Raw genomic sequence first — 57,340 nt, 5'->3', positions numbered from 1 at the left:
TCGGCGATTTCGCCAGCGTGCGGATTGTCCTGGCGAGATCGTCCGGGTGCACATCCATCGGCACCATGTGCCAGTCGAGGCCCCGCTCCTCGAAATAAGGCGTGTAGTATCTGGGCGCACCGACATGGCCGGCGGGATGGGCGAAGATGAAGACGACGCGCGAGGCGCCGGTCGGAAGCTTCATGGCGTCATCCCTTGACCGCGCCGGCGGTCAGCCCGGAGACGAGATAACGGCGCACTGCGAGCGAGAAGATCAGCACCGGCGCCATCACCAGCGAGCCGCCGGCGGCGATCTTGCCCCATTCCCAGCCCTCGTAGTTCATGAAGTTGACGACGGCGACCGGCGCGGTGCGTGCATTGGTCCGGGTCAGGATCAGCGCGAAGAAGAAATCGTTCCAGGCGTAGAGGAAGCAGAGGATCGCGGTCGCGGCGATGCCGGGCGTCACCATCGGCAGCACGATTTTTGTGAACACCGTGCGGGTCCGCGCGCCGTCGACGAGGGCGGCTTCCTCCAGCGAAACCGGTATGGTGTCGAAGAACGGCTGCATCATCCAGATCACCAGCGGCAGGTTGAAGCTGGTGTAGACCAGCACCAGGCCGGTGATGGTGTCGAGCAGCCCGATCCAGCGATAGAACAGGAAGAAGGGAATGGTGAAGGCGATCGGCGGCGCCATGCGCGTCACCAGGATCGCAAAGGAGAGCGCATGCTTGCCGCGCCCGGCCCAGCGCGACAGCGCGTAGGCCGCGGGCACGCCGAACAGCAGTGCGAGCGCGGTCGAGAGCGAGGCGCTCAAGAGGCTGTTGACGAAGGAGGCCGAGAACGCGCTGTGCCAGAGCGAGATGTAGTTTTCCAGCGTCGGCGTGAAAATCAGCGGCGGCGGGAATTGCAGGATCTGGTCGTTGGACTTGAAGCTCATCTGCAGCAGCCACAGAAACGGCGAGAGCAGGACGAGCAGCGTCATGGTGATCGCGCCCAGCCGCCCAGGCGTCGCGCGGCGTCCGGAATGGTGGCTCATGCCATCGCCTCCCGCCGGCGCCCCATCCAGACCAGCGCAAGGCTGATGCCGGCGACGAGCAGCAGCATCACGACCGTGACCGCGCTGGAATAGCCGATCTCGTTGGTGTCGAAGGCAAGGAGATACGCATAGTAGTTCGTGACTTCCGTGACCGTGCCCGGACCGCCGCTGGTCAGCAGGAAGATCAACGGAAACGCCTTCACGCTGTCGATCAGGCGGAACATGCCGGAGATGACGAGGATCGGCGTGATGAAGGGCAGGGTGACGTACCAGAAGATCTGAAGCTTGCTGGCGCCGTCGACCAGGGCGGCCTCCGAATATTCGTCGGGAATGGTCTGGAGCGCCGCCAGCACCATCAGGAAGGTGAAGGGCAGCCATTCCCAGGTGTCGGCGATGATGATGGAGGTCAGCGCGAAATCGACGCTGGACGTCAGCGCCGGCATGGTGAAATTGAGGAGCTGCGCGGCGTAATAGAGCGGGCTGATGTCGGGCGTGTAGATCAGCTTCCAGATCACCGCGACGACGATCGGCGGCAGCACCATCGGGATCAGGAAGAAGGTGCGGGCAAACTCGACGAAGCGCGACGGCACGTTGAGGAGCAGCGCGAGCAGCATGCCGAGCAGGACCTGGAACAGCACCCCCCAGCACGACAGTTTTGCCTGCACCCAGAGCGAATTGACGAAGCGGGGATCGCCGGGCAGCAGGCCGTAATTGCGCAGCGGCACGCTGAAATCGGTCGCCGAGCCCGGCGCCGTCAACTGGAACGGCGTCAGGCTGGTCACGACGAGATAGATCGCCGGAAGCACGGCGACCGCAAACAGCACGATCAGGCTCGGCGTGAGCGCGCAGGCGATGAAGCCGCGGCGCTCCGCGTCAATTCCACTCTCGCTCAAAGCCGCGTCCCGGCACGGCGGAGCGCGGCGATCGCCTGGTCCTGCGCGGCGTTCATTGCGTCCTTCGCGGGCAGCTGGCCGGTTGCGACTTGCTCGAACGCCTTGTTGAGCACGTCGCCGACGATCGGGAACTCCTTCACGGTACGATAGGCCATGTAGTTCTCGCCCTTGGCCGGCAGCTCCAGCACTTCCAGATAGAGCGCGCCCAGATCCTGGCCGTTGATCGTGTTGAGCTTGCGATAAGCTTCGCTGGTGATGATGGAGCGCCGGCAGACCGAGGAATGGCCGTGCTCCTTGACGAGCCGCATCGAGATGTCGGGGGAGAGCGCCCATTTGATGAATTCCCACGCCGCCTTCTTGTTCTTGGCGTTCTTGGGAATGCCGAGCCCCTGGCTGTTGGAGGCGGGGTGGTCATGCACCGGTCCCGCGGGCATCCGCACTACGCGCGAGGTCTCCTTCACCTTGCTCTCCTCGGACAGCAGGATCGGCGTCACCCAGGCGCTGGAATGGATGAAGATGTTGGCGCGTCCCGTGAGCACCGACTGCCGCGCCTGGTCTTCGGTGTAGGTCAACACGCCCTTCGGCGCGCTCTTCAGGAGGCTCGCATAGAATTCGATGCCCTGGATGGTCTCGGGCGTGTTCAACGCCGGCATGATGTCGGAGGGCGGCTTGCGGAAGATGTTGCCGCCGAAGCCCTGGATGTACGGCGGCAGATTCCAGTGATGCAGCTGGAACGCGGTGATGCCGCTGACGCCGTCAGTGCCGTTGATTTCGGCGCAGACCTGCTGGAGCTCGGCGAACGTCTTCGGAATCTTCAGCCCCTTCTTCTCCATCAGGTCCATGCGCGACAGCCCCATCAGCATCGCGCCGCCTTCCCAGGAATAACCGTAGGTCGCGCCCTTGGCGTCGCGGTAGGGCACCTGCGCGCCTTCGACGAAGTCCTTGGGATTCCATTCGGCCGGGGTCAGATTGGCATCGCCGGTGAACTCGTCGAGATTGGCCAGCAATCCCGCCGCGACCCAGCGCGCGGCCAGGATGAAGGTGACGTTGACGAAATCATAGGCCGAGCCGCCGGAGGACAGTTCGAGATTGGCCTGTTGATTGTAGACCGGGAAGGCCGAGAGCTGGAGATCGACCTTCATCCCGGTTCTCTCCTCGAACTCGGGGATGTATTTCTGCAGCAGCGTGAAGAAGCGGTGCTGGAACGAGGCGCCGTGCAGCGTGACGCCGGCAAACGGTTTCGTCTGCGCGATCAGCGGCGCGGGAAATGCCGTAAGCGCCGCGGTCGCGGCGCTGGCCTGCAAGAGTTTACGGCGGGTGAGCGAACTTCCGCGCGATGCGTTCTTCATCATGTCCTCCCAATTATTGTTTGCCGGTTTCAACGCGCCCGTCTGGTGCGGGCGTTCTCGTCCTCGGCATCCTTCCTTCGCTGGCGCGACAGGGCCGAGACGATGTTCTGTTCGGTGAGATCCATGAGCTTGTGCATGGCCTGGCGCGCGCCGTCCGGATTGCGCGCCCAGATCTCGTCAAGCACCGCGCGATGATAGGGCAGGCTCTTTCGCGGCGCGCCCGGATTGGTCGTCGACAGGTTGAACGACATCCGCAAGGCTGCTGCGACCGTCGCGCCGAAGGCGATCAGAAAGTCGTTGCCCGTTGCGATCAGGATGCCGCGGTGAAACTGCAAGTCGGGCTCGGCATAGGCGAGCCGGTCCATGCCGGCCGCGTCCATGCCGCGATAGGCGCGTTCGATCCGGGCAAAATCCTCATCGGTGCCGCGCATCGCGCAGATCGCGCAGGCCTCGGGCTCGACGATGCGGCGGACCTCCATGATCTGCTTGGCGAACTCCTGCGTCGGCAGCGCCGACAGCGTCCAGTTCAGCAGCTCCTCGTCGAGCATGTTCCAGTCGAAGCGCGCGCGGACATGCGTGCCGGCCTTCTGCTTCGAGGCGATCAATCCCTTCGCCTTCAACAGCGATAGCGATTCGCGGATCGAGGCGCGGCTGACGTTGAAGCGCGAGGCCAGTTCGACCTCGCGCGGCAAGATCGTGCCCTCGCGCCACACTCCGGTCAGGATCAGTCGTGCCACCTCGCGGGCCACCTGGGCGCTCGCCTGCGGATTATCGCTGCTGTCGGTCTTGGCCACGATGAACCCGGTTCCGAGAAGTTAAATGTCTGATTTATTTCAGGTGCTGACGACGCGGCGACAGAATGCCGGCCGTCACATACAAGATAATCCCATGGCGGCAGGTTTGACAAGAATTATTATGTCAGACATATTTTCTCCCAGATCAACGCCGCGCGGGACAAAACCATCGTGACAAAGCCCCACATCGTCCTGGTCATGACTGATCAGCAACGCTTCGACACGATCGCGGCGACCGGCCACCCCTATATGAAGACGCCGAATCTCGATCGGCTGGTGCGTGAGGGCGTCTATTTCGACAATTGCTTCATCAACGCGCCGAGCTGCGTTCCCTCGCGCGCGGCGCTGTTCTCCGGCCTCTATCCGCACGCCTCGGGCGTGCTGAAGAACGGGCAGCACTGGCAGAAGACGTGGGTCACCAATCTGGCGGAGGCCGGCTATCACTGCGTCAATGTCGGCAAGATGCACACGATCCCCTACGATGCGAAGGCCGGCTTCCACGAGCGTTTCGTCGTCGAGAACAAGGATCGCTTCTTCGAGGGCCGCTGGTTCGCCGACGAGCTCGACAAGGCCTTTGCCGCCCACAAGCTGACAAAGCCGTCGCGTGCCGGCTATCGCAGCCTGCCGGATTATGGCGATCGCATGGGCGCGTTCACCTGGGAGATGCCGAAATCGCTGCATCCGGACATCTTCGTCGCGGAGACCGCGATGTGGTGGCTCGAGACCCGACCCAAGCCCGAGGCGCTGTTCATGCAGATCGGCCTGCCCGGACCGCATCCGCCCTATGATCCGCTGCCGGACTATCTGGAACATTACCTCGCGCGCAACGACCTTCCGGTGCCGCAGCCGACCGAGGCCGAGATCGAGGGGCTGCCGGCCTATCTGAAGGAGAAGCGTCGCCACGACACCGAAGTTGACCATGACGCGGTGTCATGGAAGCTCGCGCCGACGCACGACGAGATGCGGCGCCTGCGCGCGCATTATTATGCCAACGTCACCATGATCGACGAGCAGATCGGCCGTCTCCTGCAAACGCTGGAAGACAGGGGCTATCTCGACAATTGCGTCGTCATCTTCATGTCGGACCACGGCGACAATCTCGGCGAGCACGGCCTCAGCCAGAAATGGTCGATGTACGAGCCCGTCACCCGCATCCCGCTGCTGGTCTGGTCACCGGGACGGTTCACCGGCGGGCGCCGAATTGCCGGGAAGTGCCAGCTGTTCGATCTCGCCCCGACCATTCTGGATCTCGCCGGCGCACAGCATCCGAAGCCGTTCCAGGCCCGCAGCCTGCTTCCGGCGCTGAGGGGCGAGGAGTGGGCCGGCCGTGGCTTCGTGTTCAGCGAGCAGGCCGGCGACGTCGCCATGACCGGCGCAAGGCTGATCACCATGGTGCGTGACGACAGGTGGAAGGTCGTGTTCATTCACGGCGCCGAGGACGGACAGCTGTTCGATCTCGCGACCGATCCGCTCGAACGGCACAATCTCTTCGGCATGCCCGAGCACGCCGGAATCATCAGCCGTCTGAAGGATGCCTTCATCGACTGGCGCCAGAACAGCCTGCTCGAGACGATGGATCTGAACGCGGCCGCACGCTGATGCCTATGAATCGTCGGCGTCACGCCCGTGCCATCTCAACGCCGGCGCCGAGACGTCGGGCAGGCCCAGCAGGTTGATCGCGCGGCAGGCGATCTGGTCGACGATGTCGGCCATCGACTGCGGCTTCAGGTAGAAGGCCGGCAGCGGTGGCGCGATGATTGCGCCGATCTCGGTCGCCTGGAGCATCGCGCGGAGATGTCCGAGATGCAGCGGGCTTTCGCGGACCAGGAGCACCAGACGCCGCCGCTCCTTGAGCTGCACGTCGGCCGCGCGCACGAAGAGATTGTCCAGATGTCCCCAGGCGATGGCCGACAGCGTGCGGATCGAGCACGGCGCCACGATCATGCCGCTGACCGGAAACGAGCCGCTGGCGATGCTGGCGCCGATGTCGGCAGGATCATGGTCGTGGAAGGCAAGGGCGCGCAGCCGGTGCAGCGCGCCGGCGCCGACCTCCTCGGTGAGCGTGCGCTCGGCCGCCGGTGAGATCACGAGATGCACCGCACAGTGCGGATTCTCCGCCAGCCGCTCGACGATGCGCATGCCGATGGCCGCGCCCGAAGCGCCGCTGATGCCGACGACCACGCCATGCCGCGCGCTCATGCGGTCTCGCGCAGTTGAGGTCCAGCCATTGCGCCGAGGCCGAGCGCCGGCCACATCTTGTCGACCCTGGCGACCACGGCTGGATCCATCATCAGGGGCTCGCCCCAGGCCCGCTCCGTCTCGGGCGGAATCTTGGTGGTGGCATCGATTCCGAGCTTGCCGCCGAGGCCGGATTTCGGCGAGGCGAAATCGAGATAGTCGATCGGCGTGTCCGAGAGCGTGACGAGGTCGCGCGAGCTGTCGCTGCGGGTCGCGACCGCCCACATCACGGCGCGCCAGTCGCGGATGTCGATGTCATCGTCGACCACGATCAACAGCTTGGTGTAGCTGAACTGCGGCAGCATCGACCACAAGCCCAACATCAGCCGTCGTGCCTGGCCGGGATAACGCTTCCTGATGGAAGCAATCGCGACCCGGTAGGAGCAGGCCTCGGGCGGCAGCCAGCAGTCGGCCACCTCGGGGAATTGCTGCCGGATCAGCGGCACGAACAGCCGGTTCAATGCTTCGCCGATCCGGGACGGCTCGTCCGGCGGGCGGCCGGTGAAGGTCGAGAGATAGATCGGCTGTCGGCGCGACGTGATGGCGGTGACCCGAAGCACGGGAAAGGCTTCGACCGAATTGTAGTAGCCGGTGTGATCGCCATAGGGGCCCTCGGCGGCCGTCTCGGTTGCCGAGACGAGACCCTCGATGACGATCTCGGCCGCGGAGGGGACCGCGAGAGGAATCGTCAGGCACGGCGTCAGCTCGGGCCGCTCGCCGCGCAGGATACCTGCGAAGCGCAGCTCGGATATCGTCTCCGGCAGCGGCAGCACGGCGGCGAGGATCGTCGCGGGGTCGGCTCCGATGACGATCGCGACCGGCATGTCGCGCCCCAGTGCCTTCCATTGCTGGTGATGCCGGGCGCCGCCGCGATGGGCGAGCCAGCGGATGATCGCGCGGTCGCGACCGAGGATCTGCATGCGGTAGACGCCGACATTCTCTTCCTGGTCCGCGACGGGCGATTCCGGCGGCGCGGTGATGACCAGCGGCCAGGTGATCAAGGGTGCAGGCTCGCCCGGCCAGCAGATCTGCGCCGGCAGTTTTGCTAGATCAATGTCCTCGCCCATCGCCACGCGATCCTGCACTGGCGCCGCAGGGCGCGACCGTGGCCGCGTGGCAAGCGCGGCGCGGGCCAGCGGCAGCTTGCGCCATGCATCCCGGACGCCATGCGGAGGACGCGGCGCGCGCAACTCGGCCAGCAATGCGCCGAGCTCTTCGAGCCGATCCGGCGTGATGCCCATGCCCCAGGCGGTCCGCTCCACCGTGCCGAACAGATTGGTCAGCAACGGCATTTCGGATGGAGCGCCGTCGGCCCTGACCGGGCGTTCGAACAATAGTGCAGGGCCGTGTTCGCCGATCACGCGCCGGTGGATCTCGGTGATCTCATGGACCACGGAAACCGGTTCGCGAATGCGTCGCAGCTGTCCCTTGCCTTCGAGGAAGTGCAGGAAGTCGGATAGTTCGCCGAAGCGCGGAACGTCACGTTGCAAGCGAACGGTCTCCTGAAAAAGCAGAAGCTAGCCGGCGTGATTTCGATCTTCATTGTTCCCGCTCAAATACATTTGCGCACAATCGGATCAGATGACGGGATGAGTCATTCGTCCGTCGCGTCCGGTTCGTTGCCGACAATCCCGCCACTTCTCGCCCTGGCGATACGTCCGTTGCCGCTGCTGCCGTTGCAATTCGCCCTCGGTGGCTTCCTCGCGCGGATATTGAGGCGCAATCCCGGACTGCTCGACCGGCTCGGACCACATCGCCGCGCACGGTTCGGGATCAGGCCGGTCGACCTGCCGTTCGCCTTCATCGTCGAGGCCGCGCCGCCGCTTCTGTCGGTGGTGCGCGAGCTGCCGCAAAGCCTGGATGCCTATGTCTCTGCCTCGCTCGCCAACCTGCTTGCTCTGGTCGAGGGCAGGGTCGACGGCGACGCGCTGATGTTTTCGCGTCAGCTCGGAATCGAAGGCGACATGGAGGCGGTGCTGGCCTTGCGCAATGCGATCGACGATGCGCGGCTCGATCTCGCCACGGAGCTGGCGTCCCTGTTCGGTCCGTTGGGCGAGCCGGTGAGGCGCTCATTCGAGGCCGCGCGGGACAGGCTGACCGGCTCGCCGCAGGAGCAGAGGTGATGGAGCTGATCTGTCCCGCCGGCACGCCGGCCGCGCTGCGCAGCGCCATCGATGCGGGGGCGGACGCCGTCTATTGCGGCTTCAACGACGAGACCAATGCGCGCAATTTTCCGGGCCTGAACTTCAGCCGCGACGAGCTGCGCAAGGGAATCGCGTTCGCCCATGAACGCGGCGCGCGCATCCTCGTCGCCATCAATACCTTTCCGCGGGCGTCGTCCGTGACGCTCTGGCAGCGCGCCGTGGACGATGCCGTCGATGCCGGAGCCGACGCGCTGATCGTCGCCGATATCGGGCTCATGGATTACGTCGCCAAGAGTCATCCGGGTCAGCGCCTTCATGTTTCGGTGCAGGCCGCCGCCGCAAATCCCGATGCCATCGCGTTCTATGTCGAGACGTTCGGGGCGCGCCGCGTCGTGTTGCCACGCGTGCTCAGCGTTGCGGAGATCGCCGAAATCACCCGCGAGACGACGTGCGAGACAGAAGTGTTCGTGTTCGGCGGCCTTTGCGTGATGGCCGAGGGGCGCTGCTCGCTGTCGTCCTATGCGACCGGCAAATCGCCGAACATGCAGGGCGTCTGCTCGCCGGCGAGCCATGTGGCCTATGAGGAGACCGCGCAGGGAACGACGTCCCGGCTTGGCGGCTTCACCATCAACCGCTTCGCCCCGCAGGAGGCCGCGGGCTATCCGACCCTCTGCAAGGGGCGGTTTTCCACCGTGCATGGCGACGGCTACATCTTCGAGGACCCGGTCAGCCTCGATGCCACGACGCTGCTCGGGGGATTGCGAAGCGCCGGCGTTGCCGCCCTGAAGATCGAGGGGCGTCAGCGCGGACGGGCCTATATCGAGAGCGTGGTCCGTCACTTCCGCCGCGCACTCGATACAATCGAGCAGGGGGGCGAAGCGGACATCGTGAGCCTGCGGCCCTTCACTGAAGGCCAGGCCTCTACGCTCGGCGCCTATCGCAAGACATGGCGATGATTAATGGCGATGATCGCAACCGATGGCGACCGGCCATCAATGAGAGAAGCCCCGATGCAGCTGAGTCTCGGCCCGGTCCTCTACAATTGGGCGCCGGAACGCTGGCGCGATTTCTACTTCCGGATTGCCGACGAGGCGCCGGTCGATGTCGTATCCGTAGGCGAGGTCGTCTGCTCGAAACGCTCGCCGTTCTTCGCGGAGCACCTGCCTGATGTGATCGAACGGCTCCAGCGTGCCGGCAAACAGGTCCTGCTGGGTTCGCTGATCCTGGTGTCGCTGCGGCGCGAACGGCGTCAGACCGAGGAGCTCTGTGCGGCTGACGGCGCATTGGTCGAGGTGAACGATCTGACCTGCCTCCGCTCGATCAAGGGCCGGCCGCATGCGATCGGGCCCTACGTCAACATCTACAACGAGACCAGCGCGGCCTTTCACGTCCGGCAAGGCGCAGCGCGCATCTGCCTGCCGCCGGAATTGCCGATCTCGTCAGCGGCGGTGATTGCCGCGGCGGTGCCCCAGGCCGTGATCGAGATCTTCGCCTTCGGCCGGGTGCCACTGGCGATCTCCGCCCGTTGCTACCATGCGCGGCTTCACAAGCTGTCCAAGGACAATTGCCGCTTCGTCTGCGAAAAAGACCCGGACGGGCTCGCGTTGAAGACGCTGGACCAGCAGGAGTTCCTCACGATCAACGGCGTCCAGACCTTGTCGCATGCCTGCACCAATCTCGTCGGAGACGTCCCTGCATTGCGTGAGGCGAGAATCAGCTCGCTGCGCCTGTCGCCGCAGGATTGCGACATGGTGGGTGTTGCCAGAATCTTTCGCGATGTGCTCGACGGACGCAACTCAGCCGAAAGCGCAAGCCGCCGCTTGTCCGATCTTTACCCGGGCGTCGCCTTTGCCAACGGCTTTCTTCGCGGCAAGCCCGGCTTTTCCTTCGCGTGACGTCGCGTCCTGCAAAGCAAGGGGGCGGCTTACGCGGGCCTGCCCTTTACCGCGCCTACCACGGCGATGAATAGTTGCGCACATCATCCCCAGGGTCGTCCTGGCGAAGGCCAGGACCCATACCGCGTGATCCCTCGATTGTGAGCGCTCGCAGTACCGAGCAGCCGGTCTTCGCCAAACTACTCCTCCCTGGGGTAATGGGTCCTGGCTTTCGCCAGGACGACGCCGGCGCTGGCGGTCGGCGCCATTAGCTGACCAGATATTTGGCGACTGCCGCCTCGTCCCACGCAATCCCGTTGCCGGGCTCCTCGCTTGGAAGCGCAAAACCGTCCTTGATCGTTAGCCGCGTCGACAGCACCGCGTCGGCCCAGTCGACATATTCCAGCCAATGCGCGGTCGGCGTCACGCACAAGAGATGCGCGCTCACTTCAGAGAATAGGTGCGTCGACATCTCGATGCCGGCGGCATGCGCCAGCGCCGCGGCACGCAGCCAGCCGGTGACGCCGCCGATGCGTTGGACATCAGGCATGACGTAGTCGCAGGCTTCCGCGGAGAGTGCCGCCTGCATCGAGAATGCGCTGTCGAAATTCTCGCCGATCTGGACCGGCGTGCGCAGCGCGTCCGCAATGCGGGCGCAGCCCTCATAGTCGTCGTGGCGGATCGGCTCCTCGATCCAGGTGAGGCCCTCGTCGTCGAGCATCTCGCCGCGGCGAATGGCTTCCGTGACCGTCAGCGCCTGATTGTAGTCGCACATCAGCGTCACCTGATCGCCGACGGCCTTGCGCACCGCGCGCACGACGGCGAGATCCTCCCGCGCATCGGGGCGGCCGACGCGGATCTTTGCCGCCCGAAAACCCTCGGCCAGCAGCTTGTGCGCCTCCTCGACTGCCGCGCCCGCCGGCATGATGCCGAGCCCCTTCGAATTGTAGGCCCTGACCGGCTTTGGCGCGCCGCCGAGCAGGCGCGCCAGCGGCAGGCCGCGTGCGCGAGCGAGTGCGTCCCATGCCGCCATGTCGATGCCGGATTGCGCCAGCCGTTGCAGGCCGGCGAGCCCCAGCAGCGTGAAACGCTGGGCCAGCTTGCGCTCGATCTCGAGCGGCAGCAGCTCGTCGCCGGCGACGAGCTCCGACATTTCGGTGACCATGGCCGTCAGCGGCTTCAAGGCAGACGGCGTGATCGAGAACAGATAAGCATGCCCGCGCACGCCCTGGTCGGTCTCGCAGTCGATCAGCACCAGCGGCGCCTTGGCGACCGCCCCGGTCGAGGTCTGGAGCGGCAGGTTCATCGGCACGATTACGGGCCGCGCCTGGAAGCGCTTGATGCGGATGGTCTCGGTCATGGGTCTCTCCCGGCGCAGCGGATGCAGGTCGGCGCCGATCTTAAGCATCCGTGATCAAACGAAAAGGTGCTTGGCCGCCGGCAGCGGGCTGTCGCTTCTCTCGCTGCTGCGCCGCCAGGCGCGCCGCATCAAGCTCGAATCTCGGCCCTGCCGTGGTGAAGGCGTGAGGGCGTGCGTAGCCTTCGCTCCTCCAGAGAGAGTGCGCCATGTGGCGCTCCTTACCCTCCCCTTCCAGGGGAGGGTAAGCGCCCAGCTCTCACCGCGGCACACCAAGGTAAACTCACCTTGCCGCGCCTTCGGTGAACGCTGTCTCGATCACCTCACCAAAAGGCTGCCAGGAACGGCCGTCGAACTGGACGAGCCGCATCTGCTTGATCGGCAGATAGTTGCTCGGCGAGGTATTCATCCTGATGTTGGGCAGCGCGACGGAGGGGTGATAACCCTTAAGCGAAGCCGCCTGACGCATGATGTTGTCACGCGAGAAGTCGTCGCCGCATTGCTTCAGCACCTGCGCCAGCGCCTCGGCCGCGGCGTAGCCGTAGAGCGCGGCGCTGCTGTTGGTGCTTTCGGCCTGATGGTATTTGTCCATGAAGGCGAACCAGTCCTTCATGGCGGCATCGTCCTTCCATGCGGGATCGCTCGGATCCTTCAGAAAGGCCGCGGAGATCACGCCGGCGGAGTTCTCGAGGCCCGCGGGCGCCATCGCATTGGCGATCGACGCCGAGGCATCGTTGACGATGAAGACCGGATGCCAATTGAGTGAGGCCGCCAGCTTGATCACCTTGGATGCCGTCGACGGCACGCCGAGAAAGACGAAGATGTCGGCGCCCGCGCGCTTGAGGATCGAGACGTGTCCGTCGAGATGTTCGTCGGCGATGTCGAAGGCGATGTCGACGAGGACATGACGGTTGAGGTCGCCAAGGCCTTCCTGGATGCCCTTGTAGAGCATGCGGCCGAACTGGTCGTTCTGCCAGAGCACCACGATCTTCTTCCGGGGATAATAGGCCTGGATGTAGTTGGCGTAGATGCGCCCCTCCGACCGGAACGACGGCTGCCAGCCCATGGTCCAGGGAAACGCGCTTGGCTGGCTCAGCTCCTCGTCGCCGGAGGCGGCGAACAGCTGCGGGATTCTCTTCTCGTTCAGATACCAGCGCGTGGCGAGATTGCCGGGCGTGCCGAACGATCCGAACATCAGGTGCACGTCCTCGGTCTCGACCAGATTGCGCGTCAGCTCCAGCGCCGTCGCGGGATCGGAATTGTCGTCGCGCGTGATGAAGCGGATCTTGCGGCCGTTGATGCCGCCACGCGCGTTGATCATGTCGAAATAGGCGGCCTCCGCTTGGCCGATGGCGCCGAACTCCGAGAGCGGTCCCGAATACGGCATGACATTGCCGATGCGGATTTCCTTGTCGGTCGTGGGTTGTTCCGCATGTTGCAGGGACATCGCCCCAAGCGAAGCCAAAGCAACGATCAAAACGAACAGCAGCCTGCCGGTGACGCGCATGCTCGACACCTTGATGTTGGCCCCCGAAACGGTCGGCTCAATCCCCACCAAGGCTGGTTGATGTAGGTCAAGCCTTTGTCAATCGTGTGGCTTGATCGCCGGGTTTGATGTTGCAGAGCATTGAGCCAAAACGGCAGGTGTGTTGACGCGCCGCGAGTCCTTTCGCTGCTGGAAAGCGCGCTGGCATCGCTCAAGCCGGCGTGAGGCCGATCGGGCTTGCCGGATTGAGCCCCCGTTGTGATCGCGAGGAAGGTCGCCCCCTCTCCCGCTTGCGGGAGAGGGCTGGGGAGAGGGTGTTTCCGCAACGGGACAATCCTCCAGAGGAGAAAGCCCTCACCCGCGCCTTCGGCGCGACCTCTCCCGCAAGCGGGAGAGGTGAGGAGACCCCGGCTCTATAGCCCCACTGCCGTCAGGCCCGCTACGGCAGCCCCCGCGCCTCGAGCTGATGCACCAGCAGCAGTGTCGGCTCGGCGAGGCTGTCGCCGGAGCCGTCCAGGCCAAAGGCGCTCGCGATGCCGTCGCGGCTGCGCAGCAGCGTGCTGCGCGGACAATGGCCGGCGCCGCAGAGCGTCTTCTTCAGTGTCTCGCCTTGCGCGACGACGCCGGCGGAATCGTCCGCGGCCCAAGCCAGCAGGATCGGCACGTCGACATTGAGGATGCCGGGGAAGACCGATCGCTTGTTATATTGGCTGGCGTCGCTACCGAGATAGGCCTTCTCGCTGTCGCTCGCGTCCTTGCCCGCGCGGTAGATGCCGGACACCAGGACGACGGCGGCGACATCGGCGCGGTCGGCCTGAAGCTCGGGATGCGCCAGCAGGGACGCGACATGGAAGGCGCCGGCGCCGTAGCCGACCGCGACGATCTCGCGGGCATCGCCGTTGAACAAGTCGATATTGCCGTTAACCCAGGACAGCGCCGCCGCGACGTCGCTCGCGCCAGCCGGCCAGGGCGCCGAAGGTGCCAGGCGATAGTTGACGCGCACCCCGATCATGTCGTTGCGCGCGGCAAAGCACATCGCCTGGTCCTGGATCTGCCGGGCCAGCTCCGGCGCCGCGCGGTCGCCGGTGAAGGTGTCGCCGGCCACGAACAGCAGCACCGGCCGGGGCGTATCCGCCTTGGTCGCGCTGGTCGCGACATCGAGCACATTGGCTTCGCTCTCGCCGTAGCGCAGGCCGCGCGAGAAAGTGACCTGCTCGCACAGCCGCGCGGTGCCGCCGGCAGTCGTGTCGGAATCGGTGAGGCCCACTTGCACGAGATCGGACGGCGGCGACAGCCTGGCCGGCAAAGGTCCATGCGCGGAGGCCGTGGTCATGGTCAAAAGCAGGAAAAATGCCAGATAATTCTTCATCGTCGTGCCGGCCTTGCGGGCCTCATATTGGCTCGCCGGTTTGGCCTGTCTTTTCAATTCGCCTCATTAGTCAGCTGGCCTTGAGGCGAATTCACGGCACCTTTGATCGGCACGTGGCCGCTTTTGCAACGCAAGTTCGCGGCCCCGGACGATTGCGCCGCGCGGCTTTTTTATTGCGATCCGTCAAGGCGTTGCCCGGCGTCGTCCAGCCTCGCGCCGGAAACGGCTTTCTACTGTGCATGGGGTTGTTTTCGCAGTTTTTGTTTTGGACGGCCGGCACAGCACGTGCCGGACGCCGCCCGGTGGCAGCTCGGCGATTGCCCTCAAAGGCGCCGAACTGGAAGCGCTGGAGCGGCAATGCTGCGATGCGGCCGATCAAGTCCTGCTCGACCGCGGCATCGATAAGATTTCCTCGCACGTCCGTGATGGAACCTAATGGCGACTGGTGCGACTTACATATGACGCGGGAAGTAACGTGCGAGGCTGTCATGGCAGAGAAGCATACCGCCGATCCGGCAGAGATCATGCGGGCGACCGGTCATCCTGAGCTGGAATATGCCGCCGGCTGGACCATCGCCGGTCTCGTCACCATCGCCGCCATCGTCGCCGCCTGGGTGTTCGCCATTTAGGCAGCTGGAAACTGGAGCTCGAAGACCGCGCCCTCGTCGGTCGGCTTGAGCCTGATTGAGCCGCCATGGCTCGCCATCACCGCGCGTGCGATCGCCAGCCCCATCCCGGTGCCGCCCTGGTCGCGGCGGGTGGTGAAGAAGGCATCGAAAATCCTGTCGCGGTTGGGCGCCGAGATCGGCTCGCCGTCATTGCTCACCGTCAGCAGCAGGGTCGTGCGCTCGAAGGTCGCCTCCAGCCTGATCGTCCTCGCCTTGTGCCGCACCGCATTGTCGGCGAGATGCGACAGCACGATCAGCGCCTTCTCGCCGGACATGCCGATCGCGCGGTCGAGGCTGCCGCTGGCCGATATCGCGCTTTCCGGAAACCGGCTTTGGAGATCGGCAATCACGGGCGCAAGCTCGGTGCGCTCGTTCTGCGGCAGGCTTTCGGCGCGGGCGAGCTCGCGCAGCCGCTGCGCCATTGCCTCCAGCCGCTGGGTGTCGGACAGGATGTTGGTGATGAACGTCGTCTGCTCGGCCGGCGTCAGGCTGCCCGATTTGCCCTGAAGTGAATCCTGCAGCAGCTCGGCCGCGCCCTTGATGGATGTCAGCGGCGATTTCAGCTCGTGGGTGAGGTGGGCCGAGAACGTCGCGATATAGTCCGAGCGACGCGCGAGCTGCTCGGCCATGCCGAGGAAGCTGTGCGAGAGCTGGGCGAATTCGCGCGTGCCGTAATGCCGCAGCGGCCGGAACGCCTCGCGGTCGCCGCGGCCAATTCTGGCGGCGCGGTCGATCAGCTCGCGCATCGGCAGCGTGATGGTGCGCGAGAAGACGAGGCCGATCGCGATCGTGCCGAGGACCACGGCGAGCCCCGCCAGCACGAACTTCGCCCGCTCCTGGTAGAGATGGTCAAAAATGTTGCTCGGCGTCCGCGTGGTGTAGATCACCCCGGCGACGCGGTTGTTGACCATGACGGGCATCGCCGAGAACACATGCACGCCAAGACCGCGGCTGAAGGAATAGATCGGCGGCGGCGGCTTGTCCGGCACGCGGTTACGCAAGGTGGCGCGGTATTGCCCTTGCAGCGCATCCGCGACCTCCTCGATGTGGGCGAGCGACTGCCCGACCTCCTGCCGCCCGGCGATCACCACGCCCTGCGGATCGAGGATGCGAAAGCCCGCCAGCGTCACCTTCTGGGTCTCGCGCAAGATCGGCGTCAGTTTTGCGCCGATCTCGACATAGGCCTGCTCCGCCGCCCGGGGAGCGGCCTGCGCATCCGGCCGCCGCCGCAACAAATCATTGGCGGTGAGGTCGAGCGCGGGACGGATCGGCGTGACCTGGTCGCCGGGATCGGGCAGCACGCCCGGCGGCACCTCGGCGCCGAGCGTCAGGCCGCTGTCGAGCCTTGCAATGACTTCCTGAGCATAGATCGTCGCGAGCACGCGGCTCTGCGCGATCAGCTCGGCCTGGGTCTGGCGGATGAGCTGGTTGTCGTAGAGGCGGAAGAAGAACAGGCCAACCAGCGGCAGCACGGCGACGGTGGTCAGCACCGTAAAGATGACGAGCCCAAGCGACGGCCGCCATTTGTCGGGCGCTGAGCTCATGCCTCTTTCTCGCAGCGACCGAGCTTGAAGCCGACGCCGTGGATGGTCTCGATGACGTTCTCGCAATTCAGCGCCGCCAGCTTAGCGCGGATGTTGCGGATGTGGCTGTCGATGGTGCGGTCGGAGACCTGGATGTTGAGCTGGTAGGCCGCCCGCATCAGCTGCTCGCGGCTGAACACCGAGGTCGGCCGGGTCAGGAAGGCGCGCAGGATGCCGAACTCGATCGCCGTTAGTTTCAGCGGCGTGCCGGCGAAGGTCGCGACATGCTGCTCGGGATCGATCAGGAGGCCGCCTTGCGACAGTGCGGCCGGACTTGCCTTGGCCTCGCCATTGCGCGGGCTGAGCCGGCGCAGGATCACATTGACCCGTGCCACCAGCTCGCGCGGGCTGAACGGCTTCGTCACGTAATCGTCGCCGCCGATCTCGAGGCCAAGGATGCGGTCGATCTCCTCGTCACGCGCCGACAGGAAGAGGATCGGCACGTCGGAGCTCTTGCGCACCTCGCGGCAGACGTCGAGGCCGTCGAATTCCGGCATGCCGATGTCGAGCACGATCAGGTCGGGCCTGTCGGCGGCGAAGCGGGCGAGCGCCTCCTTGCCGTCGCGCGCTTCGATCACGTCCATGCCGGCCTTCCTGAGGGCGACACGGATGACCTCGCGGATGTGGCCTTCGTCGTCGACGATGAGAATGCGATGCGCCAAGAACTTCTCCGCTAGCTCGTCAGCCTGCCGGTTGGCTGCCGGACTGAGCTTTCGCCTGGGCGTCCAGCCTGCGCTGGAGCCGCCAGTTGCGAAAACCCCAGCTTCGCCAGGCCAGATCCTGGCGCTGCTGTTCTACAAGGCGGTCGCGGCGCGACACAAGGCAGCTCTCGGGGGTGCCAGACCGCAGCAAGATGGCCTTGTCGATGGCGGGCAGCGCCTGCGGCCCGAGCGTCAGGAGATAGTTGATGTCGATCTGCACGCCTTGACCTGATGCTTCTCGGCTGTGGGCGACATTGTAGTCGGCAATGAAGGCATCGAAGTTCACGAGCGAGCAACCATAGAGCACGATCGCGAGCGCGATCAGATTGACGCCGACGAGCCATTGGTTGGACCGGTTGAGGGCGATGCGGGCCACGATCAGGACCAGTCCGAGCGCGACCAGCCCCATCCAGATGAAGGCCGCGATGCGCCAGTAAGTCAGCGTGTAGATGTCCACGTAGAGCTCGAGGCGCAGGATGGAGGAGGCGACGAGCAGCACGTTCTGGCCCACCCAGAGATAGACCAGCGGCCGGATCACCTTCGATTTCTCGGCCGGCCCGCCCGGCCGCATCGCCACCAGCACGAAGGCGGCGGCGAGCAGCGCGGTTACGATCAGCGGATAGGCGCCGCGATGGGCGTACCACGCATAGGTCAAATTGTCAGGCAGCGCCACGTGGCCCCAGAGATAGATGCTGTCGAGAATGGACTGTGCCGCGAACAGCAGGTTGAAGAGGATCAGCGAGCGCAGGATGGTGGAGGGACCGAGAAATTCCGCCGAGACTTGGGACGGGAGCGGCGGCGGCACGGGACCATCGGCAACGGTCGTGGTGACAATCGTCTTGCGCCGCCAGCGCACATGAATGAACGGCCAGACCAGCGCCAGCATCAAGGCCCAGAACAGCACGCGCGGGATGCTGACAAATTGGAGGATGAGTTTCGGATTGAGCAGGGACACCCATTGCTCGATGACCGGATTGGCTGCTGCGAACAGCGCGACGAAGACGGTGCCGAGCGCTGCCGGCAGCAGCCACAGCGCGATGCCGCGGGTGAACGCCGACATGTTGAATATCTGCAGGGCGTCCGGAAAGAACCTGAAGGGACCGAGCAGGACGAAGTTGCGTAGCGCGCGAGCACGGTCACCGAGCCCCGTCGTCTCCGGGCTGGTTGTAAGCAATAGTGCGGTGAGCAGCGCCGCGACGAGGATCAAGAACGAAAGCGTGTTGAGCTCCTCGATCGCCGGTACCAGGCCAGCAACGAGAATGACGGCGGCGATCAACGCGCGCCGCGGATCCAGCGCGGCATGATTGAAGAGCATCGATACGCAGGCCGTCGCGATCGCAAAGAGCGTCAGCGACAGCCCGATCCGTTCGCCGTAGAACAGCCAGTCGGCCAGTGCATCCAGCGCCAGCGTGCAGCCAAGCTTGGTCGCAATCGAGGAATGCCTGATCGGCTGGAGGTCCGCTGCTATCGTCGAAGCCAGGCTCGTCATGTCCAAGAGACCTTTCGTGGATGTGGCATCACGAAGTCTGAACGATGCTTGTGCAGAAGCCGCGATCATCGTCTGCACGGTTTCAGGAGTCTTTTGCAGTTTTCGTGCAGGCGCGCGTTTGCCGCTCGTATAGCGCAAATCGCTTTGATAGGTGCGAAGCATTTGCCACTCGCACGTGATGCATCATGCGATTGATCCGCCGCATCGGTCTCATCCTGCTCTGGCTTGCCGCACCTCTTGCCGCATTCGTGGCCGCGAACAAGAACGATCCTTATCTGCTCGTGCTACGTGGCGCCGGAAACATCGCGCTTGTCGTCGCAAGCATCATGATCGTCATCGTCCTGCTGCGCAGAGGGCGCTGGCGCAGCATCGCCGGCAAGCTGCTCGTCATGCTCTGGTGCCTGCCGCCACTGTTGATGTCTGCTGCGCATCTGAAATTCGAGCTGCGCAAGCACGATGTCCTCGCCGCGAGCCCCGCTGAGGCGCGACAGCTCGGGCCTCACTTCATGGTCGGCTATTCGTCGTTTCCAGAAGTTGCACGCCTCGCCGAGCAAGGATTGGTCGGCGGCGTCTACGTTACGCGCCACAACATCCGGGGACGGACGGTCGAGGCGTTGCGTGCCGAGATAACGGCGCTCCAGGATATCAGGCGCGCCGCCGGCCTGCCGCCGCTGGTCGTCGCCGCGGACCAGGAGGGCGGCATCGTGGGACATCTCGCGCCGCCGCTGACGAAGGTGCCTGCGCTGGCGACGCTCAGCGGGCTCGCGCCCGACGACCAGCAGGCCAAAGCCGAAGAGTTCGGCCGTATCCACGGGCGCGAGCTCGCGGGCCTCGGCGTCAATCTCAATCTCGCGCCGGTGCTCGACCTGAAGCCGCCGACGAGGCGCAACCGCCTCGATTTCCACACGCTGATCGGCCAACGCGCGATTGCGACCGATCCCGCTGTCGTCAGCACGATCGCGAGCGCCTATGTGCGCGGGCTGGAGGAGTCGGGCGTCGGTGCCACGCTGAAGCATTTTCCCGGCATTGGCCGCGTCCGCACCGACACCCATCATTTCAGCGCCAACCTCGATGCGCCGGTGAAGGAGCTGGAAGCAACGGACTGGCTCCCATTTCGCGAGGTGCTATCGCATTCGCGCAGCGCGCTCATGGTCGGTCATGTCACGCTCACGGCCGTCGATTCCGATCGCGCCGCCTCGCATTCGAAACGCGTCGTCGAAGGGATCACCCGCGACACCTGGAACTACCAGGGCGTGGTGATGACCGACGATCTCGTCATGGGCGCGATCTACCAACACGACGTCTGCAAGTCCGTGGTCGAGGCGATCAATGCCGGCGTCGATCTGCTGCTGGTTGCCTATGACGGTGCGCAGTTCTACCGCGTCTTCGCCTGCGCGCTGGACGGATTGCGGCAGGGCAAGCTCGACGTGGCGATGCTGCGCGCGAGCGCGGCGCGGCTGGAAAGAGGCTCCCCACCCGAGCAGGCGCGAGCCGCCTTACTCGCCAGAAGTACACTTGAGATAGCGCGTGCCGCCTCGCGCGCGAGTGGCGATTGAACGCGGCGTGCATCCGCGCCAGGCAACCGAGATGGCTGAGCTCTTTGCGCGGCGAGGGGTGTTACGGCGTCACCGCGCCGCGTTCGACCGCGCGCGGGGCCGTCAGCTTCTTCCAGGTCGAATTGGCCAGATGTACCGGCGAAAATGGCGGCCGCTCGACATAACGGCCGTCGCCAGCCTCGGCGCGCAAGCTCCCATCCTTCCACGCGATGCGGCCGCGCGACAGCGTCGCCGCCGGTCCGCCGATGCAGGAAAAGCCTTCGAACACGTTGTAATCGATCCGGCTCATCTGCCGCTTGGCGCTGATGGTCCTGGTCGCCTTGGGATCCCACACTACGATGTCGGCATCCGAACCGACGGTGACAGCACCTTTCCGCGGATAGATGTTGAGGATGCGGGCGATGTTCGCCGAGGTCACCGCGACGAATTCCTCCTTGGTCAGCCGCCCGGTGGCGACGCCCGCGGTCCATAGCAGTGCGAGGCGGTCTTCGAGGCCGCCGGTGCCGTTCGGGATCTTTCTGAAGTCGCCGAGGCCGAACCGTTTCTGCGCGGTGGTGAAGGCGCAATGGTCGGTCGCGACCACCTGGAGCGAGCCGGCTTGCAGGCCGGCCCACAGGCTGTCCTGATGCGATCTGTCGCGGAAAGGCGGTGACATCACGCGCTGCGCGGAATGATCCCAGTCCTTGTTCTGATATTCATCCGCGTCGAGCAATAGGTGCTGGATCAGTGGTTCGCCATAGACGCGCCTTCCGGCCGCGCGTGCCCGCGCGATCGCCTCATGCGCCTCGCGGCAGCTGGTGTGCACGATGTAGACCGGCGTGCCCGTCATGTCCGCGATCATGATGGCGCGGTTGGTGGCTTCGCCCTCGACCTCCGGCGGCCGTGAGTAAGCGTGGCCTTCGGGGCCGGTGACGCCGCGCGCGATCAAGGCCTCCTGCATCAGGGCGACGACGTCACCATTCTCGGCATGGACCACCGGCATGGCACCCAGATGAGCGCAGCGCGCGAACGAGTTGTAGAGCTCGTCGTCATTCACCATCAGCGCGCCCTTGTAGGCCATGAAATGCTTGAAGGTGTTGATGCCGTAGGTTTTGACCACGGTCTTCATCTCGTCATGGATCTGCTTCGACCACGACGTCACGGCCATGTGGAAACCGTAGTCGGAGGCCGCCTTCTCGGATTTGCGGCGCCAGTCCTGATAGGCGGCAAGCATCGACTGGCCGGGATCGGGCAGGCAGAAATCCACCACCATGGTGGTGCCGCCGGCGAGCGCCGCCTTGGTGCCCGATTCGAAATCGTCGGCGGTGACGGTGCCCATGAACGGCATTTCGAGATGGGTATGCGGGTCGATGCCACCAGGGATGACGTAGGCGCCGCCGGCGTCGATCACTTCAGTGCCCGTGGGCGCATCGAGCGAGGCCCCGATCGCGACGATGGTCCCGCCGTCGATCAGCACGTCCGCGCGGCGCGAATGATCGTGATTGACGACGGTGCCGCCGCGGACGAGGAGGGGCATGGAGGGCTCCGGGAGAGAGGTGAGGGGACGTCTCGCTGCGAAGGCTAGGCGCGGCGACAGCGATGCGACAGGCGAAATTTTAGTCAGCCTCCGCCGATGCTTTCGCCGCGCTGTCCCTACTCTGCGTGGGCGACCAGCCCATCCAGCATTGCGCGCACGAGGCCTGCGATTTCCTTGCGTAGTTCCGGCAGCGGCACGGCGACCAACTTCTGTTCCAACCCCAGCGCCACCATGCCATGGACCGCCGAGAACAGGCTGCGCGCGGTGATGCTCAACTCCTCCGGACTGCGCTTTGGAAGCAGCGCGGCCAGCGGCTGGTAGATGTGGCGGAACAGCTGCATCTGGTCATGGATCGACCAGTCGGGGACGACCTTGTCGGCCTCCATGCGGTGCTCGAACAGCGCGCGCCAGAGCTGGAGATTTTCGGCGGCGAAATCGCAATAGGCGATGGCAATGCGAACCAGCGCCTCCTGGGGCGACGGCTCGCCAACGCCCTCCGCCGCGCTGAGCGCCTCGTCGAGCCGAAGCAGCGTGCGCGAGCCGACGCGCAGGATCAATTCGTCGACATCGGCCACAAGATTATAGACCGCGCCATTGGCGCAGCCGATCTCGCGGGCAAGATCGCGTGTCTTCAGGCCCGCCAATCCTCGTTCAGCGATCATCCGCTCCGCCGCCAGGATCAGATCGGCTCGAAGTTTCTCTCGACGTTCCAAGGCCTTAGACATCTATTTACTGATTCGTGAACATCGTTCAAAAATATCTTGAGCGTTGCTCAAGATATGCTACAAAGCATCCGTGAGCGATGCTCATAACAGGGAGAAACAAATGTTCAAGACCGTAGTGACGCTTTTCCGCGGCAGCGTGGCCGCTGCGGGCGAGGAACTGGAAGACCGGACTGCTCTTCTGATCCTCGATCAGCAGATGCGTGATGCGGCCGCGGCCGTCGAGCGCAGCAAGCGCACGCTGGCGCTGGCGATCGCGCAGGACCAGCAGGAGGGCCGCAAGCTCGAAGCGACGAATGCCCGCATCGCCGACCTCGAGACCCGTGCCGTTGCGGCGCTCGACGGCGGCCGCGAAGACCTCGCCAAGGATGCCGCTGAAGCCATCGCGGGCTTAGAGGCTGATCGCGATGCGGCAATGACGGCGCGCGCGCTGTTCGCGACCGAGATCGCGCGGCTGAGGCGCCACGTCGCCAGCGCGCAGGCCCGCATCACCGAGCTCGACCGCGGCCGCCGTATTGCCCGCGCCTCGGAAGCGGTGCGCTCGCTTCGTCGCGGCGGCATCGAGGCTGCACGTCCCTACGAATCCACGCTGCCGGAGGCGGAGGGCACGTTGAGGCGTCTGCGCGAGCGGCAGATGGAAGCCCAGGCCGCCGACGATGCCCTGGTCGAGCTCGACGCGGCCACCGGTCCGCTCGCCACCGCCGAGAGACTCGCCGAACAGGGCTTTGGCCCCCGGCTCAAGACGACCGCGGACGATGTGCTGGCGCGGTTGAAGTCCAAGCGCATGCCGACTGCCTGATCTCACATCCAATCTCTCGAACCCAATCATCATTCGAACCAACAGGAGACCATCATGAACCAGAACGGCCAGCCCCACAGCAGCGCCTGGGTGAGCTTCACTTACGCGTCCTTCGCAGCCTCCGCCTTCCTCGTCGCCATCGGCATCTTCTTCCTGCCGATCGACCTCTGGATGAAGGGCTATCTCACCATGGGCATCGTCATGCTGATCCAGACCTGCATCACGCTGACCAAGACTGTGCGCGACAATCACGAGAGCAGCCGTCTCGTGAACCGCATCGAGGACGCCAAGGCCGAGCGGCTGCTGATGGAAGTGTCCAAGGCGGCTTGAGGAGACCAGAGCGGGAAAGGAGCGCTCTACGCAGGGCGGCTGATGCCGAGCATCCGCCGCCCGCCGTATTTCCGGTCATTTGCCACAATCGCGGCATCGTCTGCGAAATGCAGTCGAGCCGTCATGGCAGGGCGTTGCGCCCATATGTTGCCGAGAGCCTTCTCGTGCATACCGAGGACTGGCACGTGATTGTCGAGGTCAGAGCAGGCTTTGCCGATTGTGATTTGAACGCAGGTGCGATATGGCTCTCGCGCTTTCCAGAGCCGGAGATGAGCTTTGTCAAAACAGTCCCTGCGTGAGGAGGCCGAGCGCCTGATCCGCGAATCGATGGAAAAGAAGACCATCGTCGTCAAGCAGGGCACCACCCGCATCGAGGCCGTCTGCGGCAAGTGCGGCGCGCCGAACCGGGTGCAGGCGGAAAAGGGCCAGACCCGCGTCAAGTTCGCCTGCAAGAATTGCGGGCACAAGCAGGAGACGCTGTAGAGTCGTTCGCCCGAACTTGCCGTGCGCGAAGACTCTAACCCCTCATCCTGAGGAGCCCGCTGAGCGGGCGTCTCGAAGGATAGAGGCCGAGCTGCGGCAGCGGGGCCTGCATGGTTCGAGACGCGCGCAAGGGCGCGCTCCTCACCATGAGGGTGTGCTAGTTACTCTCCCTTCACGAATTTCGCGAACGCATCCGCATACTCCGGATGCCAGCGCGACAGCGGCGGGCGGTTCTCGATGATATCGCCGGCGGCCCACAGCATGCGCTTCTCGTCGAGTGCGCGGGGCACGTCATTGTCCGGGCACAGGATGTAGAAGTCGCCGGCCTCGAGCCGCGCCAGCATGAAATCCACGGTCTGCTCCGGCGTCCAGGCGCCGGCGGGCTTCTCGGTGCGGCCCTTGGCGGTGAGGCCGGTGAAGACGAAGCCTGGAATGAGCAGATGCGCGGTGATGCGGCAGTCCCTGGTATTGCGCAGCTCGTGCTGGAGGGCTTCCGTAAAAGCCTTCACGCCGGCCTTGGAGACATTGTAGGCGGGATCGCCGGGCGGGGTGGTGATGCCTTGCTTCGAGCCGGTGTTGATGATGAGGCCGGGTTTGCCGCGCGCGATCATGCCGGGCGCGAAGATGCGCGAGCCGTTGATGATGCCCCACATGTTGACGCCGATGATGCGCTGCCAATTGTCGGGCCCGGCGAACAATGTGCTGCCGGGCTGGATGCCGGCATTGTTCATCAGGATATCGGTGCCGCCGAAGCGGGCGCACACGGCGCGTTCCAGTTCCATCACGCTCTCGGCCTTGCTGACATCTACGGCAGACGTCATCACATTCCCGGCGCCTGCGACGGATGACAGTTTTGTTGCGGTCTCAGCCAGCCGCGGCTGATCGACATCGGCGATGCACAGCTTCATGCCGGTGCGCGCAAACGCCGCGGCGGCGGCAAATCCGATGCCGGACGCGCCTCCCGTGATCACGGCAACGTTGTCTTTGACGATGGCGGGATGTGACATGGCGGGGTCTCCGGCGAAGCTACATTGCGCTCCATCGCGTTATAGCACGCGCCTCGTGCGACCCTGCACAAGTCGGCATGGGAGGTCTTCGCTCCGCGCCGCCTTTACGCCTCTCCAGCGCGGCTGTATTTTATGCGACGAACGATCCCGCGCAGATCGAACCAATCAATCACCTGACAGGGAGTGCAGCCATGGCTGTGTCGCAGGCTATTCCGATCACGCGCCATCCATTCGCGAACGGGTCCTACAAGCAGATGCTGATCGACGGGAAGTGGGTCGATGCTGCCTCAGGCAAGCGCTTCGAGACCCGCAATCCCGCCACCGGCGAACTGCTCGCAACCGTTGCCGAAGGCGACAAGGAAGACATCGACCGTGCGGTCGCCGCCGCACGCAGTGCGTTCGAGGGGCCCTGGAGCAAGGTCAAGCCGTTCGAGCGGCAGAACCTGCTCTTGAAGCTCGCCGATCTCGTCGAGAAGAATTTCGATGAATTGTCGCAACTCGACACGCTCGACATGGGTGCTCCCGTCAGCCGCACCCGCGCCTATCGCCTGCGCGCGATCGGCATGCTGCGTTACTACGCCGGCCAGACCACCGCGATCCATGGCGAAACCATCGAGAACTCGCTGCCCGGCGAAATCTTCTCCTACACGCTGAAGGAGCCGGTCGGTGTCGTCGGCGCCATCATCCCCTGGAACGGGCCGCTGACGGCGACGATCTGGAAGATCGGCCCGGCGCTCGCGACCGGCTGCACCGTGGTGCTCAAGCCCGCCGAAGAGGCGCCGCTGACCTCGCTGCGCATCGCCGAGCTCGCGATGGAAGCGGGCGTGCCGCCCGGCGTCATCAACGTCGTTCCCGGCTATGGCGAGACCGCAGGCGCGGCGCTCGCCTCGCATCACGATGTCGACAAGGTCGCCTTCACCGGCTCGCACGTCACGGGCCAGTCGATCATCCGTGCGTCGGCCGGCAACCTCAAGCGCGTCTCGCTCGAGCTCGGCGGCAAGTCGCCGGACATCGTGTTTGCGGACGCCGATCTCGATGCCGCGGTGCCGGGCGCTGCGATGGCGGTGTTCGCCAATTCGGGGCAGATCTGCAGCGCCGGCACGCGTCTGTTCGTCGAGCAGTCGATCTACGAAGAATTCGTCGGCCGCGTCGCCGAGTTCGGCAAGAAGCTGCAAGTCGGCAACGGTCTCGATCCCAACGTGCAGATCGGCCCGCTGGTGTCCGAGCAGCAATTGGAGCGCGTCACCGGTTATCTCGACATCGGGCAGAAGGAAGGCGCCAAGGCGCTTGCCGGCGGCGGCCGTGTCACCGAAGGCGCGCTGTCGAAGGGCTTCTTCGTCTCGCCGACGGTGTTTGCGGGCGTCCAGGACAATATGCGCATCGCGCAAGAGGAGATTTTCGGGCCCGTCATCTCCGCGATCGCCTTCAAGGACATGGACGAGCTGGTCAAGCGCGCCAACGCCACCACGTTCGGCCTCGGCTCCGGCCTGTGGACCCGCGACGTCAGCAAGGCGCATGCAGTGGCGAGGAGCCTGCGCGCCGGCTCGGTGTGGGTGAATTGCTACCAGACGATGGACCCGGCCGTGCCGTTCGGCGGCTACAAGATGAGCGGCTACGGCCGCGAGTCCGGCAAGCAGCACGTCGAGGAATATCTCAACGTGAAGGCCGTCTGGGTCAAGACGGCGTAAGACCTGCTCTCTTCCGCGTTCCGTAAGAGGGAATATTTGATTTCGTGGGGCGGCGCTTTTCCGGTGGCCGCCCCTCGCTGTATGATCCGCATCCTTCCATAAACATTCGGGCCCAGCATGAAATTTCCGGCGTTGTTCAAACCGTTGCAGGTCGGTCCATACAGGCTTGCGCATCGCGTCGCGATGGCGCCGCTGACGCGGATGCGGGCCGAAGGCGAGAGCTTTTCGCCGCGGCCGCTCAACGCCGAATATTACGGCCAGCGCGCGACGCCGGGCGGCCTGATCATCGCCGAAGCGTCCCCGGTGCTCTCGCACGGCCGTGGCAATCCGGCGACCCCCGGCATCTATTCGGAGACGCAGATCGCGGGCTGGCGCAAGGTGGTCGATGCCGTGCACGCCAAGGGCGGCATCATCTTCCTCCAGCTCTGGCATGTCGGCCGCGTCTCGCATTCCTCTTTCCACGGCGGCGCGCTGCCGGTGTCGGCCTCGGCGATCCCGATCAAGGCCGAGGGCATGAAGGCGATGACCGCCGACGGCAAGATCGCCGACTACGAGACGCCGCGCGCGCTGGAGACCGAGGAGGTCAAGGGCATCGTCGAGGCGTTCCGCCAAGGTGCCAAGAACGCGCTCGCCGCCGGCTTCGACGGCGTCGAGATCCACGGCGCCAATGGCTATCTGCTCGAGCAGTTCCTGCAATCGCGCAGCAACCAGCGCACCGATCAGTATGGCGGCGGAATCGAGAACCGCGCGCGCCTGCTGCTCGAAGTGACCCAAGCCGCGATCGAGGTCTGGGGTGCGAACCGCGTCGCCGTGCGGCTGTCGCCACACGGTATCGCCAATGATTCCGGCGAGGGCGATCCGATGCCACTCTATACCCATGTCGTGAAGGCGCTCGACAAGCTCGGTCTTGCCTATCTGCACTTCATCGAGCCGCGCTCCAGTGGCGCGGGGCGTGCCGACGTTAACTGGCATAACGTGCCGTCCGCGATGGTGCTGTTCCGCCCGCTCTACAGTGGCGTGCTGATGACCGCCGGCGGCTTCACCGGCGAGACCGCGAATGCGGCGATCGCCGAGGGACACGCCGACATCATCGCCTTCGGTCGCATCTTCATCTCCAACCCCGATCTGCCGCGGCGCCTCGAGCACGACTACCCGATCACGCCGTACAACCGCGCGACGTTCTATGGCGGCGAAGAAAAGGGCTATACGGATTATCCGGTGTATGACGAGCTGACGCCGGCGTAGGGACCTTCGTAGCCCGGATGGAGCGCAGCGAAATCCGGGATTCGTGCCAGCGTCGAGATTCCCGGATTGCGCTTCGCTCCATCCGGGCTACGGAGTTATTGCGTGGCTCCGACCGCACCACATATTCCGTCATTGCGAGCGCAGCGAAGCAATCCAGACTGTCTCCGCGGAAAGATTCTGGATTGCTTCGCTACGCTCGCAATGACGACGGAGAGAAATCCCCATGGCCAAAGCCGCAGCCGCCGCAGGAATCGCCACCGGCCAATGCCTGTGCGGCAAGGTCAGCTTCGAGATCGACGTGCCCGCGCGCTGGGCCTGGCACGATCATTCTGCCAGTAGCCGCCGCGCCCACGGCGCGGCCTACGCCACCTATGTCGGGAGCTGGAAGAAGCGCTTTCGCATCACCGCCGGCAAGGCTGCGCTCACGCGTTATGAGGACAGGGCCACGAAGACAACGCGCAGCTTCTGCTCGCATTGCGGCACGCCGATCGCCTATGAGCGCCCGCGCGGGCCGCACATGGTCAATATCCCCCGCGCGCTGTTCAACGAGCGCACCGGCCGCCAGCCGCTCTATCACATCGCGATCGAAGAGCTGCAGGAATGGGCCTATACCGGCGAGCCGCTGGTGCCGCTCAAAGGCTTTCCGGGCGTGGTCTGGCAACGCTCGAAAAAGAAGAAGCGGGCGGGTGGCGAGGACCCGTTCGAGCTTGGGCGCGACGAGATGTAGCTGCGCCCTCCTGCCCCGGACGCAGCGCAGCACCGCTTCGGTGATGCGCTGCTGAGCCGGGGCCCACGCATCGGCGAACTCCGCACAATCTGGGGCCCGGCTCTGCGCCGCAAGGCTGCGCGCTGCGTCGCGTCCGGGACACGAGATCGTCGCACGCAACGCAGCCATGACCGCACTTCCTTGCGCGCCTCCTCCGACTTCGGTCATCATGCTTTCAGTCCTTGCGGCAACGTCCGCTCCTGGAGGAAACATGAAGAACAAGATCACCGGCCGCTCCGCCTTTCTCGCGATGCTCAAGGACGAGGGCATCACGCATCTGTTCGGCAATCCCGGCACCACCGAGCTGCCGATCATGCACGCGCTGAAGGACCATCCTGATCTCACCTATGTGATGGCGATGCAGGAGAGCCTGGTGGTGGCGATCGCCGATGGTTACAGCCGCGCCTCCGGAAAGCTCGTCGCCTGCAACGTCCATGTCGCGCCAGGCCTCGGCAACGCGATGGGCTCGCTCTACAACGCGCAGTTCACGGGCACGCCGATGATCCTCACCGCCGGCCAGCAGGAGCAGGGTCACGGCCTGATGGAGCCGGTGCTGTACGGTCCGTTGGTGCGCATGGCCGAGCCGCTGGTGAAATGGGCGGTCGAGGTGACGCGTCTGGAAGACCTGCCGCGCATCGTGCGCCGCGCGGCAAAGGTCGCGACCACGCCTCCGACCGGCCCCGTGTTCATCTCGCTGCCTGGCGACATCCTCAATAGCGAGGCCGGCATCGATCTCGGCCGTTCCACCCGCATCGACGCGCGTACCAAGCCATCGGATGAGGCGCTCAGGGCCTTTGCTGCGCGGCTTCTGAAAGCCGAGCGCCCTGTGATCGTCACCATGGACGAGGTCGTCAAGAGTGATGCGCTGAAGGAGGCGGCTGAATTGGCCGAGTTGCTCGGCGCCGCCGCGTATCAATCCTCGACGCCCTATGGTTCGCACTTCCTCTCGGAGAGCCCGAGCTTCGTCGGCACGCTGGCGCGGGTTCAGAAGGCGGCGCGCGATACCCTCGCACCTTACGATCTCCTGATCGCGCTCGGCGGCGATCCCCTGCGCATGTCGGTCCATAGCGAGGTCGATGCGCTGCCGGATGGTCTCGGCATCGTGCAGGTCGGTCTCGCGGATTGGGAGATCGCCAAGAATTACGGGGCCGAGATCGCGCTGAAGGCGGATTTAAAGGAAACCTTGCGCGCGCTGATCCCGGTGCTGAAAGAGTTGGGTGGTGCAACACTCGCGAGCCGCGCCAAGCAGCGCCTCGCCGAGCTTGCGCCGAAGAATTGGACCGCGCGCCGCGCCGCGCTGATCGAGCAGATCAGCAAGAGCGCCGGCCGCACACCGATCGATCCGGATTTTCTGGTGCTGCAAATGGTCGAGGCCATGCCCGACCATGCCATTCTCGTCGACGAAGGGCTCACCTCCAGCCGCCAGATCACGAGCCTGCGTCCGCATCGCGATCGCTACGGCTATCACGGCCTCGCCTCCGGCGGCATCGGCTGGGGCCTGCCGGCCTCGGTCGGCGTCAGCATCGCCAATCCGGACCGTCCCGTCGTGTGTTTCTCCGGCGATGGCAGCGCGATGTATTCGATCCAGGCGCTGTGGACGGCGGCGCATCACAAGCTGCCGCTCAACGTCGTCATCGCCAACAATGGCGGTTACCGCATCATCAAGCAGCGCCTGCTCGCCTTCCATGGCGATGACAATTACATCGGCATGGATTTCGTCGATCCGCCGGTGGATTTCGCCGGCATCGCCAAGGCGCTGGGCTGCGAGGCGATCAGGGTGAGCGATCCGCGGGAGCTGAAGGCAACGCTGGCGTCAGCGTTCGGCCGACCGGGGACGAAGCTGATCGAGGTGATGGTGGATGGGAAGGTTTGAGACGCGATCGAGTTCCCACACACTCAGCGTCATCGCCCGGCTTCGACCGGGCGATCCAGTATTCCAGAGACAGCTGTTGTCTACGGAGAAGCCGCGGCGTACTGGATGCCCCGGTCAAGCCGGGGCATGACACCGAGTGTGTGGTGGCTACCCCTTCTTCCCCACGCGATACACCGCCGCCGGATGCGGCGCACCTAACCGCGCACGGCCGGCGCCGAACAGCTTCTCCCGTAGCGTACCCTTGGCATAGTCCGCCTTGTATCGTCCGCGCCGCGTCAGCTCCGGCACCAGCATATCGGCGATGTCCTCGAAATCGCCGGGCGAGATGGCAAAGGCGACGTTGAGGCCGTCGACGTCGGTCGCCTCGAACCATTGCTCGATCTTGTCGGCAACCATCTCCGGCGTGCCGACCACGACCGGGCCGGCGCCGCCGATGCCGACATGCTCGATGACGTCGCGCACGGTCCAGACCCGGTCGGGATCGGCGCGGGTGACGTTGTCCATGGCGCTGCGGCCGGCGTCGTTCTGGACGTGCCGCACCTGCTGGTCGAGGTCGTAGCCGGAGAAATCGACGCCGGTCCACCCCGACATCAGCGCCAGTGCGCCTTCCGGGCTGATGTGGCGGCGATAGTCGGCGTATTTCTCTTTCGCCTCGGCTTCCGTCCGTCCCAGGATGATCGTCATCATCGAGAACATCAGGATTTCGGTCGGGTTGCGGCCGAGCGCGGCGGCCTCTTGCCGGATTGCTGACACGCGCGGCGCGATCACCTTGGCCGACGGTCCCGACATGAACACGCATTCGGCATGCTTTGCCGCAAACTGCCGGCCGCGCGGCGAGGTGCCGGCTTGGTACAGCACCGGCGTGCGCTGCGGCGAGGGCTCGCTGAGATGAATGGTGTTGTTGATGCGGTAGTTCGCGCCGTCATGATTGACGCGATGCACTTTCGTGGGATCGGTGAAAATGCCGCGCTTGCGGTCGCGCAGCACAGCGTCGTCTTCCCAGCTTCCTTCCCAGAGCTTGTAGACGACCTCCATATATTCGTCCGCGATGTCGTAGCGGTCGTCATGCCCGGTCTGCTTGTCCTTGCCGGCGCCGCGCGCAGCACTGTCGAGATAGCCGGTGACCACGTTCCAGCCAATGCGCCCCTCGGAGAGGTGATCGAGCGTCGACATCCGCCGTGCGAACGGGTAGGGCGGCTCGAAGGACAGATTGCTGGTGACGCCGAAACCGAGATTTTGCGTCACCGCCGCCATCGCCGAGAGCAGCAGCAGCGGCTCGTTCGACGGCGTCTGCGCCGCATTGCGCAAGGCTGCGTCAGGGCTGTTGCCGTAGACGTCATAGACCCCGAGCACGTCGGCCAGGAACAGCCCGTCGAAGCGGCCGCGCTCCAGCGTCTTGGCGAGATCGATCCAGTAGGGCAGGCGGTTATAGTCGGCAGTGCGGTCGCGCGGATGGGTCCACAGGCCCGGTGACTGGTGTGCGACGCAATTCATCGCAAAGGCGTTGAGCCGGATCTGCTTGGCCATGATGTCCCTCGGCACTCTGTACTGAGTACTCTTCGAATGGTAGACGTGCGCCCGAATTTGGCGAAGTTCTTGCATATCCTAGACTTGGATGTCTCGGCCTTGGCAAGGCCAAAATCCGTAGCGCTGCCGCGCTTGGCAAGCCGATCTCAAGAGAGCAAGAACGAAATCCCAAGCGAACTCAAATCCCAAGAGAACTCCGAGAACTATCGACGTCCCCGCCACTTTCGAAGTCCCGCCCGTCTCGGGTAATGTCCTTCGTCCCAAAACCTCGAAAAGCAAGTCATGACCAGAGCCGACGCCATCGCCCGCGCCCGTGAGGATTTCAAATCCGGTGCGTTCCTCACCGAGCTCGACCGCCGCGTCGCTTATCGGACCGAGAGCCAGAATCCGTCGCGCGGCACTGAGCTGCGCGCCTATCTGGAACAGGAAATGCAGCCGGCCTTTGCTGCGCTTGATTTCACCAGCCGCATCGTCGAATCCCCAAGCGGCAAGGCGCCGTTCCTGTTTGCCGAGCACCACGAGAGTGTCTCAGTGCCGACCGTGCTGATCTACGGTCATGGCGACGTCGTCGATGGCATGGAGGGGGAGTGGCGCGATGGCCGCGATCCCTGGCGCACGACGGTTGTGGGCACGCGCCTCTATGGCCGCGGCACCGCCGATAACAAGGGCCAGCACAGCATCAACATGGCGGCGCTCCGCGCAGTGCGCGAGGCGAGAGGCGCCAAGCTCGGCTTCAACGCCAAGTTCATCGTCGAGATGGGCGAGGAGATCGGCTCGCCCGATCTCGGCAAGGTCTGCGACCTCAATCGCGACGCGCTCAAGGCCGATTTGTTCATGGCCTCCGACGGGCCGCGCCTGTCCGCCGATCGCCCGACGCTGTTCCTGGGCTGCCGCGGCGGCATCCGCATCCATCTCGACGTGAACCTGCGCGATGGCGGCCACCATTCCGGCAATTGGGGCGGCGTGCTCGCCAACCCCGCGACCATCCTGGTCAACGCGATTTCCACGCTGGTCGACGGCCACGGCCGCCTCCAGCTCGACGCACTGAAGCCGCCGCGGCTCACCGACCAGATCCGCAGCTATCTCGCCGACGTGCAGGTGGTGCCGACCGCGGACGAGCCGGCGCTGGCCGAGAATTGGGGCGAGGACGGACTATCGGCGGCCGAACGGCTCTACGCCTGGAACACGCTGGAAGTGCTGGCGATGTCCTCGGGCAATATCGAGAAGCCGGCGAACGCCATTCCCGGCCATGCCAATGCCGTGCTGCAACTGCGTTTCGTGGTCGGGACCAAGATCGAGGGCCTGATCGATGCCATCCGCGCGCATCTGGTCGCGAGGGGTTTTCCGATGGTCGAGGTGCGGGCGGCCCAGAGTTTTGCTGCATCGCGCACAGACTTCGACAGCCCCTGGATCAAATGGGCGGCGGATTCGGTACAGGAGACCACCGGCAAGGCGCCGGCCGTGCTGCCCAATTTCGGCGGCTCGCTGCCCAATGACGTGTTCTCCGAGATCCTGGGCCTGCCGACGATCTGGGTGCCGCACTCCTATCCCGGCTGCTCCCAGCATGCGCCCAATGAGCACATCCTGCTGCCATTGACCGAAGAGGCCTTGACGGTGATGGCCGGGCTGTTCTGGGATCTCGGCGAATTGCCGGCGCCGTTAACCTGAGCCTTTGATCCAGCCGAAAGTTACATTCTAATCCGGCTCGATTTGTGCTTGCATCCGGGCCGCATCATCCGAAAGGGGAAGAAAAAGTGAAACATTTCCGTCACATCGGGCTCGCGCTGGCCGCGACCTTCGTCGTCAGCGCGACCTTCGTCGTCAGCCAGGCCGGTGCCCAGGAGCTGACCGGCACGCTGAAGAACATCAAGGACACCGGCGCGATCACGCTGGGCTTCCGCGACTCCTCGATCCCGTTCTCCTATCTCGACGACAACCAGAAGCCCGTCGGGTTCGCGATGGACATCTGCTACAAGATCGTCGACGCCGTGAAGAAGGAGCTCAAGCTCGACAAGCTCGAGGTCAAGCTCAACCCGGTGACGTCGGCAACCCGCATCCCCTTGATGGCGAACGGCACGATCGACCTCGAATGCGGCTCGACCACCAACAACGCCGAGCGCCAGAAGCAGGTCGCCTTCACCAACACCCACTTCCTGACCGCGAGCCGCTACGTGTTCAAGAAGTCGAGCGGCCTGAAGTCGATCGACGATCTCAAGGGCAAGACGGTGGTCTCGACCGCGGGCACCACCAACATCAAGCAGCTCACCGAAGCCAACGTCGCGAAGGGCCTCGGCGCCAACATCATTCCGGCCAAGGACCACGCCGAAGCCTTCCTGATGGTCGAGACCGACCGCGCCGTCGCCTTCGTGATGGACGACATCCTGCTGGCGAGCCTCGTTGCCGGCTCGAAGTCGCCGAACGACTATGCCATCTCCAAGGATGCGTTCTCCAAGCCCGAGCCCTATGGCATCATGCTGCGCAAGGACGATGCCGCCTTCAAGAAGGTGGTCGATGCGGCGACGGCGGCCCTCTATACGTCCGGCGAAGCCCAGAAGATCTACGAGAAATGGTTCACGGCCAAGATCCCGCCGAAGGGTCTGAACCTCAACACGCCGATCTCGGCAGAGCTGAAGAACGAGTTCGCCAAGCCGACGGACTCGCCGAACCCGGACGATTACAAGTAAGATGAGCTATTCGCCTCTCCCCCCTTGTGGGGAGAGGCGGTATATTTCGGCCATTCTGGAGGGAGAATGGCCGGACATTTGCATAGGCGCCGGGACATCCATGACTGGCGCGTTCGCGCGGGGGACACGTGAACTATAACTGGAACTGGGGAATCTTTTTCCAGCCGAACCCGATGGGGACCGGCACCTATCTCGACATGCTGCTGTCGGGCCTGGTGCTGACCCTCAAGACCGCGGCGCTGGCCTGGGTCATCGCGCTGATCACCGGCTCGATCGTCGGGGTGATGCGCACGCTGCCGTCGAAGGGGGCGAACTGGTTCGGCTTCGCTTACGTCGAATTCTTCCGCAACATGCCGCTGCTCGTGCAGCTGTTCCTGTGGTTCTTCGTGCTGCCGGAACTGCTGCCAAGAGGCGCCGGCATTTGGCTGAAGCAGCTGCCGAACGCGCCGTTCTGGACGGCGGCGATCGGCGTCGGCTTCTTCATGTCGGCGCGCGTGGCCGTGCAGCTGCAGGCCGGCATTGGGTCGCTGCCGCGCGGGCAGAGGATGGCGGCAACCGCGCTGGGTCTGACCACCGTGCAGGGCTATCGCTATGTGCTGCTGCCGATGGCGTTCCGCATCATCCTGCCCCCGCTGACGTCTGAGTTTCTCAACACCATCAAGAACACGGCGGTCGCGATCACCATTGGCCTGCTCGAGCTGACCGGACAGGCGCGCTCCATGCAGGAATTCTCGTTCCAGGTGTTCGAGGCCTTCACCGCCGCGACCATCCTCTACCTCCTCGTCAACGCCGTCGTCGTGACCGCGATGCGCTTCCTCGAGCGCTGGGTTGCGATTCCCGGCTACATCACGGGGAAATAAGCGATGTTCGGCAATCTCGATTTCGACGTCATCCGCCGCGCGCTGCCCTACCTGTTCTACGAGGGAATGACCTTCACGCTGACGCTGACGGGGCTCGCAGCGCTCGGCGGCCTGGTCTTCGGCACGGCGCTCGCGCTGATGCGCCTATCCGGCTTCAAGATCCTTGGCCGCATCGCCGGCGTCTATGTCGACTTCATGCGCTCACTGCCGCTGGTGCTGGTCATCTTCTGGTTCTACTTCCTGGTGCCCTATATCGGGCAGTGGCTGACCGGCGCCTCGCGCCCGATCAGCGTCGGCGCGTTCGCATCCTCGCTCATCACCTTCATCATGTTCGAGGCGGCGTATTTCTCCGAGATCATGCGCGCCGGCATCCAGTCGATCTCGCGTGGGCAGCCCGCCGCGGCCAGCGCGCTGGGGCTGACTTACGCCCAGACCATGCGCTACGTCGTGCTGCCGCAGGCCTTCCGCAACATGCTGCCGGTTCTGATCACGCAGACCATTGTGCTGTTCCAGGACACCTCGCTGGTCTACGTGCTGTCAATCACCGACTTCCTCGGCGCCGCCAGCAAAGTGGCGCAGCGCGACGGGCGCCTGGTCGAAATGTATCTGTTCGCAGCTGTCGTCTACTTCACCATTTCCTGTGTCGCGTCCTTCGGCGTCCGCCGCCTCCAGGCGCGCATCGCCATCATTCGCTAGGTCGGAACGTGGATTTGAGCTCTCGACAGGTGGTGCCCTTCACCTCTCCCATAGGGAGAGGTCGGATCGCGCTAGCGATCCGGGTGAGGGGTTTTGCCCCAACCATAAATCTGAACCCCTCACCCGGCGCTTCGCGCCGACCTCTCCCCTTGGGAGAGGTGAACCGAGTCTGCCGCAGGGCTTGAGAAACACATGATCGAAATCAGCCACGTCAACAAATGGTACACTCCGAGTTTCCAGGTGCTGACGGATTGCACCACCAGCGTCACCAAGGGTGAGGTGGTCGTGGTCTGCGGTCCGTCGGGCTCGGGCAAGTCGACGCTGATCAAATGCGTCAATGCGCTGGAGCCGTTCCAGAGCGGCGACATCCTGGTCGATGGCACCAAGGTCAACGATCCCAAGACCAATCTGCCGAAGCTGCGTTCGCGCGTCGGCATGGTGTTCCAGCACTTCGAGCTGTTTCCGCACCTCAAGATCATCGACAATCTCTGCCTCGCGCAGGAGAAGGTGCTGGGGCGGTCGCACGACAAGGCGCTGACCAAGGGCACGCAGCTTTTGGAGCGCGTCGGATTGAAAGAGCAGGCGCAGAAATTTCCGGCGCAGCTCTCCGGCGGTCAGCAGCAGCGTGTCGCCATCGCGCGCGCTCTCGCCATGGACCCCATCGCCATGCTGTTCGACGAGCCGACCTCGGCGCTCGATCCGGAGATGATCAGCGAGGTGCTCGACGTCATGGTCGACCTCGCCCGCGAAGGCATGACCATGATGGTCGTGACCCACGAGATGGGCTTTGCCCGCAAGGTCGCCAACCGCGTCATCTTCATGGACCGCGGCGAGATCGTCGAGGACGCCGCGAAGGACGATTTCTTCGGTAAGCCCCGCAGCGACCGCGCGCAGAAGTTCTTGTCGAAGATCTTGTCGCATTAATTCCACCGTCATTCCGGGACGCGCCTCTTGGCGCGGGCCCGGAATCCATTGGGCGGCAGGACACGAGGTGAAATGGATTCTCAGATGCGCAATTGCGCATCATAGCTCGTCGCTTCGCGCCGCCCCGGAATGACGAATAGAGGGGTGATCGCGACCTCCGTTTCGCGTATAACGCCCCAAATTCCCCATTTCCCGCCAGGAGACCTGCCTTGGACTCGATCGCCTACGTCAACGGCTCGTTCGTCCCGCTCTCGGACGCGAAAGTCTCGATCCTCGATCGCGGCTTCCTGTTCGCCGACGGCATCTACGAGGTCTCGGCCGTGCTCGACGGCAAGCTGGTCGACAACGCCTCGCATCTGGCGCGGCTGGAGCGCTCGGTCGGCGAGATCAAGCTGAGGCTGCCGGAGACGGTCGAGCGCATCACCGAGCTCCAGAAGGAGCTGATCGCGCGCAACAAGGTCGAGAACGGCCTCGTCTACCTCCAGGTGACGCGCGGCGCCGACAAGGGCCGCGACTTCGCGTTTCCCAAGGGCGACGTCAAGTCGAGCCTGGTGATGTTCACCTCGCAGAAGGACATCATCAACGCGGCGTCGGCGAAGACCGGCATCAACGTGATCACCGTGCCCGACATCCGCTGGGAGCGGCGCGACATCAAGAGCGTCGCGCTGCTGGCGCAGGTGCTGGCGAAGCAGGCCGCGGCCGAAGCCGGCGCCGGCGAAGCCTGGATGCTGGAAGACGGCTATGTCACCGAAGGCGGCTCGTCCTCAGCATTCATCCTGACACAGGACGACGTCATCGTGACCCGCAAGAACTCCAACGCGATCCTGCCGGGCTGCACCCGCAAGGCCGTTGTGGCGCTCGCCGAAGAGCGCCAGCTCCGCGTCGAGGAGCGCTCCTTTACGGTGGCCGAGGCGCTCGCCGCCAAGGAGGCTTTTGCGACGTCGGCCTCACTGTTCGTCCAGCCGGTGGTCGCGATCGACGGAAAGAAGATCGGCGACGGCAAGCCCGGCACGATGGCAACGCGGCTGCGCGAGATCTACGTGGAGTTCGCCAAGGCGACGGCGGTTTAGGCGGCGCATCCAGGTGTCATCGCCCGGCTTGACCGGGCGATCCAGTACGCCGAGACGGTCGTGATTGGATCGAGAGGCCGCGACGTACTGGATGCCCCGCCTGCGCGGGGCATGACAGCCGAGAGGGTGGAGACAAGGTCCCTCACCCCACTGACGCTTTCACCTTCACCGGGTGAACCGCGCGGAACGAGATCGCAATCCTGTTCCAGGCGTTGATGGCGCCGATCAGCATGGTCAGGTTCACGGTCTCCTCCTCGGAGAAATGTGCCCGGACCTGCTCGTAGACGTCGTCCGGCGCATGCGTCTTTGAGATCAGCGTCACCGCTTCCGTCCAGGCCAGCGCGGCGCGCTCGCGGTCGGAATAGAGCGGGGATTCGCGCCAGGCGTTGAGCAGATAGATGCGCTGCTCGGTCTCGCCGCGCTTGCGGGCGTCCTCGGTGTGCATGTTGATGCAATAGGCGCAGCCGTTGATCTGCGAGGCCCGGATCTTGACGAGCTCGATCAGTGATTTCTCCAGGCCCGTCGACTGGATCTGCGTCTCCAGCGCCATCAGTGCTTTGATCGTGTCGGGCGCGGCCTGGTAGTAGTTCATGCGGGGCTTCATGGTCGTTCTCCTTTCGTGGGGTGAGGTCAGTGGGCTCCGCCAGCGGAAGTCTGGCCGGGCTTCTTCAGGAAGAGGCCTGCGATCAGGGCCACGATCAGCGCCGCGCCGAGCAGATAGAAGGTGTCGCTGAAGGCGAGGATATAGGCCTGCTTCTGCACGATACGACCGATCGCGACATAGGCGCGATGCGACGCATCCGCATGATCGAGGATGCCGTGATTGATGAAATATTGCGTGAGCTGCTCCAGCCGCGTGCGCGTCGCCTGCTCGAACACCGAGACCGACTGCGTCAGCACGTTGGAGTGATACTGCTCGCGCTTGGTCAGCACGGTCTGCAGCAGCGCGATGCCGACGGCGCCGCCGAGATTGCGCATCATGTTGAACAGGCCGGACGCGGAGCCCGCATTCTCCGGCTCGATGCCTGATGTCGCGACGGCCGACAGCGGGGCCATCACCAGCGCCTGGCCGATCGCCCGAACCACATTGGGCCAGAGCAACTGATCGGCGGCATAGTTGCTGGTCATATAGATATTCATGAAGTTGGAGGCCGCGAACAGGACGAAACCGACACCGATGATGATCCTCGCGTCGAACTTCTGCATCAGCCGCGGCACCAGCGGAATCAGCACGAGCTGCGGCAAGCCGGTCCATGCCAGCACCAAGCCGATCTGCTCGGCGTTGTAGCCCTGGATGCGAGCCAGATATTGCGGCAGGATGAAGACCGAGCCGTAGAGCGCGACGCCGAGCAGGAAGTTCGCGAGCATGCCGAAGCCGAAATTGCGGCGCACGAGCAGACGAAGGTTGAGCAGCGGCTTCTTCACCGTGAGCTCGATGATCAGGAACGCAGTCAGCGCAACGACGGCGATCATCGACAGTTTCACGATGAAGGGCGAGCCGAACCAGTCGTCCTTGTTGCCTTCCTCCAGCACGGTCTGGAGCGCGGACAGGCCGATTGCCATGGTGACGATGCCAGCCCAGTCGCCCTCGCGCAGGAGCGAAAGCTTCATCGGCCTTGCGTCGAGCGCGTACCAGAGCATGCCGACCATGATCGCGCCGGGCACGAGGTTGACGTAGAAGATGTATTGCCAGCCGAAATTCTCGGTGAGATAGCCGCCGATGGTCGGGCCGATCGCGGGTGCGAAGGTCGCCGACAGCGCGAACAGGGCAAGGCCCACCGGCTGTTTTCCGCGCGGCAGCAACGTGATGATCAGCGTGAAGGCCATCGGAATCAGCACGCCGCCGGTGAAGCCTTGCACCGCGCGCAGCACGATCATCTGCGACAGATCCTGCGCCAGCGCGCAGGCCGCGGACAGCGCCAAGAACAGGATCGCGTTGGTAAGGAGATAAATCCGGATCGAGAACACCTGCGCGAGCCAGCCGGAGAGCGGAATCACCACGATCTCGGCGATCAGATAGGAGGTCGAGATCCAGCCGCCGTCGTCGATGCCGGCGCCGATCGCACCCTGGATGTCGGCCAGCGAAGCGTTGACGATCTGGATGTTCAGCACCGCCATGAAGGCGCCCAGTGTCGCACCGATCACGGCGATCCATGTTCTTGCGGAAACCGCCGGCGTGGCGGGCGCAGCAGGGGCGGGGAGGCCGGCTGCGGCGTTGAGGGTGGGTTGGAGCGTGCTCATGGAAGCCTCGTCAGCTTCAGCCGCCGTTCGGACGGGACGTGTTGTCGGCGAGATGCCTGGCCGTCTCGCGTTCGGCCAGCACCGCCTGCTTGGTGTCGACGGTCGGCACCGCGGACATGCCGGGGCGCAGCAGTCCGGTGAGGTTATGATCGTCGAGCACGATCTTCACCGGCACGCGTTGCACGATCTTGGTGAAATTGCCGGTGGCGTTGTCCGGCGGCAGCAGGGCGAATTCGAGCCCGCTCGCCGGCGACAGGCTGTCGATATGGCCGCGCAAGGGCTGGCTGCGGAAGCTGTCGACGCGCAGCTCGACCGGCTGGCCGGGACGCATATGCGTGAGCTGAGTCTCCTTGAAGTTCGCAACGACATAGACCGCATCGAGTGGCACCACGGCCATCAGCTGTGTGCCGGCCTGCACGTACTGGCCGACGCGCAGCGAACGTGCGCCAACCGTGCCGTCGACCGGCGCTGTGATCTCGGTATAGGACAGGTTCAGCGCCGCCTGCTGCGCTACCGCACGGGCGCGCTCGAGCTGGGCCGTCGCCTGGGCGCGCTGGGTGGTGAGCACGTCGACCTTGCGCTGCGCCGCCAAGAGGCCGGATTTGGCGTGCTGCAATTGCGCGGTGCTGGCGCGCAGCGCCGCATCGGTCTGCTGCGCGCGCTGGATCGTGCCGGAGCCCGACTTCATCAGGTCGTCGTAGCGGGCGCGTTCCTCCTGGGCGAATTTCAAATTGGCGTCCGCAGCAGTGACGTCGGCGGTGCTCTGGGCGATGATCGGCTGCTGCAATTCGAGCTGGGCATCGATGTTGCGCACCGAGGCTTCGCCGGCGCCGACATCGGCGCGGGCCTGGTCGAGTGCTGCCTTGAAGTCACGATCGTCGATTTTGGCTAGCGGCTGGCCCGCTTTGACCTTCTCGTTGTCGCCGACCAGCACCTTCGCGATGTAGCCGGAGACCTTAGGCGCGATGATCGTGGAATCGGCCTTCACATAGGCGTCGTCGGTGGATTCGAGGTAGCGGCCGGTGGTCCAATAGTCGTGTCCGAAATAGACGATTGTTGCCGTTCCTGCGAGGAGTGCGAGCACCAACGCCGCGCGCCGGACCAACGTCCGGGAGGGCAGGCGCGGCGGCGTCTTGGAATAAACATCAATGATTTCAGTTGCTTGCTGGAAGTTTTCGGTGCGCGGCATTTCGGACATGGTGGTCTCCTATCGGCGTGCTGAGACTATCTTTCTTTCTCGCTTCGATGATAATCGGCGAAATACCGGAAGGATTATCCATTAAGGGTGGATAGTCCGGGGGATCGCCTTATTGCCTGAGGTCTACCGAACCGGATGTGCCGCTGCCCCAGAGCGATTGCCGCGCCTGTCGAGCAATTGCTGCTAACGAGGGCCCACGCCGCGCGAACCTGTAGGCGGGCGAGACCGCCTGGGTGATCTGTTAGATAATCCCGGCGAATTCCTTGCGATTATCGATCAAGAGCGGATAATCAGGCGGCATGGACCGATTGACCAGCCTCGAAGTCTTCAGCCGGGTGGTCGAGACCGGCGGCTTTTCCGCAGCAGCCCGCAAGCTCAACATGTCGACCAGCATGGTGAGCAACCATGTCCAGGCGCTGGAAGACCGGCTCGGCGTCCGGCTGCTCAATCGCACCACGCGCAAGGTCAGCCTCACCGAGATCGGCAAGGCCTATTACGACCGTGCCACGCAGATCCTCGCCGATCTCGAGCAGGCCGACGACATCGCGAGCGAATTGCAGTCGGTGCCTCGCGGTACGCTGCGCATCCACGTCGCCACGCATATGGTGCCGTTCGTCGCGCCGGTGGTGGCGCAGCTCCTGGCGACTTATCCGGAGCTCAAGATCGACCTACGTATGGGCGAGGCCGACGTCGACCTCATCGAGGAAGGCTATGACGTTGCCCTGCGTATGACCGCACCGCCGGATTCGAGCCTGATCGTGCGCAGTCTCGCCACCTGGCGGCACGTGCTGTGCTGTTCGCACGATTATCTCGAGAGGCATGGTCGTGTTCAGAAGCTCGACGAACTCGCCGCGCACCACTGCGCCCGTCACTTGAACTATCCTTTCGGCGACGAGTGGCGCTTCTTCGACCGCAAGGGTGCTCCGGCCTCGGTACGCATCTCCGGCCGCTTCGTCACCAATAGCGGGGAAGCGCTGCGGAAAGTCGCGCTGGACGGGGCGGCTGTCTGCCTGATGGCCGGGTTTCTGGTTCAGGACGATCTTGAAGCAGGCCACCTCGTTCGGCTCCTGCCCGAATATCGCCCGGTCGAGATGTCGATGAACGCGGTCTATCCGCACCGCCACCATCTGTCGGCGAAGGTCAGGACCTTCATCGACATGCTCGTGCATCACAGCGCCGAGCAGCAGAAGCTGATCAATCCCTATTCATGAGCGGCGCGGCGGTCAGGCCGCTCGCGCCGTTATCGGCTGGGCCAGCAGGGATTCGACCTCTGACTTGACCGAGGCGATCGCAGCCTCTTTCACGGGCCCATAGCCGCGGATGTTCATGGGGGCCTTGGCCACGACGATGAAATCTGCCAGGCGTGCCGCGTCGAGCCCGCCGAGCACTCGGTCGATCAGGTCCTCGTACCAGGCGATCAGCTCGCGCTCGGCGCGCCGTTCGGCGGTGTAGCCGAATGGATCGAACGGTGTTCCGCGCAGCCCCTTCAATCGCGCCAGCATGGCGAGCGGCATCTGGATCCACTGCCCGAAGGCGCGCTTGCGCGGACGTCCACGTGCGTCGCGCCTTGACGGCAGGAATGGCGGGGCAAGGTGATACTGGATGCTGAAGCCGTCCTCGAACTCGCGCTTCAATTCGTCGATGAAGCCGCTCTGCATGTGCAGCCGCGCCACCTCGTATTCGTCCTTGTAGGCCATCAGCTTGAACAGGGCGCGGGCCACCGCATCGGTCAGGGCCTCGCTGCTCAGGACAGCCTCGGCGCGGCGGACCTTCGCCACGATCGCCCGATAGCGCGCTGCATAGGCCTCATCCTGATAGGCGGTGAGGAAATCGGCGCGGCGTTCAACGAGCTGGTCGAGTGTCTCGACCGTTGGCATATCGTCCGTCTTCGGCAGAAATTCCGGATCGGCAGCGGCGATGCGGCCCCAGGCGAAAGCCTGCTTGTTGCGCTCGATGGCGACGCCGTTGAGCTCGATCGCGCGCAGCAGCGCTTGCAGCGAGACCGGCACCAGTCCGTGCTGCCAGGCAAAGCCCAGCATGATGATGTTGGCATAGACGGCATCGCCGAGCAGCCGTTCGGCCAGCGCATTCGCGTTGAGCGTGTCGAGATTGTTGTCGCCGATCACGCGGCTGATCGCGCGCAGGCGGGCAGGCGAGGCGAGGTCGGCGTCGCGGAAGCGGACGACGTCGCCGGTCGGCATCTCCGCGGTATTGATCGCGGCACGCGTGCCGCGGCGATAGGTGCCGGAGGCCTTCGGCGAGGAGCTCACGACAAGGTCGCAGCCGATCAGCGCATCGGCCGCGCCCTGGTCGATGCGCACCTGGTGCAGCGCCTCGGGGGAAGCGGCAAGCCGGATGTAGCTCAGCACAGGCCCGAATTTCTGCGCAAAGCCGGTAAAATCCAGCACCGAGACGCCGCTTCGTTCGAGATGGGCGGCCATACCGATCAGCGCACCGACCGTGATCACGCCGGTGCCGCCGACGCCGGTCACCAGCAGGTCATAGGGCCGGTCGAGCGTTGCGAAGGCGGGCAGGGGAAGCGTCGCGGCGCGGCCGATCGCGTCGATCTGGCTCGCGCTCTTCTTCCGGCGCGTCGCGCCCTCGACGGTAACAAAGCTGGGACAGAAGCCGTTGAGGCAGGAAAAGTCCTTGTTGCAGGCCGACAGATTGATCTGGCGCTTGCGGCCGAACGGCGTTTCCTTCGGCTCGACGCTGAGACAGTTGGACTCGACCGAGCAATCGCCGCAGCCTTCGCAGACGAGATCATTGATGTAGGCAAAGCGCTTCGGGTCGTTCATCTGGCCGCGCTTGCGCCGCCGGCGCTTCTCGGTGGCGCAGGTCTGCTGGTAGATCAGCACGGAGACGCCGGGCACGCCGCGCAGTTCGCGCTGCACGACGTCCATCTCCTCGCGGGGATGGATAGTGACGCCGGTTGGCAGGTCGGGCGGAGAAAATTGCGCGGGATGGTCCGACACCAGCGCGATGCGCTCAACACCTTCGGCGCGGACGCTGTGAGCGATGGCATGCACGCTGATGGGCCCGTCGACCGGCTGGCCGCCGGTCATTGCGACGGCGTCGTTGAACAGGATCTTGTAGGTGATGTTGGCCTTGGCGGCGATCGCCTGCCGGATCGCCATCGAGCCGGAGTGATAATAGGTGCCTTCACCGAGATTCTGGAACACGTGCTTGTGGCCGGTGAATTTCGATGAAGCCGCCCAGTTCACGCCCTCGCCGCCCATCTGGATCAGCGAGGAGGTCTCGCGGTCCATCCAACTCGCCATGAAATGGCAGCCGATGCCGGCCAATGCCTTGGAGCCCTCTGGCACCTTGGTCGAAATGTTGTGCGGACATCCCGAGCAGAAATAGGGTGTGCGCGTTGCCCCTGGGACGTTGATCGTGCGTGCCGCCTCCGGCATCAACGCAGCTGCGCGCGCGGCGAGATTGAGGCCCGGAAACATCGGGTCGAGCCGGCGCGCCAGCACGGCAGTCAGCGCGCGCGGCGACAATTCGCCGATCCAGGAGATCAGCCGCGCTCCTTGCTCGTCGTGCTTGCCGACCATGCGCTCGGGCTTCGCGCCCGGATAGTCGTAGAAATATTCCTTGAACTGGCTCTCAATGATGCCGCGCTTCTCCTCGACCACGAGGATCTCGCGCTTGCCCTTCACGAATTCCATCGCGTCATGCAGCGCCAGCGGCCAGACCATGCCGACCTTGTAAACGTCGATGCCGATGCTGCGGCAGGCCGCTTCATCGAGGCCCAACAGCCGCAGCGCTTCCATCAGGTCGAGATGCGCTTTGCCCGTGGTGACGATGCCGTAGGTCGCGTTCGGAATGTCGTAGATGTGCCTGTCGATCGGATTGGCCTTCGCAAAGGCGTAGACGGCGTGCTTCTTCGCTTCCAGCCGCTCCTCGATCTGCGGTCCGGGCAGGTCGGGCCAGCGATAGTGCAGGCCGCCCGGTGGCGGCGTGAAGTCGGGCGCGCGGAAGTCGCGGGGCGGGCTTAGCGCCACGGAGGCGCCCGACTCCACGATCTCCGAAATCGCCTTGAAGCCGACCCACATGCCGGAGAAGCGGCTCAGCGCGTAGCCATATTCGCCGAATGCGAGGTATTCGCTGACGCTTGCGGGGTGCAGCGTCGGCATGAACCAGCTCATGAAGGCGACGTCGGACTGGTGCGGCATCGAGGACGAAACGCAGCCATGGTCGTCGCCGGCAACCACCAGCACGCCGCCATGCGGCGAGGAGCCATAGGCGTTGCCGTGCTTGAGCGCATCGCCGGAGCGGTCGACGCCGGGGCCCTTGCCGTACCAGAGCCCGAACACGCCATCGACCTCGCGGTCCGCTTGCGTCTCGACCTGCTGCGAGCCGAGCACTGCGGTCGCGGCGAGGTCTTCGTTCACAGCGGGAAGGAATTCGATGCGGTCACGCCTAAGCCGCTCCGGGATGCGCCAGAGCTCGAGATCGATGCCGCCGAGCGGCGAGCCGCGATAGCCGGAGATGAAGCCGGCGGTGTTGAGGCCGCGCGCGCGATCGCGCCTGACCTGGTCGAGTGCGACACGGACGATCGCCTGTGTGCCGGTCAGGAAGACACGGCCTTCCTCACGGTCATAGCGGTCGGAGAGTTCGTAGATGTCGAGCGACGGAATGGCGTCCATGAGGACCTCCCGCGGCATTCCCTGCCGGATCAGCAGAGGGTAGGCCCGGGCGGCTGGTAGGTCTTACCTATCTTTCCTGATAGGAGCTTCGTTCTGGTAGATATGTCCGATTTGGCCTATTATTCGGTAAAATTATCCAGTTTGGCGGGATCTCATGATCGAAGAGCAGGACACGCGGATTCTTGCGCACCTCCAGAAGGACGGCCGCGCCACCAACCAGCAGCTTGCCGATGAGGTCGGCATGTCCACCTCGGCCTGCTGGCGGCGGGTACGCGCACTGGAGGAAAGCCGCGTCATCCGCGGCTACGCCGCGCTGATCGATCGCGAGCGGGCGGGCTTCGCGATGTCCGCCATCCTCCACGTCTCGCTGGAGCGGCATGACGCGAAGTTCGTCGACGAGTTTGTGTCTCGCGTCACCAAGCGCCGCGAGGTGCTGGAGTGCTTTGCGACCACGGGCGATGCCGATTATCACTTGCGTGTCGTCGTGCAGGACATGGCCGCCTACAACAGATTCTTGGACGAGTTCATGTTCCGCATCCCCGGCATCCGCTACGTCCGCAGCAACGTGGTGCTGAAGGAGATCAAGACGGGCGTGGCGTTGCCGTTTTGAAGCAATGTCGCCAGGGATCCGCGGCTCACACCGTCTCCAACCGTCGGCGCAGTTGGCGCAACGAGAGGAGATGCAACAGGATCGAGCATGGCACGACGAAGGCAGGGGTCAGCACGTTCGGAAAACGATCCAGGGCCATGCTCGGGCCGTCCGGAATGATCAGCTGGAGCGGGCCCGGCGACATGATCATCCCCAAGGTGATCGCGACAGCCAAGTCCGCCAGGCCGAAGACGTTCCAGAAGATGCCTGCCTTCCGCCCGTCAGCTGTCCCGGTTGCCAAAGCCATGGCCGCCGGCACGGCAAGCAGGCCAGTCAGCACATCGCCGGTTCCTGCCGGTAGCGCCCACAATCCCGGCAGCAGCCCGCGCAGCCAGTAAGCCAGCCATTGGCTGCCGAAGATGCGGTAGAGTTGAAGGGCGATGAGCCAGGTCGTCGGCATTGCATCCAGCAATTGTCCGATCCGCTTCGACGACAGCAACACCGGCGCACCGACGATTACCGGCAGCAGGATCGCCGCCGGAAGCAGCGGCAAGGGCGAAGCGCCGGTGCCGAATGCGCCGTTGATGGCTGCGGTCCAGGTGACGGCTGCCCAGAACGTGAAGGGGACCATCAAGGCCAACCAGGTTGCCCGGCGCTGTGCCGGCGCCAATTCCGTATTTTCGAGGCAGAGCCACAAGCCGAGCGCAATGAGTCCATGGGTCATCAACCGAACGCCAAGCGCAGGAAAGCCGCTCTCCGGAAGTGCGGGTAGCGCGATGATCAACCAGGTCCACAGCAGGGCGAACGGCACGGTCCAGGTCAGGCTGAGCCAGATGGGACGCTGGGCAGTCATGGTGGCGGAAACAGCATCGGTGCTCATGTGCTCACTCCATTTGGAACGCCGTGGTTGCGGGCGCGTGCAAGGGCAGCATCGCGGCCGGCACCCGACCGATCGCGATCCTGTCCGAGGTCACGGACTTTTTTCTCTGTTCCGGCCCTGAGCAGAATCATGAATGCAAGGGCATGGCCGACTAGCAGCAGTGGTACGTAAAGTGTGGGGATATAAATGCCGGCGCCGAACAGGCCGGGATCCGGGATCTTTGTCGCGCCCATGTAGTACGCGTTCAGGAGGTCAAGCGTTCCCCAGACGTTGAAGATCCAGACCACCGGGATGGCGATCGACCATCGCCTGGAGAGCGCCGCCATCGACAGAAGCGCGAGGACAGCAGCGATAAGATCACCCCATCCCACCTCGGCGGCAAAGCGCGAACTCAACTCCGCAGAGACGAACCCGGTCACCATGAAGTTCATTCCCAAGAACCTGAACGCATGGAAAGCTGCGATGAGTCTCAGGGCGTCATAGCGCGGCATCACGCGGATCGCCGGCCAAACATAGATGGCAGCGACCACCGAGCTGGTCAGGAAAGCGCCGGCGACGCTGAGAACGAATGGAAGATTGAAGTTCGGCGGCACGTTCGGATTCCCTATGATTGACCATGCTGTCGAGCCGGGACGATGCCTATCAATCCGGCTCGACGTGGCGACGCTCAGGGTTTGGCCATGAGCAGACGGAGCGGCATGAGCGGACCGACCGCGATGTACTCGTGGTCGATGAGGTTCTGCTTCGCCAGCGGCAGGGCTTCCATGATGGCGTGCCCTTCGGCGACATCCTTGACGTTCAGCAGGAAGACGGCACCGCGCCCATCGGACCGCGAATACCATTCGCGAACCATCCCGTTGAGATAGAGCTGGGTGGTTTGCCTGATTTCATCGGGCATCACCGCCATGACCTGTTCGCGTGTGATGCCGGGCCTGACAGTCAGAATGACCATCACGCCGGTTGTCGGTGACGTGGATTGTGCTTGGGCAAGGGATGGCTCTGCCATGGAGGTAATACCTGTCAGTGTGAGGGTGAGCGCCAGGACGATGTTGCGGATTGCCTTCATCGGTTTCATCTCTCTGATCACGGCCATTGCCGCGATGTCGCAAATGTCAGGCGCACCAGCGGCGCGGCGCATTTGCGATCCTGATGTAAGGCCGTCTTTGCGAGAGCGACTATTCGCGATAATATTGATAGGCCATGAAGCAGAACTTCACAGTCCGGCAAGGTGCGCTCGACGGTGTCGAGGCGTTCCTGAGCGTCGCCCAGCACCGCAGTTTCCGCCGAGCGGCTGCTGAGCTCGGGGTAACGCCGTCGGCGATCAGCCAGGCGGTGCGCGCACTCGAAGCACGCGTCGGCGCCGTGCTGTTCCTGCGCACGACTCGCAGCGTCGGTCTGACCGAGGCCGGCGAACGGTTCTTTGCGCGCGCAAGGCCTGCCTTCGAGGAGCTCGTCGCGGCAAGCGGGGCCGCGCGCGACCTCGGACAGCGACCGGCCGGGCTCTTGCGTCTCACGGTGCCGCGCTCGGTCGTGCCGATTCTGCTGGAGCCCCTGGTCGCCTCGTTCTGTCAGGCCTTTCCGGAGATCGAGGTGGAGCTTGCTGCAAGCGAAGAGCTGGTCGACCTCGCCGCTGGAGGTTTCGATGCCGGCATCAGGATGGGGCAGTTCATCTCCCCGGACATGGTTGCGGTCCGCCTGACGAAGCCGTTGCCTTTCCTGATCGTCGGCAGCCCGGCCTACCTCGAACGTCGCGGCCGGCCCCGGCGGCCGGACGATCTGCGCGAGCACGCATGCCTGAGATTGCGGCGATCAAACGGTGCGCTCGCACCCTGGTCGCTCAACGACGGCGGTCGTTCGATCGAGATTGCCGTTGCGGGACCCTTCATCGCCAACGACTTCCCGACGATGTTAGGTGCCGCCGTCGAAGGCGTCGGCCTTGCGCAAGTGCCAGGGCCGCTGGCGACCGACGCCGTCAGAACGGGAAAACTCGTCGCCGTGCTGGAGAAATTCGCGCCGATGACGCCGGGGGTGTTTCTCTACTATCCCAGTCATCGACAAATCATGCCGAAGCTTCGAGCCTTCATCGATCATGTGAAGGGCCGATCCCGGGCCGCGCGCTGAGCTATTGCCCCTCCCGCACGAACCTGTTCCGCAACGTGCCGATGCCGGCGATCTCAATCTCCACGACATCGCCGTGCTTGATATCCGGCGAGGCACCGTCCGTGCCCATCCAGATCACGTCGCCGGGCCACAGCGTGAAATACTTCGTCAGCTCGACCAGGAACGGCACCACGCCGAAGATCATGTCATTGGTGTGGAAGCGGTTGGTCTCCTTGCCGTTGACCCGGACGATGGTCTGCATCTTTTCGAGATCGGCCTCGGTCTCGATCCACGGTCCCATCGGCTTGAACGTGTCGACGTTCTTGGAACGCCACAGGCTGCGATCGGCCTTCTGCCAGCTGCGCTCGCTGACGTCGTTGCCGATGGTGTAGCCGAACACGCAATCCATCGCGTTCGCTTCGGTGAGATGCTTCACCTTCTTGCCGATGACGACGACGAGCTCGCCTTCATAGTGGATCTTGTCCGTCGCAAAGGACGGGATCACGACATCCTCGTCGTGTGCGATCAGCGCGTTCTGCGCGCGATAGCCGATTTCGGGCCGGTCGGGCACCGCCGGTACCTCGCCGCGCTTGTCGGCGGCCTCCTTCAGGTGCTTCAGATAGTTCAGGCCGACGCAATAGAAGGTGCGCGGGATCAGTGGCAGCTCGATCTTGACCTGTGCCAGCGAATGCGTGCGCGAGGTCCGCTGCCATTCACCGAAGGGATCGCCGTCGACGGCGATCACCTGGTCACCCTCGACGATCCCCCAGGATGTCTTGTCCGAGGCGGTGAATTTCAGCCAGCGCATGTCCGATCCTCGTCATTATTCCGCGGCATCGCGAGGCTGTGCCTTCCAGGCGCCTGCGGCCGGCCGCCTCAGCCCGAGATTGTCCCGCAACGTCTTGCCGCGGTACTCCTTCTGAAACAGCCCGCGCCGCTGCAATTCCGGCACGACGTGTTGCACGAAGTCCGCGTAGGAGCCGGGCACGTAAGTCGCGGCGATAACAAAACCGTCGCAGCCGCGCTCGACGAACATCTCCTCCAGCCTGTCCGCGATCTCCTTGGGCCCACCTACCATTGCGTCCTGGACCTGGCCGCGGCCGGAGAAGGTGACGAAGTCACGCGCGCTCGGGTTGCTCTTGCCGGAATTCTTCAGCACGCCGTCGCGAATGCCCAAGATGCCCTGCATGCTCTTCAGTTCTTCCGTCGTCAGCGGCTCGTCGAGATCCTTGGAGGCGAAGTCATAGTTGAGCGCTTCGGCCAGCAGCGACAGCGCGTCGATCTCTAGCGGCAGCTTATTGATCAGCGCCATCTTGTCTTCGGCCTCCGCCCTGGTCGCCGCGCAGACCGGCGTCGTCAGGTTGCAGAGGAACATCTGGTCGGGATCGCGGCCAGCCTTGGCGGCTTCGTTGCGCACGGAAGCATAGCCGTCCTTGGCGGCGGCAAGGTTGCGCGCGGCGGTGAAGATCACTTCGCCCCATCGCCCCGCGAAGCGCTGGCCGCGCCCCGACGCGCCGGCCTGGATAATTACGGGATGGCCCTGGTCCGAGCGCGGCACGGTGAACGGTCCGCGCGACTTGAAGGCCGGCCCGTTGTGATCGAGCCGCTTGACCTTGGCAGGATCGGCAAAGCGGCCGCTTTGCTTGTCCATGATGAGCGCGCCATCCTCCCAGGTGTCCCAGTGGCCGAGTACGACCTCCATGAACTCGTCGGCGCGGTCGTAGCGGGAATCATGTTCGGGGTGGGAGTCGCGCCCCATATTGAGCGCCTCGCCGTCATTGAGCGAGGTGACGACGTTCCAGCCGGCACGCCCGCCGGACATCAGATCGAGCGTTGCAAAGCGCCGGGCGACGTCGAACGGCTCGTAGTAAGTGGTGGAGCAGGTCGCGCCAAGGCCGAGCTTCTCGGTGACCATGCCCATCGTGGTCAGCACGATCAGCGGGTCCATCTTCACGCAGCGGATGCCGTATTCGACGGTGTGGGCGTGATCGTTACCGTAGCGGTCTGGCATCGCCAGGCGATCGTCGAAGAACGCCATGTGGAATTTGCCCGCCTCGAGGATTTTCGCGATCTCCTGATAGTAATCCGCCGACATGGAATCGTTGCGCGAGTCCGGATGCCGCCAGGAACTCGGCAAGTTCGTGCAGTTCTGAGCCTGGAGGAAGCCGACCAGTACCATCTGCCGCGTCATGCTGCTGTTCTCCTGATGCCGTCAGGCCAGATCGAGGACGGTGTCGAGCCTGTACTCGCGCGCCAGCGCGCGCAGCTTCTCCCAGGTGGCATCCTCGATCTCGATGCCGTCGCGCAGGCGTTGCTGCTCGCGCAGGCCCTCGATCTCGCCGGGATAGAACACGCCCTTGCTGCCTTCGGACGGCGGCGTCGATTTGAGGTAGCGCGCAAACTCGGCGACTTCGCGCTTGAACTCCTGCAGCGGACGGAAGGCCGCGACGTTGAACACCGCCATGAAGCATCCGTCATTGTGCCGCCCCGTCGGCTCGACGCCGAAGCCGAGACCGGTGAGTAGGCCGCATAGCACCTCGACCATGGCAGCAAGGCCGCTGCCCTTGTAGCCTTCGGTGCCGCCGAGCGGCAGCAGCGCGCCGCCCTTGCGGTATTGGGTCGGATCGGTGGTATGCCGCCCATCGGCATCGATGATCCATCCCGTCGGAATTTCTTCGCCGCGGGCGACGGCGAGCTGAATCTTGCCGGCCGCCACCGCCGAGGTCGCCATGTCCAGATAGAACGGCGCATCGAGGTCGGACGGCACCGCGATCGAGATCGGGTTGGTGCCGAGCCGCGCTTCCTTGCCGCCGAACGGGGCGACGTGCTTCGGCGAGCGCCCGGAATCCGCGGTCGCAATCCCGATCATGCCTTCGCGCATCGCCATCAACGGATAGGCGGCGAGGCGGCCGACATGGCTTTGCCGGAACACGGTGCAGGCGGCGACGTTCGCCGTCCTCGCCTTCTCGATGGTCAGTGCCATCGCCTTTGCGTTGACGTGGAAGCCGAATCCCCAATGGCCGTCGATCACGGTCGTGGTCGGCGATTCCTGGACGATGGTCCATTTGGCGCCCGGAACGATGTGTCCGGCCTTGATGCGGTCGATATAGGTGGGAACGGCGATCACGCCGTGCGAGTCATGGCCGGCGAGATTGGCGTTGACGCAGCCGGTGGCGACTGCGTCGGCCTCTTCCTCGGACGCTCCGGCGGCACGGAGCAGTGCTGCGCTGATGCGCGTGAGGCGATCGGCCCTGACGATCGGCATGGCGTTCCCTCGGCTTAGTGCCCTTAACAGGCTGCTCGTTGGGTGCCATCGTCTCAAAGCGCCGCTGCGATATCAATCTCCCGTAAACCAATACAGGGCTGCAAATTCGTAAAGAGAGCGCACCTTTGGTCGAAACTTCATCCCGTGCGGCGGTATTTTTGATAGTTTGGCGCCGGTCGTTCGCAGCTCATTCACTTTGATCGACGGTTTGCAGCGCGCAATAACGACCACTTAGGCGATCGGCATTCATAAAGTCACCCGGGAGAAATGGGCAGAAATGCCCGGGAGCTGAGATCGTGCCGACGACACTCGCGCGCACCTTTGCGGCGTTGAGCGCCATCAACGAAGCGATCCTCTACGCGAAATCGCCGGACGAGCTGTACCAGAAGGTCTGCGACGCCGGGTTTTCGAGTGGAGACTTCTTGGCCGTCGCTGTATTCCTGGTGGGACCGGATTGCGGGCGGCTGCATTTTGCGGCCGGTTGCGGCGACGACGTTGCGCGGCTGCGCTCGATCATGATCACGACGGAAGCAGGCACGCCCGAAGGATCCGGCGTCGGCGGTGAGGCGTTTCGCGATCAGAAGCTGTGCATCAGCAACGACTATCTGAACGACCCGCGTTCGCTGGCGTGGCGCGAGGGAGCGGCCAAGGCCCATATCGGCGCGGCCGCGGCGCTGCCGCTGCTCTGCAATGGCAAGAGCGTCGGCGTGCTCTACGTGACCCGTCGCGAAGCCGGCTCGCTGAACGAGCAGTTGGTGTCGCTGTTCGAGCGCATGTCGGCCAATATCTCCTATGCGATCGAAAATTTCGAGCGAGAAGGAGCGCGCCGGGACAGCGAGGCGGCGATGCGGCGGCTCAATCGCATGTTTGGGGCGCTGAGCGCGACGAACGAAGCAATCCTCAAAGCCAGCACCGAATTGGACTTGTATCAGCGGGTCTGCGATGCAGCAGTTCATGGCGGCAAATCGCTGGCGACTTTCGTGCTGCTGCGCGAGGAGAACTCGCACTGGCTGATGCCGGTGGCCGCAACCGGACAAAATCTCGACCTGATCAGGCAGGCGCGCTACTCGGTCGATCCCGACAATCCTCACGGTCGGGGCATCTCCGGCCAGGTCTTCCGGACGCAGAAGGCGATGGTCGAAGACGACCTCGTCGGTCGCACCAAGGGAACGACCTGGGAGCGAGCCAACATCAATGCCGGCGCGGTCGCCTGCGTCGCCGCGCCACTGATCAAGCGCGGAACCAGCGTCGGCGTGATGTTCTTCTTCGTCAGCAAGTCCTGGGCGAAGGACGAGGGCATCGTCGCGCTGTTGCTGCGCATGACCGAGAACGTGTGCTTTGCGCTCGAGAACTTCGATCGCGACGAGGAGAAGGCGCAGATCGCGCACGAGGAGGAGCGGCTCGCGCGCATGTACGCCGCGCTGAGCGCCACCAATGAAGCGATCATCCGGGCCGCATCGCGTGCCGAGCTGTTCGACCTCGTATGCGAAGCTTCGGTGCAAGGCGGCAAGTTCGGTTCGGCGACGATCGTGCTTGCCGAGCCTGCCTCCGAGCTGCTGCGGGTCGTCGCCTCTGCAGGGCCGAACTCCGATGAAGTGCGCAGGCTCAAATTCGCGACGACCGACAATGTGCCGGAGGGAAGAGGCCTGACCGGCACGTGCTTCCGCACCGGGCAGCCGTGCCTCACCAACGACCTGTTCGCCGACGAGCGCCTCAAGCCCTGGCACGACAGTGCCCGCCGCACCGGCGTCAAGTCCTCCGCTGCGCTGCCGCTGCTCAACGGCGAACGCGCGGAGGGCGTGTTCCTGTTCAATTCCCTCGAGATCGGCGCGTTCACGCCTGAATTGGTCGAACTGCTGCAACGGCTCGCTCGCAATGTGTCATTTGCGATCGCAAATCTCGACCGCGCCGAGGAGAAGGCGAAGGCCGACAAGCAGCGAGACCGGCTGAGCGGCATGTTCGCGGCGTTGAGCGCCACCAACGAAGCCATCATGCGCGCCGAGACCCGCGAGGAGCTGTTCGACGTCGCATGTCAGGCGGCCGTGCTGGGCGGTATGTTCACCTCGGCGACGATTGGAATCACCGACGAGAAACGTGAGCTGGTCCGGGTCGTCGCGGCGAAGGGGCGGCTTCAGGAGCGAATGGTCGGGCGCACCTGCGCGATTTCCCCAGATCATCCCGAGGGCCAGGGGATCATCGGAACCTCGCTGCGGACGTGCCGGCCCAGTGTCATCAACGACTATATGAACGACCCGCGCTCGGCACATTGGCACTCCAAGGCAGTCGAGGACGGGACCCGCGCCGCTGCCAGCTTCCCGCTTCTGCGCGCCGGTCAGGAGCCGATCGGCATTCTGCTGTTCCTTGCGCCGGAGGAGGATACATTCACGCCCGATCTGGTCGAACTGCTGGCTCGCCTTGCCGAAAACGTCTCCTTCGCGCTCGACAATTTTGATCGCGCCGAGGAAAAGGCCCGCACCGAGGCGCAGAAGGAGCGTCTGACCCGTATGTTCGCGGCGCTGAGCGCGACCAACGAGGCGATCATGCGGGCGAAATCGCGCGCCGAATTGTTCGACCTCGTGTGCCTCGCCGCTTCGAACGGCGCCAAGTTCACCTCGACGACGATTGCGCTCGCCAGCACCGACAGCGATCAGCTCAAGATCGTCGCCAGCGCCGGACCGTCGTCCGACACCACGCGTAATGTCCGCCTCTCTGTCGACCCCGAGCGCCCCGAGGGCCGGGGGATGGCCGGCACAGCGTTCCGAACCCGGCAGCCCTGCATCAGCAACGACTACCTCAACGACCAGCGCGTGAGCGCCTTCCACGCCATCGTTCGCGGCGACGGTGCGCGCTCGGGCGCGGCGATCCCGCTCGTCGTTCACGACCTGGCCGTCGGCGTCATGATCTACATGTCGACCGAAAAGGACACGTTCACGGCCGAGTTCGTCGAGCTGTTGCAGCGCCTCGCCGACAATGTCGCTTTCGCGATGGAGAATTTCGATCGCGCCGACGAGAAGAACAAGGCGGATGAGCGGATCGAATACCTCGCCTCGCATGACAGCCTGACGGACCTGCCCAACCGCGAGACGTTCAACGGATTGCTGCGCGAGGCGATCGACGTGGCGCAGCGCCACGATCACCGCTTTGCGGTGCTGTTCATCGATCTCGACCGCTTCAAGGTCATCAACGATTCGCTGGGTCACGAGGCTGGCGACCTACTCCTGCTCGAAGTGGCGAATCGTTTGCGCGGCGCGCTGCGGACAAGCGACGTGGTGGCGCGTCTCGGCGGCGACGAGTTCGTGGTGATCCTCGACCAGTGCGGCGAGATCGACGACGTCCAGCGCATCGCCAGCGGACTGCTCGCCGCGCTTGCCGAGCCCACGGAACTGGCCGGCCACGAGTGCCACACCACGGCCTCGATCGGCATCGCGATGTATCCGGCCAACGGCTCCGACGCGCAGACGCTGACCAAGAATGCCGACATGGCGATGTATCTCGCCAAGGAAGACGGCAAGAACGGCTATCGCTTCTTCTCCAAGGAAGTGAAGACGCAGTCGATCGAACGTCTGTCGCTGGAGAGCGCGCTGCGCCGGGCGCTGGAGCGCGAGCAGTTTTCGCTGAACTACCAGCCCAAGGTGGATATGGAGACCGGCCAGATCACGGGCGTGGAAGCGCTGCTGCGCTGGACGCATCCCGATCTCGGCAATG

At 64.4% G+C, this 57,340-nt stretch carries 51 protein-coding genes (2 of these 51 cut by a window edge); 23 read left to right on the top strand and 28 right to left on the bottom strand.

The window, feature by feature from the left end:
* The 5 genes in view from AAE027_RS26540 to AAE027_RS26520 are tightly spaced (at most 26 nt apart) and all read right to left on the bottom strand, a layout consistent with a single transcriptional unit that may run on beyond the window.
* Positions 1-184: the 5' end (the start) of a shikimate dehydrogenase family protein gene (locus AAE027_RS26540; protein ID WP_370986428.1), read on the bottom strand. 608 nt of this gene lie to the left of the window's left edge; 184 of the gene's 792 nt are visible here — the first part of the coding sequence; it begins with the start codon at positions 182-184; the stop codon falls past the left edge of the window.
* Between the two features lie 4 nt (positions 185-188).
* Entirely contained in the window at positions 189-1,016 is an 828-nt protein-coding gene (locus tag AAE027_RS26535) for a carbohydrate ABC transporter permease (RefSeq protein WP_370986427.1), read from the bottom strand.
* Positions 1,013-1,909: a carbohydrate ABC transporter permease gene (locus tag AAE027_RS26530; protein ID WP_370986426.1), complete on the bottom strand. Its 897-nt coding sequence runs from the start codon at positions 1,907-1,909 to the stop codon at positions 1,013-1,015. The genes AAE027_RS26535 and AAE027_RS26530 overlap by 4 nt, the downstream gene beginning before the upstream one ends.
* Positions 1,906-3,261, bottom strand: coding sequence for an ABC transporter substrate-binding protein (locus AAE027_RS26525; protein WP_370986425.1), 1,356 nt, complete (start codon positions 3,259-3,261; stop codon positions 1,906-1,908). The genes AAE027_RS26530 and AAE027_RS26525 overlap by 4 nt, the downstream gene beginning before the upstream one ends.
* A gap of 26 nt (positions 3,262-3,287) precedes the next feature.
* Positions 3,288-4,052 (bottom strand): FadR/GntR family transcriptional regulator, encoded by a 765-nt coding sequence (locus AAE027_RS26520; protein WP_370986424.1) that lies wholly within the window; start codon positions 4,050-4,052, stop codon positions 3,288-3,290.
* Between the two features lie 171 nt (positions 4,053-4,223).
* Here AAE027_RS26520 and AAE027_RS26515 point away from each other — a divergent pair, with 171 nt between their 5' ends.
* The gene (locus AAE027_RS26515) at positions 4,224-5,651 is read left to right on the top strand and encodes a sulfatase family protein (RefSeq protein WP_370986423.1); all 1,428 of its coding nucleotides are present in this window, start codon (positions 4,224-4,226) and stop codon (positions 5,649-5,651) included.
* 3 nt (positions 5,652-5,654) lie between these two features.
* Here the strand turns inward: AAE027_RS26515 and AAE027_RS26510 are convergent, their stop codons facing one another.
* Positions 5,655-6,251 carry a UbiX family flavin prenyltransferase gene (locus AAE027_RS26510; RefSeq protein WP_370986422.1) on the bottom strand — a complete coding sequence of 199 codons (597 nt, stop codon included), beginning with the start codon at positions 6,249-6,251 and terminating at the stop codon, positions 5,655-5,657.
* Complete coding sequence (locus AAE027_RS26505; protein WP_370986421.1) at positions 6,248-7,780, bottom strand: UbiD family decarboxylase; 1,533 nt, start codon at positions 7,778-7,780, stop codon at positions 6,248-6,250. Before AAE027_RS26505 ends, AAE027_RS26510 begins: the two co-directional genes overlap by 4 nt.
* 99 nt (positions 7,781-7,879) lie before the next feature.
* Here AAE027_RS26505 and ubiT point away from each other — a divergent pair, with 99 nt between their 5' ends.
* Genes ubiT through ubiV form a run of 3 tightly spaced genes read left to right on the top strand, consistent with a single transcriptional unit; the run spans position 7,880 to position 10,329 of the window.
* The gene (gene ubiT, locus AAE027_RS26500; RefSeq protein ID WP_370986420.1) at positions 7,880-8,413 is read left to right on the top strand and encodes a ubiquinone anaerobic biosynthesis accessory factor UbiT; all 534 of its coding nucleotides are present in this window, start codon (positions 7,880-7,882) and stop codon (positions 8,411-8,413) included.
* Positions 8,413-9,390, top strand: coding sequence for a ubiquinone anaerobic biosynthesis protein UbiU (gene ubiU / locus AAE027_RS26495; protein WP_370986419.1), 978 nt, complete (start codon positions 8,413-8,415; stop codon positions 9,388-9,390). The genes ubiT and ubiU overlap by 1 nt, the downstream gene beginning before the upstream one ends.
* A 54-nt stretch (positions 9,391-9,444) precedes the next feature.
* Positions 9,445-10,329, top strand: coding sequence for a ubiquinone anaerobic biosynthesis protein UbiV (gene ubiV / locus AAE027_RS26490; protein WP_370986417.1), 885 nt, complete (start codon positions 9,445-9,447; stop codon positions 10,327-10,329).
* A gap of 247 nt (positions 10,330-10,576) precedes the next feature.
* Here ubiV and AAE027_RS26485 read toward each other — a convergent pair whose 3' ends face one another.
* From AAE027_RS26485 to AAE027_RS26470, 4 genes are all read right to left on the bottom strand, one after another.
* Positions 10,577-11,668 (bottom strand): enolase C-terminal domain-like protein, encoded by a 1,092-nt coding sequence (locus AAE027_RS26485; RefSeq protein ID WP_370986416.1) that lies wholly within the window; start codon positions 11,666-11,668, stop codon positions 10,577-10,579.
* A 280-nt stretch (positions 11,669-11,948) separates the two neighbouring features.
* The gene (locus tag AAE027_RS26480) at positions 11,949-13,172 is read right to left on the bottom strand and encodes an ABC transporter substrate-binding protein (RefSeq protein ID WP_370986415.1); all 1,224 of its coding nucleotides are present in this window, start codon (positions 13,170-13,172) and stop codon (positions 11,949-11,951) included.
* A gap of 418 nt (positions 13,173-13,590) precedes the next feature.
* Positions 13,591-14,520, bottom strand: a complete 930-nt coding sequence (locus AAE027_RS26475) for an alpha/beta hydrolase (RefSeq protein ID WP_370986517.1) — start codon at positions 14,518-14,520, stop codon at positions 13,591-13,593.
* 91 nt (positions 14,521-14,611) lie between these two features.
* On the bottom strand, positions 14,612-15,010 hold the full coding sequence (locus tag AAE027_RS26470) for a hypothetical protein (protein ID WP_370986414.1): 399 nt from the start codon (positions 15,008-15,010) through the stop codon (positions 14,612-14,614).
* Here AAE027_RS26470 and AAE027_RS26465 point away from each other — a divergent pair.
* Positions 15,009-15,149 (top strand): hypothetical protein, encoded by a 141-nt coding sequence (locus AAE027_RS26465; protein ID WP_164934688.1) that lies wholly within the window; start codon positions 15,009-15,011, stop codon positions 15,147-15,149. The genes AAE027_RS26470 and AAE027_RS26465 overlap by 2 nt on opposite strands.
* Here AAE027_RS26465 and AAE027_RS26460 read toward each other — a convergent pair.
* Genes AAE027_RS26460 through AAE027_RS26450 form a run of 3 tightly spaced genes read right to left on the bottom strand, consistent with a single transcriptional unit; the run spans position 15,146 to position 18,961 of the window.
* Positions 15,146-16,732 (bottom strand): ATP-binding protein, encoded by a 1,587-nt coding sequence (locus AAE027_RS26460; protein ID WP_370986413.1) that lies wholly within the window; start codon positions 16,730-16,732, stop codon positions 15,146-15,148. The genes AAE027_RS26465 and AAE027_RS26460 overlap by 4 nt on opposite strands.
* Positions 16,729-17,433: a response regulator gene (locus tag AAE027_RS26455; protein WP_370986412.1), complete on the bottom strand. Its 705-nt coding sequence runs from the start codon at positions 17,431-17,433 to the stop codon at positions 16,729-16,731. Before AAE027_RS26455 ends, AAE027_RS26460 begins: the two co-directional genes overlap by 4 nt.
* A gap of 19 nt (positions 17,434-17,452) precedes the next feature.
* Positions 17,453-18,961, bottom strand: coding sequence for a DUF4153 domain-containing protein (locus tag AAE027_RS26450; protein ID WP_370986411.1), 1,509 nt, complete (start codon positions 18,959-18,961; stop codon positions 17,453-17,455).
* Between the two features lie 185 nt (positions 18,962-19,146).
* Here AAE027_RS26450 and AAE027_RS26445 point away from each other — a divergent pair, with 185 nt between their 5' ends.
* Complete coding sequence (locus tag AAE027_RS26445; RefSeq protein WP_370986410.1) at positions 19,147-20,517, top strand: glycoside hydrolase family 3 N-terminal domain-containing protein; 1,371 nt, start codon at positions 19,147-19,149, stop codon at positions 20,515-20,517.
* Between the two features lie 61 nt (positions 20,518-20,578).
* On the opposite strand, the gene hydA is transcribed toward AAE027_RS26445, so the two are convergent.
* The gene (gene hydA, locus AAE027_RS26440) at positions 20,579-22,033 is read right to left on the bottom strand and encodes a dihydropyrimidinase (RefSeq protein ID WP_370986409.1); all 1,455 of its coding nucleotides are present in this window, start codon (positions 22,031-22,033) and stop codon (positions 20,579-20,581) included.
* A 116-nt stretch (positions 22,034-22,149) separates the two neighbouring features.
* Positions 22,150-22,758 carry a TetR/AcrR family transcriptional regulator gene (locus tag AAE027_RS26435; RefSeq protein WP_370986408.1) on the bottom strand — a complete coding sequence of 203 codons (609 nt, stop codon included), beginning with the start codon at positions 22,756-22,758 and terminating at the stop codon, positions 22,150-22,152.
* 100 nt (positions 22,759-22,858) lie between these two features.
* On the opposite strand from AAE027_RS26435, the gene AAE027_RS26430 reads away from it, so the two are divergent.
* From AAE027_RS26430 to AAE027_RS26420, 3 genes are all read left to right on the top strand, one after another.
* On the top strand, positions 22,859-23,554 hold the full coding sequence (locus tag AAE027_RS26430; protein ID WP_370986407.1) for a PspA/IM30 family protein: 696 nt from the start codon (positions 22,859-22,861) through the stop codon (positions 23,552-23,554).
* A 54-nt stretch (positions 23,555-23,608) separates the two neighbouring features.
* Positions 23,609-23,884, top strand: a complete 276-nt coding sequence (locus tag AAE027_RS26425; protein ID WP_061846546.1) for a YiaA/YiaB family inner membrane protein — start codon at positions 23,609-23,611, stop codon at positions 23,882-23,884.
* Between the two features lie 276 nt (positions 23,885-24,160).
* On the top strand, positions 24,161-24,367 hold the full coding sequence (locus tag AAE027_RS26420; protein WP_025033895.1) for a hypothetical protein: 207 nt from the start codon (positions 24,161-24,163) through the stop codon (positions 24,365-24,367).
* A 161-nt stretch (positions 24,368-24,528) separates the two neighbouring features.
* Here AAE027_RS26420 and AAE027_RS26415 read toward each other — a convergent pair whose 3' ends face one another.
* Positions 24,529-25,374: an SDR family NAD(P)-dependent oxidoreductase gene (locus AAE027_RS26415; protein WP_370986406.1), complete on the bottom strand. Its 846-nt coding sequence runs from the start codon at positions 25,372-25,374 to the stop codon at positions 24,529-24,531.
* A gap of 191 nt (positions 25,375-25,565) precedes the next feature.
* On the opposite strand from AAE027_RS26415, the gene AAE027_RS26410 reads away from it, so the two are divergent.
* From AAE027_RS26410 to AAE027_RS26395, 4 genes are all read left to right on the top strand, one after another.
* Positions 25,566-27,062, top strand: coding sequence for an aldehyde dehydrogenase family protein (locus AAE027_RS26410; protein WP_370986405.1), 1,497 nt, complete (start codon positions 25,566-25,568; stop codon positions 27,060-27,062).
* A 117-nt stretch (positions 27,063-27,179) separates the two neighbouring features.
* Positions 27,180-28,307 carry an alkene reductase gene (locus AAE027_RS26405; protein ID WP_370986404.1) on the top strand — a complete coding sequence of 376 codons (1,128 nt, stop codon included), beginning with the start codon at positions 27,180-27,182 and terminating at the stop codon, positions 28,305-28,307.
* A 223-nt stretch (positions 28,308-28,530) separates the two neighbouring features.
* Positions 28,531-29,034 carry a GFA family protein gene (locus tag AAE027_RS26400; RefSeq protein WP_370986403.1) on the top strand — a complete coding sequence of 168 codons (504 nt, stop codon included), beginning with the start codon at positions 28,531-28,533 and terminating at the stop codon, positions 29,032-29,034.
* Positions 29,035-29,284: 250 nt separating this feature from the next.
* Positions 29,285-30,946, top strand: a complete 1,662-nt coding sequence (locus AAE027_RS26395; protein ID WP_370986401.1) for a thiamine pyrophosphate-binding protein — start codon at positions 29,285-29,287, stop codon at positions 30,944-30,946.
* Between the two features lie 147 nt (positions 30,947-31,093).
* Here the strand turns inward: AAE027_RS26395 and AAE027_RS26390 are convergent, their stop codons facing one another.
* The gene (locus AAE027_RS26390; RefSeq protein WP_370986399.1) at positions 31,094-32,473 is read right to left on the bottom strand and encodes an LLM class flavin-dependent oxidoreductase; all 1,380 of its coding nucleotides are present in this window, start codon (positions 32,471-32,473) and stop codon (positions 31,094-31,096) included.
* Between the two features lie 282 nt (positions 32,474-32,755).
* Here AAE027_RS26390 and AAE027_RS26385 point away from each other — a divergent pair, with 282 nt between their 5' ends.
* The 6 genes from AAE027_RS26385 (at position 32,756) to AAE027_RS26360 (ending at position 38,707) form a co-directional block, all read left to right on the top strand.
* Entirely contained in the window at positions 32,756-34,141 is a 1,386-nt protein-coding gene (locus AAE027_RS26385; RefSeq protein WP_370986398.1) for a M20 family metallopeptidase, read from the top strand.
* A gap of 86 nt (positions 34,142-34,227) precedes the next feature.
* Complete coding sequence (locus AAE027_RS26380; RefSeq protein WP_370986397.1) at positions 34,228-35,157, top strand: amino acid ABC transporter substrate-binding protein; 930 nt, start codon at positions 34,228-34,230, stop codon at positions 35,155-35,157.
* 128 nt (positions 35,158-35,285) lie between these two features.
* Complete coding sequence (locus tag AAE027_RS26375; protein ID WP_370986396.1) at positions 35,286-36,017, top strand: amino acid ABC transporter permease; 732 nt, start codon at positions 35,286-35,288, stop codon at positions 36,015-36,017.
* 3 nt (positions 36,018-36,020) lie between these two features.
* Entirely contained in the window at positions 36,021-36,713 is a 693-nt protein-coding gene (locus AAE027_RS26370) for an amino acid ABC transporter permease (protein WP_370986395.1), read from the top strand.
* 192 nt (positions 36,714-36,905) lie between these two features.
* Positions 36,906-37,637 (top strand): amino acid ABC transporter ATP-binding protein, encoded by a 732-nt coding sequence (locus tag AAE027_RS26365; RefSeq protein WP_370986394.1) that lies wholly within the window; start codon positions 36,906-36,908, stop codon positions 37,635-37,637.
* Positions 37,638-37,846: 209 nt separating this feature from the next.
* Complete coding sequence (locus AAE027_RS26360; protein ID WP_370986392.1) at positions 37,847-38,707, top strand: D-amino-acid transaminase; 861 nt, start codon at positions 37,847-37,849, stop codon at positions 38,705-38,707.
* A 142-nt stretch (positions 38,708-38,849) separates the two neighbouring features.
* Here AAE027_RS26360 and AAE027_RS26355 read toward each other — a convergent pair whose 3' ends face one another.
* From AAE027_RS26355 to AAE027_RS26345, 3 genes are read right to left on the bottom strand one after another with little or no spacing between them, the layout of a single operon-like run.
* Positions 38,850-39,311 carry a carboxymuconolactone decarboxylase family protein gene (locus AAE027_RS26355; protein ID WP_370986391.1) on the bottom strand — a complete coding sequence of 154 codons (462 nt, stop codon included), beginning with the start codon at positions 39,309-39,311 and terminating at the stop codon, positions 38,850-38,852.
* Positions 39,312-39,337: 26 nt separating this feature from the next.
* Positions 39,338-40,948, bottom strand: coding sequence for an MDR family MFS transporter (locus AAE027_RS26350; protein ID WP_370986390.1), 1,611 nt, complete (start codon positions 40,946-40,948; stop codon positions 39,338-39,340).
* Between the two features lie 16 nt (positions 40,949-40,964).
* Entirely contained in the window at positions 40,965-42,146 is a 1,182-nt protein-coding gene (locus AAE027_RS26345) for an HlyD family secretion protein (RefSeq protein WP_091887035.1), read from the bottom strand.
* Positions 42,147-42,445: 299 nt separating this feature from the next.
* On the opposite strand from AAE027_RS26345, the gene AAE027_RS26340 reads away from it, so the two are divergent.
* The gene (locus tag AAE027_RS26340; protein WP_370986389.1) at positions 42,446-43,357 is read left to right on the top strand and encodes a LysR family transcriptional regulator; all 912 of its coding nucleotides are present in this window, start codon (positions 42,446-42,448) and stop codon (positions 43,355-43,357) included.
* A 12-nt stretch (positions 43,358-43,369) separates the two neighbouring features.
* Here the strand turns inward: AAE027_RS26340 and AAE027_RS26335 are convergent, their stop codons facing one another.
* Positions 43,370-46,801, bottom strand: coding sequence for an indolepyruvate ferredoxin oxidoreductase family protein (locus tag AAE027_RS26335; protein ID WP_370986388.1), 3,432 nt, complete (start codon positions 46,799-46,801; stop codon positions 43,370-43,372).
* A gap of 154 nt (positions 46,802-46,955) precedes the next feature.
* On the opposite strand from AAE027_RS26335, the gene AAE027_RS26330 reads away from it, so the two are divergent.
* A complete protein-coding gene (locus AAE027_RS26330) occupies positions 46,956-47,411 on the top strand; it encodes an Lrp/AsnC family transcriptional regulator (RefSeq protein WP_091887029.1) in 456 nt (151 codons plus the stop codon).
* Between the two features lie 25 nt (positions 47,412-47,436).
* Here the strand turns inward: AAE027_RS26330 and AAE027_RS26325 are convergent, their stop codons facing one another.
* The 3 genes from AAE027_RS26325 to AAE027_RS26315 all read right to left on the bottom strand — a co-directional run bounded on the left by AAE027_RS26325 (position 47,437) and on the right by AAE027_RS26315 (position 49,408).
* A complete protein-coding gene (locus tag AAE027_RS26325; protein WP_370986387.1) occupies positions 47,437-48,270 on the bottom strand; it encodes an MFS transporter in 834 nt (277 codons plus the stop codon).
* Complete coding sequence (locus tag AAE027_RS26320) at positions 48,267-48,863, bottom strand: hypothetical protein (RefSeq protein ID WP_370986386.1); 597 nt, start codon at positions 48,861-48,863, stop codon at positions 48,267-48,269. Before AAE027_RS26320 ends, AAE027_RS26325 begins: the two co-directional genes overlap by 4 nt.
* A 74-nt stretch (positions 48,864-48,937) precedes the next feature.
* Positions 48,938-49,408 (bottom strand): hypothetical protein, encoded by a 471-nt coding sequence (locus AAE027_RS26315; RefSeq protein WP_370986385.1) that lies wholly within the window; start codon positions 49,406-49,408, stop codon positions 48,938-48,940.
* A 62-nt stretch (positions 49,409-49,470) separates the two neighbouring features.
* On the opposite strand from AAE027_RS26315, the gene AAE027_RS26310 reads away from it, so the two are divergent.
* A complete protein-coding gene (locus AAE027_RS26310) occupies positions 49,471-50,391 on the top strand; it encodes a LysR substrate-binding domain-containing protein (protein WP_370986384.1) in 921 nt (306 codons plus the stop codon).
* Position 50,392: 1 nt separating this feature from the next.
* On the opposite strand, the gene AAE027_RS26305 is transcribed toward AAE027_RS26310, so the two are convergent.
* Genes AAE027_RS26305 through AAE027_RS26295 form a run of 3 tightly spaced genes read right to left on the bottom strand, consistent with a single transcriptional unit; the run spans position 50,393 to position 53,635 of the window.
* Positions 50,393-51,178 carry a fumarylacetoacetate hydrolase family protein gene (locus AAE027_RS26305; RefSeq protein ID WP_370986383.1) on the bottom strand — a complete coding sequence of 262 codons (786 nt, stop codon included), beginning with the start codon at positions 51,176-51,178 and terminating at the stop codon, positions 50,393-50,395.
* 15 nt (positions 51,179-51,193) lie between these two features.
* Complete coding sequence (locus tag AAE027_RS26300; RefSeq protein ID WP_370986382.1) at positions 51,194-52,561, bottom strand: LLM class flavin-dependent oxidoreductase; 1,368 nt, start codon at positions 52,559-52,561, stop codon at positions 51,194-51,196.
* 21 nt (positions 52,562-52,582) lie between these two features.
* A complete protein-coding gene (locus AAE027_RS26295; protein WP_370986381.1) occupies positions 52,583-53,635 on the bottom strand; it encodes an Ldh family oxidoreductase in 1,053 nt (350 codons plus the stop codon).
* Between the two features lie 296 nt (positions 53,636-53,931).
* On the opposite strand from AAE027_RS26295, the gene AAE027_RS26290 reads away from it, so the two are divergent.
* Positions 53,932-57,340: the 5' portion of a bifunctional diguanylate cyclase/phosphodiesterase gene (locus tag AAE027_RS26290; protein ID WP_370986380.1), read on the top strand. The gene runs 707 nt beyond the window's last position; the window shows 3,409 of its 4,116 coding nt (coding positions 1-3,409); its start codon is at positions 53,932-53,934; the stop codon falls past the right edge of the window.

Source organism: Bradyrhizobium sp. DN3, assembly GCF_041357655.1.
GTDB lineage: Bacteria > Pseudomonadota > Alphaproteobacteria > Rhizobiales > Xanthobacteraceae > Bradyrhizobium.
The sequence above is the reverse complement of the archived record's forward strand: the minus strand, read 5'-3'. Positions and strand labels throughout refer to the sequence as shown.

Coding starts and splice junctions, on each gene's coding strand:
- AAE027_RS26535 (WP_370986427.1), bottom strand. CDS start 1,016: ATGAGCCACCATTCCGGACGCCGCGCGACGCCTGGGCGGCTGGGCGCG.
- AAE027_RS26525 (WP_370986425.1), bottom strand. CDS start 3,261: ATGATGAAGAACGCATCGCGCGGAAGTTCGCTCACCCGCCGTAAACTC.
- AAE027_RS26510 (WP_370986422.1), bottom strand. CDS start 6,251: ATGAGCGCGCGGCATGGCGTGGTCGTCGGCATCAGCGGCGCTTCGGGC.
- ubiT (WP_370986420.1), top strand. CDS start 7,880: ATGAGTCATTCGTCCGTCGCGTCCGGTTCGTTGCCGACAATCCCGCCA.
- ubiU (WP_370986419.1), top strand. CDS start 8,413: ATGGAGCTGATCTGTCCCGCCGGCACGCCGGCCGCGCTGCGCAGCGCC.
- ubiV (WP_370986417.1), top strand. CDS start 9,445: ATGCAGCTGAGTCTCGGCCCGGTCCTCTACAATTGGGCGCCGGAACGC.
- AAE027_RS26485 (WP_370986416.1), bottom strand. CDS start 11,668: ATGACCGAGACCATCCGCATCAAGCGCTTCCAGGCGCGGCCCGTAATC.
- AAE027_RS26480 (WP_370986415.1), bottom strand. CDS start 13,172: ATGCGCGTCACCGGCAGGCTGCTGTTCGTTTTGATCGTTGCTTTGGCT.
- AAE027_RS26475 (WP_370986517.1), bottom strand. CDS start 14,520: ATGAAGAATTATCTGGCATTTTTCCTGCTTTTGACCATGACCACGGCC.
- AAE027_RS26465 (WP_164934688.1), top strand. CDS start 15,009: ATGGCAGAGAAGCATACCGCCGATCCGGCAGAGATCATGCGGGCGACC.
- AAE027_RS26470 (WP_370986414.1), bottom strand. CDS start 15,010: ATGACAGCCTCGCACGTTACTTCCCGCGTCATATGTAAGTCGCACCAG.
- AAE027_RS26460 (WP_370986413.1), bottom strand. CDS start 16,732: ATGAGCTCAGCGCCCGACAAATGGCGGCCGTCGCTTGGGCTCGTCATC.
- AAE027_RS26450 (WP_370986411.1), bottom strand. CDS start 18,961: ATGACGAGCCTGGCTTCGACGATAGCAGCGGACCTCCAGCCGATCAGG.
- AAE027_RS26445 (WP_370986410.1), top strand. CDS start 19,147: ATGCGATTGATCCGCCGCATCGGTCTCATCCTGCTCTGGCTTGCCGCA.
- hydA (WP_370986409.1), bottom strand. CDS start 22,033: ATGCCCCTCCTCGTCCGCGGCGGCACCGTCGTCAATCACGATCATTCG.
- AAE027_RS26435 (WP_370986408.1), bottom strand. CDS start 22,758: ATGTCTAAGGCCTTGGAACGTCGAGAGAAACTTCGAGCCGATCTGATC.
- AAE027_RS26430 (WP_370986407.1), top strand. CDS start 22,859: ATGTTCAAGACCGTAGTGACGCTTTTCCGCGGCAGCGTGGCCGCTGCG.
- AAE027_RS26425 (WP_061846546.1), top strand. CDS start 23,609: ATGAACCAGAACGGCCAGCCCCACAGCAGCGCCTGGGTGAGCTTCACT.
- AAE027_RS26415 (WP_370986406.1), bottom strand. CDS start 25,374: ATGTCACATCCCGCCATCGTCAAAGACAACGTTGCCGTGATCACGGGA.
- AAE027_RS26410 (WP_370986405.1), top strand. CDS start 25,566: ATGGCTGTGTCGCAGGCTATTCCGATCACGCGCCATCCATTCGCGAAC.
- AAE027_RS26405 (WP_370986404.1), top strand. CDS start 27,180: ATGAAATTTCCGGCGTTGTTCAAACCGTTGCAGGTCGGTCCATACAGG.
- AAE027_RS26400 (WP_370986403.1), top strand. CDS start 28,531: ATGGCCAAAGCCGCAGCCGCCGCAGGAATCGCCACCGGCCAATGCCTG.
- AAE027_RS26395 (WP_370986401.1), top strand. CDS start 29,285: ATGAAGAACAAGATCACCGGCCGCTCCGCCTTTCTCGCGATGCTCAAG.
- AAE027_RS26390 (WP_370986399.1), bottom strand. CDS start 32,473: ATGGCCAAGCAGATCCGGCTCAACGCCTTTGCGATGAATTGCGTCGCA.
- AAE027_RS26385 (WP_370986398.1), top strand. CDS start 32,756: ATGACCAGAGCCGACGCCATCGCCCGCGCCCGTGAGGATTTCAAATCC.
- AAE027_RS26370 (WP_370986395.1), top strand. CDS start 36,021: ATGTTCGGCAATCTCGATTTCGACGTCATCCGCCGCGCGCTGCCCTAC.
- AAE027_RS26365 (WP_370986394.1), top strand. CDS start 36,906: ATGATCGAAATCAGCCACGTCAACAAATGGTACACTCCGAGTTTCCAG.
- AAE027_RS26355 (WP_370986391.1), bottom strand. CDS start 39,311: ATGAAGCCCCGCATGAACTACTACCAGGCCGCGCCCGACACGATCAAA.
- AAE027_RS26350 (WP_370986390.1), bottom strand. CDS start 40,948: ATGAGCACGCTCCAACCCACCCTCAACGCCGCAGCCGGCCTCCCCGCC.
- AAE027_RS26345 (WP_091887035.1), bottom strand. CDS start 42,146: ATGTCCGAAATGCCGCGCACCGAAAACTTCCAGCAAGCAACTGAAATC.
- AAE027_RS26340 (WP_370986389.1), top strand. CDS start 42,446: ATGGACCGATTGACCAGCCTCGAAGTCTTCAGCCGGGTGGTCGAGACC.
- AAE027_RS26335 (WP_370986388.1), bottom strand. CDS start 46,801: ATGGACGCCATTCCGTCGCTCGACATCTACGAACTCTCCGACCGCTAT.
- AAE027_RS26330 (WP_091887029.1), top strand. CDS start 46,956: ATGATCGAAGAGCAGGACACGCGGATTCTTGCGCACCTCCAGAAGGAC.
- AAE027_RS26325 (WP_370986387.1), bottom strand. CDS start 48,270: ATGAGCACCGATGCTGTTTCCGCCACCATGACTGCCCAGCGTCCCATC.
- AAE027_RS26315 (WP_370986385.1), bottom strand. CDS start 49,408: ATGCGCCGCGCCGCTGGTGCGCCTGACATTTGCGACATCGCGGCAATG.
- AAE027_RS26310 (WP_370986384.1), top strand. CDS start 49,471: ATGAAGCAGAACTTCACAGTCCGGCAAGGTGCGCTCGACGGTGTCGAG.
- AAE027_RS26305 (WP_370986383.1), bottom strand. CDS start 51,178: ATGCGCTGGCTGAAATTCACCGCCTCGGACAAGACATCCTGGGGGATC.
- AAE027_RS26300 (WP_370986382.1), bottom strand. CDS start 52,561: ATGACGCGGCAGATGGTACTGGTCGGCTTCCTCCAGGCTCAGAACTGC.
- AAE027_RS26295 (WP_370986381.1), bottom strand. CDS start 53,635: ATGCCGATCGTCAGGGCCGATCGCCTCACGCGCATCAGCGCAGCACTG.